At 72.6% G+C, this 55,216-nt stretch carries 56 protein-coding genes (2 of these 56 running past the window's edge); 24 read left to right on the top strand and 32 right to left on the bottom strand.

Annotation, left to right across the window (positions count from 1 at the left end; genetic code table 11):
* A protein-coding gene (locus HNR21_RS32430; RefSeq protein ID WP_182708132.1) for a M50 family metallopeptidase crosses the window boundary here: on the top strand, nt 1–215 show its 3' end. The gene continues 1,096 nt to the left of window position 1, outside the view; only the last 215 of its 1,311 coding nucleotides appear in the window; the start codon falls outside the window, past its left edge; the stop codon is at nt 213–215.
* A 131-nt stretch (nt 216–346) separates the two neighbouring features.
* Here HNR21_RS32430 and HNR21_RS32425 read toward each other — a convergent pair whose 3' ends face one another.
* Together HNR21_RS32425 and HNR21_RS32420 are read right to left on the bottom strand one after the other, a co-directional pair.
* Complete coding sequence (locus HNR21_RS32425; RefSeq protein WP_182708131.1) at nt 347–946, bottom strand: Uma2 family endonuclease; 600 nt, start codon at nt 944–946, stop codon at nt 347–349.
* Nucleotides 947–1,018: 72 nt separating this feature from the next.
* A complete protein-coding gene (locus HNR21_RS32420; protein ID WP_182708130.1) occupies nt 1,019–2,554 on the bottom strand; it encodes an ATP-dependent DNA ligase in 1,536 nt (511 codons plus the stop codon).
* Nucleotides 2,555–2,659: 105 nt separating this feature from the next.
* On the opposite strand from HNR21_RS32420, the gene HNR21_RS32415 reads away from it, so the two are divergent.
* Entirely contained in the window at nt 2,660–3,388 is a 729-nt protein-coding gene (locus HNR21_RS32415; protein ID WP_182708129.1) for a hypothetical protein, read from the top strand.
* A 453-nt stretch (nt 3,389–3,841) separates the two neighbouring features.
* Here HNR21_RS32415 and HNR21_RS32410 read toward each other — a convergent pair whose 3' ends face one another.
* Nucleotides 3,842–4,678, bottom strand: a complete 837-nt coding sequence (locus HNR21_RS32410) for an AMP-binding protein (RefSeq protein ID WP_182708128.1) — start codon at nt 4,676–4,678, stop codon at nt 3,842–3,844.
* Nucleotides 4,679–4,791: 113 nt separating this feature from the next.
* On the opposite strand from HNR21_RS32410, the gene HNR21_RS32405 reads away from it, so the two are divergent.
* Entirely contained in the window at nt 4,792–5,514 is a 723-nt protein-coding gene (locus HNR21_RS32405) for a 4'-phosphopantetheinyl transferase family protein (protein ID WP_312881480.1), read from the top strand.
* Here the strand turns inward: HNR21_RS32405 and HNR21_RS32400 are convergent.
* Together HNR21_RS32400 and HNR21_RS32395 are read right to left on the bottom strand one after the other, a co-directional pair.
* On the bottom strand, nt 5,479–6,345 hold the full coding sequence (locus HNR21_RS32400) for an SDR family NAD(P)-dependent oxidoreductase (RefSeq protein ID WP_246442410.1): 867 nt from the start codon (nt 6,343–6,345) through the stop codon (nt 5,479–5,481). The two genes, HNR21_RS32405 and HNR21_RS32400, sit on opposite strands and share 36 nt — an antisense overlap.
* A gap of 37 nt (nt 6,346–6,382) precedes the next feature.
* Complete coding sequence (locus HNR21_RS32395) at nt 6,383–7,054, bottom strand: TetR/AcrR family transcriptional regulator (protein WP_233358548.1); 672 nt, start codon at nt 7,052–7,054, stop codon at nt 6,383–6,385.
* An 84-nt stretch (nt 7,055–7,138) separates the two neighbouring features.
* On the opposite strand from HNR21_RS32395, the gene HNR21_RS32390 reads away from it, so the two are divergent.
* The gene (locus HNR21_RS32390; RefSeq protein WP_119728942.1) at nt 7,139–8,599 is read left to right on the top strand and encodes a flavin-containing monooxygenase; all 1,461 of its coding nucleotides are present in this window, start codon (nt 7,139–7,141) and stop codon (nt 8,597–8,599) included.
* A 33-nt stretch (nt 8,600–8,632) separates the two neighbouring features.
* On the opposite strand, the gene HNR21_RS32385 is transcribed toward HNR21_RS32390, so the two are convergent.
* From HNR21_RS32385 to HNR21_RS32370, 4 genes are all read right to left on the bottom strand, one after another.
* Nucleotides 8,633–9,286, bottom strand: coding sequence for a TetR/AcrR family transcriptional regulator (locus HNR21_RS32385; protein WP_182708126.1), 654 nt, complete (start codon nt 9,284–9,286; stop codon nt 8,633–8,635).
* 78 nt (nt 9,287–9,364) lie between these two features.
* The gene (locus HNR21_RS32380) at nt 9,365–10,795 is read right to left on the bottom strand and encodes a DHA2 family efflux MFS transporter permease subunit (RefSeq protein ID WP_182708125.1); all 1,431 of its coding nucleotides are present in this window, start codon (nt 10,793–10,795) and stop codon (nt 9,365–9,367) included.
* Nucleotides 10,796–10,862: 67 nt separating this feature from the next.
* A complete protein-coding gene (locus HNR21_RS32375; protein ID WP_182708124.1) occupies nt 10,863–11,492 on the bottom strand; it encodes a TetR/AcrR family transcriptional regulator in 630 nt (209 codons plus the stop codon).
* A 24-nt stretch (nt 11,493–11,516) separates the two neighbouring features.
* Entirely contained in the window at nt 11,517–12,278 is a 762-nt protein-coding gene (locus tag HNR21_RS32370) for an aggregation-promoting factor C-terminal-like domain-containing protein (protein ID WP_157995936.1), read from the bottom strand.
* A 385-nt stretch (nt 12,279–12,663) separates the two neighbouring features.
* Here HNR21_RS32370 and HNR21_RS32365 point away from each other — a divergent pair, with 385 nt between their 5' ends.
* From HNR21_RS32365 to HNR21_RS32325, 9 genes are read left to right on the top strand one after another with little or no spacing between them, the layout of a single operon-like run.
* Nucleotides 12,664–13,467: an MlaE family ABC transporter permease gene (locus HNR21_RS32365; protein ID WP_182708123.1), complete on the top strand. Its 804-nt coding sequence runs from the start codon at nt 12,664–12,666 to the stop codon at nt 13,465–13,467.
* Entirely contained in the window at nt 13,468–14,334 is an 867-nt protein-coding gene (locus HNR21_RS32360) for an MlaE family ABC transporter permease (RefSeq protein ID WP_119728948.1), read from the top strand.
* Nucleotides 14,331–15,386, top strand: coding sequence for an MlaD family protein (locus HNR21_RS32355; protein ID WP_182708122.1), 1,056 nt, complete (start codon nt 14,331–14,333; stop codon nt 15,384–15,386). The genes HNR21_RS32360 and HNR21_RS32355 overlap by 4 nt, the downstream gene beginning before the upstream one ends.
* Entirely contained in the window at nt 15,383–16,465 is a 1,083-nt protein-coding gene (locus HNR21_RS32350) for an MCE family protein (protein ID WP_182708121.1), read from the top strand. Before HNR21_RS32355 ends, HNR21_RS32350 begins: the two co-directional genes overlap by 4 nt.
* A complete protein-coding gene (locus HNR21_RS32345) occupies nt 16,465–17,490 on the top strand; it encodes an MCE family protein (RefSeq protein ID WP_182708120.1) in 1,026 nt (341 codons plus the stop codon). Before HNR21_RS32350 ends, HNR21_RS32345 begins: the two co-directional genes overlap by 1 nt.
* Nucleotides 17,490–18,509 carry an MCE family protein gene (locus HNR21_RS32340; protein ID WP_182708119.1) on the top strand — a complete coding sequence of 340 codons (1,020 nt, stop codon included), beginning with the start codon at nt 17,490–17,492 and terminating at the stop codon, nt 18,507–18,509. Before HNR21_RS32345 ends, HNR21_RS32340 begins: the two co-directional genes overlap by 1 nt.
* Nucleotides 18,509–19,579: an MlaD family protein gene (locus HNR21_RS32335; RefSeq protein ID WP_182708118.1), complete on the top strand. Its 1,071-nt coding sequence runs from the start codon at nt 18,509–18,511 to the stop codon at nt 19,577–19,579. The genes HNR21_RS32340 and HNR21_RS32335 overlap by 1 nt, the downstream gene beginning before the upstream one ends.
* Entirely contained in the window at nt 19,576–20,862 is a 1,287-nt protein-coding gene (locus tag HNR21_RS32330; RefSeq protein WP_182708117.1) for an MCE family protein, read from the top strand. The genes HNR21_RS32335 and HNR21_RS32330 overlap by 4 nt, the downstream gene beginning before the upstream one ends.
* A 22-nt stretch (nt 20,863–20,884) precedes the next feature.
* A complete protein-coding gene (locus tag HNR21_RS32325) occupies nt 20,885–21,865 on the top strand; it encodes a hypothetical protein (protein ID WP_182708116.1) in 981 nt (326 codons plus the stop codon).
* Nucleotides 21,866–21,973: 108 nt separating this feature from the next.
* Here the strand turns inward: HNR21_RS32325 and HNR21_RS32320 are convergent, their stop codons facing one another.
* Nucleotides 21,974–23,227 carry an oxygenase MpaB family protein gene (locus tag HNR21_RS32320; RefSeq protein WP_182708115.1) on the bottom strand — a complete coding sequence of 418 codons (1,254 nt, stop codon included), beginning with the start codon at nt 23,225–23,227 and terminating at the stop codon, nt 21,974–21,976.
* Between the two features lie 174 nt (nt 23,228–23,401).
* Between HNR21_RS32320 and HNR21_RS32315 the strand changes: the two genes are divergently transcribed.
* Entirely contained in the window at nt 23,402–24,088 is a 687-nt protein-coding gene (locus tag HNR21_RS32315; protein ID WP_182708114.1) for a TetR/AcrR family transcriptional regulator, read from the top strand.
* 224 nt (nt 24,089–24,312) lie between these two features.
* Here the strand turns inward: HNR21_RS32315 and rpsD are convergent, their stop codons facing one another.
* Nucleotides 24,313–24,918 carry a 30S ribosomal protein S4 gene (gene rpsD / locus HNR21_RS32310; RefSeq protein WP_182708113.1) on the bottom strand — a complete coding sequence of 202 codons (606 nt, stop codon included), beginning with the start codon at nt 24,916–24,918 and terminating at the stop codon, nt 24,313–24,315.
* A gap of 66 nt (nt 24,919–24,984) precedes the next feature.
* Between rpsD and HNR21_RS32305 the strand changes: the two genes are divergently transcribed.
* Nucleotides 24,985–25,755, top strand: coding sequence for a DUF2470 domain-containing protein (locus HNR21_RS32305; RefSeq protein WP_233358550.1), 771 nt, complete (start codon nt 24,985–24,987; stop codon nt 25,753–25,755).
* A 164-nt stretch (nt 25,756–25,919) separates the two neighbouring features.
* On the opposite strand, the gene HNR21_RS32300 is transcribed toward HNR21_RS32305, so the two are convergent.
* The 3 genes from HNR21_RS32300 to HNR21_RS32290 all read right to left on the bottom strand — a co-directional run bounded on the left by HNR21_RS32300 (nt 25,920) and on the right by HNR21_RS32290 (nt 29,125).
* Nucleotides 25,920–27,107: a trans-sulfuration enzyme family protein gene (locus tag HNR21_RS32300; RefSeq protein WP_182708112.1), complete on the bottom strand. Its 1,188-nt coding sequence runs from the start codon at nt 27,105–27,107 to the stop codon at nt 25,920–25,922.
* A 120-nt stretch (nt 27,108–27,227) separates the two neighbouring features.
* Entirely contained in the window at nt 27,228–28,382 is a 1,155-nt protein-coding gene (locus tag HNR21_RS32295) for a DUF5925 domain-containing protein (protein WP_312881475.1), read from the bottom strand.
* 65 nt (nt 28,383–28,447) lie between these two features.
* Nucleotides 28,448–29,125, bottom strand: a complete 678-nt coding sequence (locus HNR21_RS32290; protein WP_119728960.1) for a uracil-DNA glycosylase — start codon at nt 29,123–29,125, stop codon at nt 28,448–28,450.
* A gap of 223 nt (nt 29,126–29,348) precedes the next feature.
* Between HNR21_RS32290 and HNR21_RS32285 the strand changes: the two genes are divergently transcribed.
* Nucleotides 29,349–30,797, top strand: coding sequence for a WS/DGAT/MGAT family O-acyltransferase (locus HNR21_RS32285; RefSeq protein WP_182708111.1), 1,449 nt, complete (start codon nt 29,349–29,351; stop codon nt 30,795–30,797).
* On the opposite strand, the gene HNR21_RS32280 is transcribed toward HNR21_RS32285, so the two are convergent.
* The 4 genes from HNR21_RS32280 to ddaH form a co-directional block, all read right to left on the bottom strand.
* Nucleotides 30,784–31,797, bottom strand: a complete 1,014-nt coding sequence (locus tag HNR21_RS32280) for a transcriptional regulator (protein WP_182708110.1) — start codon at nt 31,795–31,797, stop codon at nt 30,784–30,786. The genes HNR21_RS32285 and HNR21_RS32280 overlap by 14 nt on opposite strands.
* Nucleotides 31,724–33,667, bottom strand: a complete 1,944-nt coding sequence (locus HNR21_RS32275; protein ID WP_182708109.1) for a bifunctional copper resistance protein CopD/cytochrome c oxidase assembly protein — start codon at nt 33,665–33,667, stop codon at nt 31,724–31,726. The genes HNR21_RS32280 and HNR21_RS32275 overlap by 74 nt, the downstream gene beginning before the upstream one ends.
* A 70-nt stretch (nt 33,668–33,737) precedes the next feature.
* On the bottom strand, nt 33,738–35,144 hold the full coding sequence (gene lpdA / locus HNR21_RS32270) for a dihydrolipoyl dehydrogenase (protein WP_182708108.1): 1,407 nt from the start codon (nt 35,142–35,144) through the stop codon (nt 33,738–33,740).
* 75 nt (nt 35,145–35,219) lie between these two features.
* Entirely contained in the window at nt 35,220–36,104 is an 885-nt protein-coding gene (ddaH, locus tag HNR21_RS32265; protein ID WP_182708107.1) for a dimethylargininase, read from the bottom strand.
* A 275-nt stretch (nt 36,105–36,379) separates the two neighbouring features.
* Here ddaH and HNR21_RS32260 point away from each other — a divergent pair, with 275 nt between their 5' ends.
* Nucleotides 36,380–36,736: a hypothetical protein gene (locus tag HNR21_RS32260; RefSeq protein WP_182708106.1), complete on the top strand. Its 357-nt coding sequence runs from the start codon at nt 36,380–36,382 to the stop codon at nt 36,734–36,736.
* Between the two features lie 138 nt (nt 36,737–36,874).
* Here HNR21_RS32260 and HNR21_RS32255 read toward each other — a convergent pair whose 3' ends face one another.
* From HNR21_RS32255 to HNR21_RS32225, 7 genes are all read right to left on the bottom strand, one after another.
* The gene (locus HNR21_RS32255; RefSeq protein ID WP_119728966.1) at nt 36,875–37,492 is read right to left on the bottom strand and encodes a GTP-binding protein; all 618 of its coding nucleotides are present in this window, start codon (nt 37,490–37,492) and stop codon (nt 36,875–36,877) included.
* Nucleotides 37,473–37,856 (bottom strand): DUF742 domain-containing protein, encoded by a 384-nt coding sequence (locus HNR21_RS32250; protein ID WP_119728967.1) that lies wholly within the window; start codon nt 37,854–37,856, stop codon nt 37,473–37,475. The genes HNR21_RS32255 and HNR21_RS32250 overlap by 20 nt, the downstream gene beginning before the upstream one ends.
* A complete protein-coding gene (locus HNR21_RS32245; protein WP_119728968.1) occupies nt 37,853–38,278 on the bottom strand; it encodes a roadblock/LC7 domain-containing protein in 426 nt (141 codons plus the stop codon). The genes HNR21_RS32250 and HNR21_RS32245 overlap by 4 nt, the downstream gene beginning before the upstream one ends.
* Before the next feature lie 48 nt (nt 38,279–38,326).
* Nucleotides 38,327–40,828 (bottom strand): sensor histidine kinase, encoded by a 2,502-nt coding sequence (locus tag HNR21_RS32240; protein ID WP_182708105.1) that lies wholly within the window; start codon nt 40,826–40,828, stop codon nt 38,327–38,329.
* Nucleotides 40,829–41,039: 211 nt separating this feature from the next.
* A complete protein-coding gene (locus HNR21_RS32235) occupies nt 41,040–42,641 on the bottom strand; it encodes a prenyltransferase/squalene oxidase repeat-containing protein (protein ID WP_312881474.1) in 1,602 nt (533 codons plus the stop codon).
* Nucleotides 42,638–43,552, bottom strand: a complete 915-nt coding sequence (locus HNR21_RS32230; protein WP_182708104.1) for a terpene synthase family protein — start codon at nt 43,550–43,552, stop codon at nt 42,638–42,640. The genes HNR21_RS32235 and HNR21_RS32230 overlap by 4 nt, the downstream gene beginning before the upstream one ends.
* Nucleotides 43,549–44,913 (bottom strand): cytochrome P450, encoded by a 1,365-nt coding sequence (locus HNR21_RS32225; protein ID WP_182708103.1) that lies wholly within the window; start codon nt 44,911–44,913, stop codon nt 43,549–43,551. The genes HNR21_RS32230 and HNR21_RS32225 overlap by 4 nt, the downstream gene beginning before the upstream one ends.
* Before the next feature lie 541 nt (nt 44,914–45,454).
* On the opposite strand from HNR21_RS32225, the gene HNR21_RS32220 reads away from it, so the two are divergent.
* Nucleotides 45,455–46,099, top strand: a complete 645-nt coding sequence (locus tag HNR21_RS32220) for a maleylpyruvate isomerase N-terminal domain-containing protein (protein WP_312881472.1) — start codon at nt 45,455–45,457, stop codon at nt 46,097–46,099.
* A 162-nt stretch (nt 46,100–46,261) separates the two neighbouring features.
* On the opposite strand, the gene HNR21_RS32215 is transcribed toward HNR21_RS32220, so the two are convergent.
* From HNR21_RS32215 to HNR21_RS32205, 3 genes are all read right to left on the bottom strand, one after another.
* Entirely contained in the window at nt 46,262–46,837 is a 576-nt protein-coding gene (locus HNR21_RS32215; protein ID WP_182708102.1) for a TerD family protein, read from the bottom strand.
* Nucleotides 46,838–47,036: 199 nt separating this feature from the next.
* Complete coding sequence (locus tag HNR21_RS32210; protein WP_182708101.1) at nt 47,037–47,849, bottom strand: DUF4253 domain-containing protein; 813 nt, start codon at nt 47,847–47,849, stop codon at nt 47,037–47,039.
* 10 nt (nt 47,850–47,859) lie between these two features.
* A complete protein-coding gene (locus tag HNR21_RS32205; RefSeq protein ID WP_182708100.1) occupies nt 47,860–48,759 on the bottom strand; it encodes an NAD(P)-dependent oxidoreductase in 900 nt (299 codons plus the stop codon).
* Nucleotides 48,760–48,857: 98 nt separating this feature from the next.
* On the opposite strand from HNR21_RS32205, the gene HNR21_RS32200 reads away from it, so the two are divergent.
* Nucleotides 48,858–49,511 (top strand): TetR/AcrR family transcriptional regulator, encoded by a 654-nt coding sequence (locus tag HNR21_RS32200; RefSeq protein WP_182708099.1) that lies wholly within the window; start codon nt 48,858–48,860, stop codon nt 49,509–49,511.
* 59 nt (nt 49,512–49,570) lie between these two features.
* On the opposite strand, the gene HNR21_RS32195 is transcribed toward HNR21_RS32200, so the two are convergent.
* Nucleotides 49,571–50,146: a TetR/AcrR family transcriptional regulator gene (locus HNR21_RS32195; RefSeq protein ID WP_182708098.1), complete on the bottom strand. Its 576-nt coding sequence runs from the start codon at nt 50,144–50,146 to the stop codon at nt 49,571–49,573.
* A gap of 97 nt (nt 50,147–50,243) precedes the next feature.
* Here HNR21_RS32195 and HNR21_RS32190 point away from each other — a divergent pair, with 97 nt between their 5' ends.
* The 3 genes from HNR21_RS32190 to HNR21_RS32180 all read left to right on the top strand — a co-directional run bounded on the left by HNR21_RS32190 (nt 50,244) and on the right by HNR21_RS32180 (nt 52,328).
* Nucleotides 50,244–50,813: a dihydrofolate reductase family protein gene (locus HNR21_RS32190; protein ID WP_182708097.1), complete on the top strand. Its 570-nt coding sequence runs from the start codon at nt 50,244–50,246 to the stop codon at nt 50,811–50,813.
* 22 nt (nt 50,814–50,835) lie between these two features.
* Nucleotides 50,836–51,702 (top strand): LLM class flavin-dependent oxidoreductase, encoded by an 867-nt coding sequence (locus HNR21_RS32185; protein ID WP_182708096.1) that lies wholly within the window; start codon nt 50,836–50,838, stop codon nt 51,700–51,702.
* 116 nt (nt 51,703–51,818) lie between these two features.
* Nucleotides 51,819–52,328, top strand: coding sequence for a hypothetical protein (locus HNR21_RS32180; protein ID WP_220500383.1), 510 nt, complete (start codon nt 51,819–51,821; stop codon nt 52,326–52,328).
* A gap of 334 nt (nt 52,329–52,662) precedes the next feature.
* Here HNR21_RS32180 and HNR21_RS32175 read toward each other — a convergent pair whose 3' ends face one another.
* The gene (locus HNR21_RS32175) at nt 52,663–52,989 is read right to left on the bottom strand and encodes a DUF397 domain-containing protein (RefSeq protein ID WP_182708094.1); all 327 of its coding nucleotides are present in this window, start codon (nt 52,987–52,989) and stop codon (nt 52,663–52,665) included.
* Complete coding sequence (locus HNR21_RS32170; protein WP_182708093.1) at nt 52,986–53,840, bottom strand: helix-turn-helix domain-containing protein; 855 nt, start codon at nt 53,838–53,840, stop codon at nt 52,986–52,988. Before HNR21_RS32170 ends, HNR21_RS32175 begins: the two co-directional genes overlap by 4 nt.
* 172 nt (nt 53,841–54,012) lie before the next feature.
* Between HNR21_RS32170 and HNR21_RS36500 the strand changes: the two genes are divergently transcribed.
* Nucleotides 54,013–54,276 (top strand): hypothetical protein, encoded by a 264-nt coding sequence (locus tag HNR21_RS36500; RefSeq protein ID WP_182708092.1) that lies wholly within the window; start codon nt 54,013–54,015, stop codon nt 54,274–54,276.
* Nucleotides 54,277–54,350: 74 nt separating this feature from the next.
* Nucleotides 54,351–54,740 (top strand): ATP-binding protein, encoded by a 390-nt coding sequence (locus HNR21_RS36495; RefSeq protein WP_182708091.1) that lies wholly within the window; start codon nt 54,351–54,353, stop codon nt 54,738–54,740.
* A gap of 53 nt (nt 54,741–54,793) precedes the next feature.
* Here HNR21_RS36495 and HNR21_RS32155 read toward each other — a convergent pair whose 3' ends face one another.
* A protein-coding gene (locus tag HNR21_RS32155) for a PucR family transcriptional regulator (RefSeq protein ID WP_182708090.1) crosses the window boundary here: on the bottom strand, nt 54,794–55,216 show its 3' portion. 789 nt of this gene lie beyond the right edge of the window; 423 of the gene's 1,212 nt are visible here — the last part of the coding sequence; its start codon lies off the right edge, out of view; the stop codon is at nt 54,794–54,796.

Raw genomic sequence — 55,216 nt, 5'->3', positions numbered from 1 at the left:
TCCCGCTGCTGCCGCTGGACGGCGGCCACATCGCCGGCGCCCTGTGGGAGGCCGTCAAGCGCGGCGTCGCCCGCCTCCTGCGCCGCCCCGACCCCGGCTACGTCGACGTGGCCAAGGCCCTCCCGCTCACCTACGTGATGGCCTCCGTCTTCCTGTTCATGGGCGCCCTGCTCATCTACGCCGACCTGGTCAACCCCATCCACTTCTCCGGCTGACCCGTTCCTCTGGGGACGACTCCCGGCCCCCGGAGCGGGGATCAGGCGATCCTCGCTCCGCTGCGGTCACCTGACCCGCACCGCCCGAACGGCGAAAGCCGAACACGGGCGGCCATCCGCCCGCCGGGTGCTCAGACGTCCAGCAGGGTCGCCGGGGTCAGGATGATCGGGAAGGGGTCGGAGACCTTGAGCTCCTCGTCGTCGACCGCCACATGGGCGGTCTCGTAGGCGCCGCGGTCGTTCAACGCCAGGACCTCGATGCGGGCGACGGGCCGGAAGTCCACGATCCAGTACCAGGGGATGCCGGCCTCGGCGTACTCGCGGCGCTTGACCACCCGGTCGGTCTGCTCGCTGCCGCTGCGGCGGGAGACGACCTCGGCGACCAGTATCAGGTCGGCGCCGCTGTAGGTGCTCCTGTCCTCCATGAGGGTCGCCAGCCGGGCGGCGGAGTCGATGACGAAGACGTCGGGCTTGCGCACGCCCGCCGGGATGCTGAACTCCTCGTCCCCGCCCCTGCCGACGTGCACGGGCGCGGAGGCCGCCTCGGCGGCCCGGGCGAGGGCGTCGTGGAGGTTGCCGGCGACGGCGCCGTGCAGGGGGGAGGGGGACATCTCTACCAGCCAGCCCTGGGACAGCTCCCAGCCCTTGCCGTCCTCGGGAAGGGCGTGCAGGTCCTCGATCGTGTAGGGACCCCAGCTCCACGGCTGGTCATGGCGGAAGGCGACACCCACGTCCTCCTCCTTCGTCGTCCCCGTAGGCAGTCTAGCCAGTGACGGCCCGGCCGGATCGGGCTGCGCACGGGATCAGTCCAGGACGGGGGCCAGGGCTCGGACGGTGTCGATGGTGTCGGCCTCGGCGGAGGTCTTGTCGGGGCGGTAGCGCAGCACGCGGGCGAAGCGGAGGGCCAGGCCGGCGGGGTAGCGGGGGCTGCGCTGCAGGCCGTCGAAGGCGATCTCGACGACGAATTCGGGGCGCAGGTGGACGGTCCAGGAGTCCTGGCGGACGGCCAGTTCCCGGAAGCGCTCGGTCTGCCAGGCCAGCAGTTCGTCGGTGAGGCCCTTGAAGGTCTTGCCGAGCATGACGAAGCCGCCGGTGGACGGGTCGCGGGCGCCCAGGTGGAGGTTGGACAGGTAGCCGCTGCGGCGGCCGTGGCCCCACTCGGCGGCCAGCACCACCAGGTCGAGGGTGTGCCGGGGCTTGACCTTGATCCAGCCCGCGCCGCGGCGGCCGGCGGTGTACGGGGTGTCCAGGGACTTGACCACCACGCCCTCGTGGCCGCGCCGCACCGCGTCGGCGAAGAACTCCGCGGCCTCCTGCGGGGAGTCGGTGACCAGCCTCGGCATCAGCAGGTCCGCCGGAACGGCCTCGGCCAGCGCCGCGTAGCGGTCGGCGGCCGGGCGGTCGAGCAGGTCCTCGCCGTCCAGGCGCAGGGCGTCGAACACGAAGATCGACAGCGGCACCGACTCGGTGGCCGTGCGGGTCGCGGTGCGGGCGCCGGTGACCTGGAACGGGTGGGGCCGCCCGTCGGGGCGCAGCGCGATCAGCTCGCCGTCGAGGACCGCGTCGCGCAGCGGCAGGCCCGCCGCGGCCGCCACGACCTCCGGCAGGCGGTCGGTGATGTCGTCGAGGGTGCGGGTGAACACGCCCACCCGGTCGCCGTCGACGTGGATCTGGGCGCGGACGCCGTCCAGCTTCCACTCCACGGCGACCCGCTTGCCGCCGGGGCCGCTGTCCAGCTTGGCCAGCGCCTCCGCCACGGACGGGGCGCCGGCGGCCAGCATCGGCCTGACCGGCCGCCCCACCTGGAGGGTGAACGCCTCCAGGGCCTGCGCGCCGCCGCCGAGCGCGGCCGTGGCGACCGGGCCGATCGCCCCGCGCAGCATCACCGCGCGCCGTACCCGGGCGGCGGGAACCCCGGCGGCCCTGGCCACGGCGTCGACCATCACGCCGTGCAGGGCGCCCTGCCGCAGTTCCCCGGACAGCAGCCGGATCAGGAAGTCCTGCTCGGCCCGGGTGGCGCGGGCCAGCAGCGCGCCCAGCAGTTCGCGGCGGCGGGCCACCGAGCCCTTGCCGGAGGCCGCCCCGATCTCGGTGAACGCCGCGTCGACCTCGGCCACGGCGAGCGCCGGCTCGGCGGCGGGCGGCGGCAGGTCCCGCAGCGCGGCGTACCCGACCCCGATCTGGCGCTGCGGCAGCTCACCGGACAGATAGGCCACCGTTACCGCGGCGTCGTCCGGCCCCGCGGCGCGCAGGCAGTCCGCCAGGAGGTCGATCTTGCCCCGGCGGGCGGACGTGCGGGCCACCTCCGCTGAGGTGCGGGCGATCTCGGCGAGCAGCATCCCCTCATTGTCGCCGCCGCCACCGACAGCGAACCTCCGCCTGGCAGGAGCCGCGGGCCTTTGCCTAGCCTGTCGGGTGGTGACCACCGGGGAGAGGGGAGCGGAGTGGGCCTGCCGCGGCCGCCCGAGGACTTCGACCGGATCTACTCGCCGCCGGAGCCGCCCGCGCCGGCGCGCCGGTCCAGGCGCTTCACCCTCCTGCTGGCGGCGGGGGCCGTCGCTGCGGTGGCGGCGGTGGCCCTGGTCCTGCTGCCCGGCGGGGATCCCGGCGGCGGGGCCGCGCCGGGCGGGACGGCGTCCCCGGCCCCGGTCCCGGACGGAACGTCAGGCTCCCCGCACCGGCGGTACTCGGCGCTGCCCCCGGCGTGCGGGACCGTGTCGGAGCGGACCGTGCGGCGGCTGGTGCCGGACGGGCGGCCGACGTCGAGCGGGAACGCCACGTTCGGCTACTGCGGGTACGGCTCGGCCTCCGGCGAGGCCCGGTGGCTGTCGGTCGACCTGCGGCTGTACACGGCGGTGGGGGCGTTCACGCCGGAGCAGAGCGCCCAGCGGCACTTCGACATCAAGTGGACGCTGGCCGGCCGCTCGACCGAGGAGCGGACGGTCACCCTGGAGGCGCTGCCGGGGCTCGGTGACCAGGCGTACCGGTGGTTCAAGGTGGACCGGCACCGGCCGCTGGCGATCGGCGAGGTCGCGGTGCGCACCGGCAACGTGGTGGTCACCGCCGGCTACAGCGAGCCGGTGGCCGGGACGGAGCCCTCGCCGCGGCAGCGGGAGCGGTGCCTGGCGGAGGCCGCGGCGATCGCCCGGGAAGTGCTGGGGCGGCTCGGCTAAAGCATTTGCGGGTAATCGGCCGAACTCGTTAAGTGACTCGCGATTCACCTTTAAACTATCGCGGTAAATGCGGGTGTAAGCCGATTCGCGGGGGGTATCGGTCCCGGCGTCGGGTGCGCGCGGAGGGGAGACGCGTGCCCAGGAGGAGGAGGGCGCACAACGTGGCCGCTCGATCGGTGGGGGTGTCCTGGGTCTAGACCGGTCTAGACCTGCGATCACCTCGGTAGAGGAGAACACGGCAGTGCCGAGTGGAACCGCCGGGCGGAGGCTCCGCCCGGCGGTTCCGTGTCACCGGGCGTTCACTTTTCGGATAACCCCCGTAAGTCCGGTCCGCATCCATTGCGCCGGTCGTCCGGAATGGCGGGCGACGCGAATATCGGTCAGGGTGCGACGGGCGTTCCGCATCTGCCGAACATCGGGGCCGCCGGCCGCGTGATCGTCTTCGTCTCCCGTTCACCGGACCGGGCGCGGGTCCTCCCGGTACCGCCGCAGGACCGGTCCCCACCAGCCGGTCATCGCCCGCTCGACGTCCGCCGGGCACGGCACGGCGTGCACCACCGCCTTCAGCGAGGACAGGTCGTGCCTGCGGCGCACGTCCTCCGGCAGCCGCAGCAGTTCCTCGAACATGTCCGGCGTCATCTGGACGTGCTCGATCCGGTTGCGTTCGACGGTGCGCAGCAGGCCCTCCGGGTCGAACCTCGGCATGATCGTCAGGTCGACGCCGTTGCGCATCGCCCAGACCGCGTGCGCGTTGGGGACGGTGTCGTAGAGCGGCGCCGGGACCATCGTCCGCATGCCGGGCCCCAGCCCGAAGCCGTCACCGAGCCCCGCACGCCGCGCCCCGTACGCGGCGGGGGCGGCCCGCCACGGCTCGTTGCCCTCGATCATGGCCTCCAGCGTCGGATGGCGGCGGGTCACCCCGTTCGGCGGCAGCCCGTACGCGGCGGTCAGCTCCACCGGCGGCCGGACCTCCACCACCCCGGCCCCCTCCGGCAGCGCCTCCTCCACCGCCGACACCAGGTCGGTGTGCGCGAACACCGCCCGCGCCCCGCGCAGCGCCTCCGCCAGCCCGTCGCCCCGCCGGTGCCAGTCCACCGGGACCGGCGCCGCGCCCAGCGCCTCCGCCGCCGCGGTGACCTCCAGGAACGCCGGCTCGTTGCGGAGCATCAGCGCCACCCGGTCGCCCGCCCGCACCCCCATCGCGTCCAGCCCGGCCGCGATCCGCGCCGCCCGCCCGTTCAGCTCGTCGTAGGACCGCTTCCGCTGGCCGAAACGCACCCCTGTGGTCATGTCCGATCCTTCGCTGCCGGGGGCCGCATCCGGTCGCCGCGACCGGCGCCCGGACTTCAACGTCACCGCTGTCCCACATTCGGTCAAGAGCCGGCGCGGGTACGTTGGGGCGCGTGCTGGAGTGTCAGGTGTGGTGGGCGAGACGCGACGACGTACGCCCCTGGCATGTGGACCTGCTGAACGACACCGAGCGCGCCCGCCGCGACCGGTACCGGCGCGACGCCGACCGCGACCGCTTCACCGTGGGCGTCGCCGTGACCCGCCTGGCCGCCGGGGCCCTGCTGGGCGTCGCGCCGCAGGAGGTGCCGCTGGACCGCACCTGCCCCGGCTGCGGCGCCCCGCACGGCCGTCCCACGATCGCGGGCGGCCCGCACCTGTCGGTCTCGCACTCGGGGGACCTCGTGGTCGTCGCGCTGACCCGCGGCGGCCCGGTCGGCGTGGACGTCGAGGAGTCCTCCGACCGCCTCAACGAGGGCATCGCCCGGCAGTTGCTCGCCTCCGACGAGGCCGCCGACCTGCGGGACCTGGGCCGGGCCTGGTTCCGGCAGGGCCTGCTGACGTACTGGACCCGCAAGGAGGCCGTCCTGAAGGCCACCGGGGACGGGCTGCGGGTGCCGCTGACCGACGTGCGGGTCTCCGCCCCCGACGAGCCCCCGCGCCTGCTGTCCTGGGAGGGCCGGCGCGACCTGCCCGGCCGGATGACCCTGCGGACCCTGGACCCCGGCCCCGGCTACGCGGCCTGCCTGGCCCTGATCGACCAGCCCGACCCGGTGATCGCCGAACGGTCCGCGAGCCCCGGCCTAGCCGACCCGGGGGGCTGGGACGCGGGCCAGTAGCCGCATGGCGGCCGGGGACAGCCGCGACAGCCCGCGCAGCAGCCGGGCCTCGGCGTTGACCGCGACGACCGGCTTGTTCTTGACGATGGCCTCGACGATGCGCTCGGCGACCTTCTCCGGCGGGTAGCGGCGCAGCCGCAGCCCCCGCTGGCCGAGGGCGCGCAGGCGTTCGGCCCGCGCCTCGTCCATGCCGACGATGCGCGCGTTCCGCACGATGTTCGTCTCCGAGAAGCCGGGACAGACGGCGGTCACCCCGATGCGCTCGGGAGCCAGTTCGGCGCGCAGGCACTCGCTGAGCATCAGCACCGCGGCCTTGGTGGTGCAGTACGCGGGGAGCGCGCGGCTGGGGGAGTAGGCGGCGGCGGAGGCGATGTTGACGATGTGGCCGCCCTTGTTGGGCCGGTCCGGCCTGGTGGGCAGGGCGCGGGAGCGCTCGGCCATCTGCGCGCCGAACAGCCGGCAGCCGTGGATCACGCCCCACAGGTTGACGCCCATGACGCGGTCCCAGTCCTCCAGGCCGGTGTCCAGGAACGGCCCGCTCACCGCGATCCCGGCGTTGTTGACCACGATGTCGGGGACCCGGTGCCCGTCCCGGACGGCGGCGGCGAACTTCTCCATCGCCGCGGCGTCGGCCACGTCCACCCGGCAGGCGGTGGCGGCCGGGCCGAGGGCGCCGGCCAGCGCGGCGGTCCGTTCGGCGGCGGCGCCGTCGACGTCGGCGGCGATCACCGTGGCGCCGCGCTCGGCCAGGGCCAGCGCGGTGGCCCGGCCGAAGCCGCTGCCGGCGCCGGTGACCACCGCCAGCGCGCCGTCGAAGGGGGCTACGGGCATCACGACCTCCGTGGGGGTCGGGCCGGGCCTTTGCCGGCTAGTCGTCCGGAGAACCGTCCGATCTTGGCACGCCGGGTCCGGGCGCCGGGGGCGGAAATGCCGCTCCGACATGGTTGCGCAACCCGTTCCACGTGAAGTCGGTCATGTACTGTGCCGCGTCACGGGCGCCGACCTCCGGATGGCTCAGCCGCCACAGCGCCAGCCGCTCGCACGCCCCGATGATGATCTCGGTGTAGGCCTCCACCGCCACCGGGGGGACGTCCGGCGCCAGGGCGGCCAGCAGCGGCGCGATCAGCCCGCTCTGCTGCCGCCGGGTCTGCTCGAGCACCTCGCCGGTGCCGCCGGGGACCACCATGGGCTCCTGCAGCAGCATCGCGAACGACCGGCTGTGGGCGTCCATGAACTCGAAGTACGCCAGCATTCCCCGCCAGACCATGTCGCGCGGGTCGCTCGCGCCGGCCATGGCCGCCGAGGTGGCCTCGTACAGCTCGGCCTTGACCCGGTCGATCGCCGCCAGCACCAGCCCGTCCTTGCTGCCGAAGTGCTCGTACAGCAGCGGCTTGGACACCCCGCAGCGCTCGGCGATCTCGTCCATCGACACGGCGCGGAAGCCCCGTTCCGCGAACACCTGCTCGGCGATGTCGAGCAACTGGCGCTTGCGGTCGGCCCGGGACATCCGCCGCCGCGTCCTGGGTGTGGCACCGCTCACAGGAACTCCCGCCTGTTGGACCTACCGTCAGTAGCCTACCGCTGGTAACTTACTGGGAGTAGGTTACTCCTGAAGTGAGGGATCATGAGCGCACATCCCGCGATCGTCATCGTCGGCACCGGGTTCGCCGGCCTCGGCATGGCGATCCAGCTGATCAGGTCCGGCTTCCACGACTTCGTCGTGCTGGAGAAGAGCGACGACCTCGGCGGCACCTGGCGCGAGAACACCTACCCGGGATGCGCCTGCGACGTTCCCTCGCACATGTACTCCTTCTCCTTCGAGCTCAACCCCGGCTGGACGCGGATGTTCGCGCCGCAGCGGGAGATCTACGACTACCTGCACCGCACCGCCGACAAGTACGGCGTCAAGCGGTACATCCGCTACAACAGCAAGGTCGAGCGGATGGAGTACGACGACGACGCCCGCCGCTGGAAGGTCTCCCTGGCCGACGGCACCGTCTACACCTGCAAGGCCGTCGTCTCCGGCATCGGCGCCCTGCACATCCCGTCCCATCCCGACCTGCCCGGCCTGGACTCCTTCAAGGGCACCGCGTTCCACTCCGCCGAGTGGGACCACTCCTACGACCTGACCGGCAAGCGGGTCGCGGTGATCGGCACCGGCGCCTCGGCCATCCAGTTCGTGCCCGAGGTCGCCAAGAAGGCGGCGCGGCTGCACGTGTTCCAGCGGACCGCGCCGTGGATCCAGCCCAAGCCCGACCGGAAGTTCGGCACGGGGCTGCGCACGTTCCTGCGGACCGTCCCCGGCGCCGCGCGGGCCCTGCGGTACGGCATCTACTGGGCGCTGGAGGCCCGCGCCGTCGGCTTCACCATCGACCCGCGGCTGTCCGGCCCGATGGAGCGGCTGGCCCGGCGGCACATCGAACGGCAGATCCCCGACCCCGAGCTGCGCCGCAAGGTCACCCCCGACTACACCATCGGCTGCAAGCGGGTGCTGCTGTCCAACGACTACTATCCGGCGCTCATGCGGCCCAACGTCGACCTGGTCACCGAGGGCATCGCCGAGGTCCGCGAGCACTCGATCGTCACCGCGGACGGCCGGGAGCTGGAGGTCGACTGCATCATCTACGGCACCGGCTTCAAGGTCGTCGACGCCCTCGCCGAACAGCAGATCGTCGGCCGCAACGGGCTGAAGATCCAGGAGGCCTGGGCCAACGGCGCCGAGGCCCACCACGGCACCACCATCCCAGGCTTCCCGAACTTCTTCATGCTGCTGGGCCCCAACACCGGCCTGGGCCACAACTCGGTCGTCTTCATGATCGAGATCCAGATCCAGCACGTGCTGAGCTGCCTGCGGATGCTCGGCGAGCACAAGGCCGACGCGATCGAGCCGCGGCCGGAGGCCATGCGCCGCTACAACGACCGGCTGCACCGGCGGCTGCGCCGGGCGGTCTGGAACGAGGGCGGCTGCAACAGCTGGTACCTGGACGCCGACGGGGTCAACCGGACCCTGTGGCCGGGCTTCACCTTCGAGTACTGGTTCACCAGCCGCCGGGCCAAGCCCGCCGACTACGTGATCACCCGCTGAACCGCCGGCCCCCGGGAAGCGCGTCCCGGGGGCTCACTCCTTGTCCGGCGGCGCGAACAGCGGCTTGATGCCCGCGATGAGCTGCCGGATGATCGGCCGCTGCCCGGCGGGGTCCTTGCCGCGCAGGTCCAGCATCGGGTCCAGCCCGTCGTAGTAGGGGGCCAGCGCCAGGAACGGCAGCGTCATCATGATCAGCGTCGCCAGGATCTGCAGGTCGGCGTCCGGGCGGATGCCGCCGCGGTCCCGCCACAGCTCCAGCACCGGATGGATGACCTGCAGGTAGTGCTGGTTGGCGGTGTCCCGCACCACCGCCCGGACCTCGTTGTTGAGCTCGAAGTTGGTGGCCGCGGTGACGCCCCGTTCCAGCGGGTGGTCGGCCATGTACTCGGTCCACTCGCAGAACACGTCGAACAGCCACTCGTCGAACGGCTGGTCCAGGTCGATCCCGGCGATCCGGCGCTCCATGTCCTCGCGGATCCGCCGCGAGGTCTCGTCGCAGACGTAGGCGAAGAACTCCAGCTTGTCGGTGAAGTACTGGAACAGCGAGCCCTTGGCGATCCCCGCCTCGCGGGCGATGTTGTTGAGGCTGCCGGTCGAGTACCCGTGCTCACCGAACTCCCGCATCGCCGCTTCGAGCACCCGATCGCGCTTGGCGACGTTCAGCCGGAACCAGGTGGAGGTGGGCATCGACCTTCAGCTTTCGGTCTGCGGATCATGACTTGGGCGTTAGGGTAGCGGGTTCCGCGGCGGGGCGTGCCCGCATGATCACCGTGCGGGTGGGGGGTCGCGCCGGGTGACGACCAGCCCGGCCACCGCCGCCGCCATGCTCGCCAGCGCCATGACCAGCATCGCCGCGATCGCCCGGTCGTAACCGGCCAGCACCTCGGTCAGCGACCCGGCCGGCACCGTGCCGTTGAACAGCGCCGGCCGGTCCCCGGCGGGCAGCACGCTGGCGATCATGCTCAGCGACAGCGCCACCCCCAGGGTGTTGCCCACGTTCTGCAGGGTCAGCCGCATCCCGTTGACCACCCCCAGCCGGTCGCGCGGCACCCGGGCCATGATCGCGGTGGTGTTGCCGGTCAGGAACACCCCCGAGCCCGCGCCCATCAGCGCCAGCCCCGCCGCCACCAGCGGATACGGGGTGTCGCGGTCCAGGGTGACCAGCAGCGTCGCCAGCCCGGCCGCGGTCATCGCCGGTCCCGCCACCGCCACCGGGCGCGGCCCCAGCAGCCGGGCCAGCGCCCCGGCCAGCGGCGAGGCCACCATCATCGCGATCGGCACCGGCAGCACCGCCAGCCCCGCGGTCGCCGCGTCGGCCCGCCACACCGCCTGGAAGAACAGCGCGGCCACCAGGACGATCCCGAACCGGGCCAGGGTGTGGCACAGCGCCGCCAGGTTGGCCAGCGCGAACCCGGCGTCGCGGAACATCTCCAGATCCAGCAGCGGATGACCGGTGCGCCGCTGCGCCCACCAGAACGCCGGCAGGCCCGCCGCCAGCGCCGCCAGCCCGGCCAGCACCAGCGGGCTGTCCCAGCCCAGCGAGCCCGCCTCCGACAACGCCAGCAGCAGCCCGCCCAGCCACACCAGCAGCAGCAGCGCGCCCCGCACGTCCACCGGCTCGCGCTCGCCGCGCGGCAGCCTGCGCAGCGTGAACGCCCCCCAGCAGATCGCGGCCACCCCGAACGGCACGTTGAACCAGAACACCCACCGCCAGCCCGCCGCCTCCGCCAGCAGCCCGCCCACCGACGGGCCCAGCACCTGGGCGACGGAGATCGTCGATATGTACAGCCCGATGCCCTGGCTGAGCAGGTGCGGCGGGAAGGCGTGCGCGATGATGGCGGTGGCGTTGGCCAGGATCATCGCGAACCCGGCCGCCTGCACCACGCGCAGCGCGATCACCGCCTCGATCGTCGGGGCCAGCCCCAGCAGCAGGCTCGACAGGGTGAACACCCCGTACCCGAGCAGGTAGGTCTCACGCCGCCCGAACTCGTCGGCCAGCCGCCCGCACAGCACCAGCAGCACCGTGTTGGTCAGCATGAACGACAGCAGCACCCAGTGCGCGGCCAGCGCCCCCGCGTCGAAGTGCCGCACCACCACCGGCAGCGCCACGTTCAGCGTGCCGGCGTTGATCCCGGTGACCAGCGAGCCCAGGGTCACCACCGACAGCGCCCGCCAGTGGTACGGAACCCTCGCCATCGCCCGCCCTCCGACCGGCATCGTCAACCGCCGCGGTCCATGATCCCCCCGCGCCGGACGGGGACGGTCAGCGGGCCAGCCGGATGAGGATCCGGCACACCTCCTCGAGGATCTCCTGCGCCGCCTGCTCGTCCTCGGCCACCGAGATCTCCCGGCCCGCCTCGGCGATCACGGCGGTGAGCACCTGGCTGAGCACCTGACGGCGGCGGGCGCCCGCCCCGTCGCCGGCACCGTCCAGGCCGCGCAGCAGCTTGGTGTTCTGCGCGATCCACTGGCGGGCCCGGGCGCGGCGCATCAGGGTGAAGCCCGAGGGGCCCTCGCCCTCCAGGAACAGCCGGGCCACCTGCCGGTGCTCCCAGCACGCCTGCAGGTAGGCGCGGGCACCGGCGATGAACAGCGCTATCGGGTCCTGCTCGCCCTTCTTGCGGGCGCACGCCACCGCCTGCGCGGCGCGCTCCTCCTGCAGGCGGTTGTAGTCCTCCCACAGCGCCAGGTACAGGCCCGCCTTGCCGCCGTAGTGGTGGTACAGGCTGCCGACGCTGATCCCGGAACGCTCGACGATCTCGGCGATCCCCGCGTCGTTGTAGCCACGGTCCGCGAAGACCTCCTGAGCCGCCTCCAGCAACGCCTGCCGGGTCGCGTCGGCGCGCGCCCACTGCCGGCCACCGCCCCCCTCACCATGGCCGTTGATGCCCATGGTCCTCATGGTCCCACGGCGCGCTCAGTACCAGTGGTTGGCCTGCCAGAAGCGCCACGCCTTGCAGGGGTCGCCGTACCGGGCCTTGATGTAGCTCAGGCCCCAGGCGATCTGGGTGGGGGAGCTGGTGCGCCAGTCGGCCCCGGCGGAGGCCAGCTTCTCGGCGGGCAGCGCCTGCGGGATGCCGTACGCGCCGCTGGAGGGGTTCTCGGCCCGCTCGTTCCAGCTGCTCTCGTGCTCCCACAGCTCCTCAAGCGACGGCCAGCACGCGCCCCAGCCCTTGAGCTCGTTCATCTGCCTGCCGTACGCCTTGTTCTGCGCGGCGCTGGGGTTGATCCGGCGCAGCGCCTCGGCGCTCCTGGACGCCTCGATCTTCTTGCGGTTCTTGCGGTACCACTCGGCCCGCTCCCGCGCCCTGCGCTCCTCCTCCTTCTGCCGGAGGTACGCGCGGTACTTGGCGGCGGCGACCGCGTCGGCGGCGACCTTGTCCATGTCGCTGCGGTTCAGCAGCGCGACCATCTCGTTCGCCGACAGGTCCAGCTCGGCCGCCATCGGGGGCGGGTCGGCCTTGGCGAAGCCGAAGGAGCTGATGTTGAGCATGACCGCCATCAGCGCCGCGATCGCGCCGAGGGCGATGGTGACGTTGCTGGTGAGGACGCGCCGGACCAGCCGGCGGCGGCCGCGGCGGCGCCGGCGGGCCGCGGCGCGCCGGCCCTGCGGGGGTCGCGCGGACCGCCCGGCCGGCCGTCGTGGGGGTTCGGGCGTTGCGCCCCGACTGTGCCGCATGGAGATGGATCGACCCTGTCTCGCCGTGAACTGCTCGTCGCCTAAAGATACGCAAGGTGACACATGATCGGTTCGTGACGTCAAAATGTCACGCTGCGTGTTCATGGGGTCGCGAATGGCCGCGCGTTCTCGGGAGTGCGAATCTCCACCGCACCGGCAGAACCCGCTGAGTGGGACGACGGCTGATAAGTACTCGCTTTCTGGAGCACTGTCTAATACAGTGCTCCAGATCACAGCCGGCGACGGAAACGACACGTTCGCCTCCGCTCCGCTGTGATCCGCCGACCTCGGTGGTTCCGCCGGGCGGCCCGCGGGCGCGTCCGAAGAACGAAGGAGGCTGGTATGACCCTTGACCTCGCCCCCTGCGGCAAGGGCACCGGCTGAGATGGCGCCGAGCCTGGGCCGGGCCCCCGACCTGGTGGGCCGGCGCGTCGGGAAGGCGGCCGACGAGACCGGGCTGCTGTTCGTCACCCTGCTGGAGGGACTGCGCCGCACCTGGGACTTCAGGACCTGGTGGGGCGAGTTCGTCGAGCAGTGCTGGTTCATCGCCCGGGTCACCAGCGTCCCGGTGCTGCTCATCGCGATCCCGCTGGGCGCCACCATCTCGCTGCAGGCCGGCGACATCGCCCGCCAGCTCGGCGCCCAGTCCGGCACCGGCGCGCTGGTGGTGGCCAACATGATCACCCAGGTCGCCCCGCTGGCCTCGGCGCTGCTGATCTCCGGCGCCGGCGGCTCGGCGATCACCTCCGACATGGGCGCCCGGCACATCCGCGACGAGCTGGCGGCCATGGAGGTGATGGGCATCAACCCGCTGCACCGGCTGGTCACCCCGCGGCTGTGGGCGGCCAGCACGGTCGCGGTGCTGCTGTGCTCGGTGGTGATCCTGTCCGGCACCGCCGGCGGCTACTACTTCAACGTGGTCCAGCAGGGCGTCAGCCCGGGCGCGTTCTTCGACGGCGCCACCTCGCTGCTGCAGCTCTCCGACCTGATGGTCACCCTGTTCAAGGCGTGGATCTTCGGGTTCATCGCCGCCGCGGTGGCCTGCTACGCGGGCATGAACTGCGCGCTGGGCCCGGTCGGGGTGGGCCGCGCGGTCAACAAGGCGGTGGTGACGACCTCGATCCTGGTCTTCACCGCCAACTACGTGATCACGATGCTGTACCAGGTGCTCGTCCCCCCGAGGTTCTGAATGGTCGCCACCGCCCCCGTCCTCGCCCCGGTGCGCCGGGCCGGCCGCGCGATGCGCGACCGCGCCGCCGGGCTGGTCGACGCGGCCGGCATGCCGGTCTTCCTCGGCCGGGTGCTCTACCACCTGCTGTTCGACCTGATCCTGCGGCGCAAGTACGGCAAGATGCTGCTCCGCCAGGTCAGCGACATCACCGTCGGCGTCGGCGCGCTGGTGGTCGGCGGCGGCATGATCTTCGTGATCGGCACCATGTCGCTGGCCACCGGCGCCATGGTCGGCATGCAGGGCTACCCCTCGCTGGAACGGATCGGCGCCGAGGCGTTCGCCGGGGTGCTGGCCAGCTTCGCCAACGTCCGCGAGGTGACCCCGATCATCGCCGGGGTGGCGCTGATCGCCCAGGTCGGCTCGGCGTTCACCGCCGAGATCGGGGCGATGCGGATCTCCGAGGAGATCGACGCCCTGGAGGTGATGGGCGTCAACTCGCTGACCTTCCTGGTCTGCACCCGGGTGGCGGCGGCGGTGATCGCGCTGGTCCCGCTGTACCTGCTGTCGCTGTACACCAGCTTCTTCGCCACCCGGTTCATCACCGTGCAGTACTTCGGGCTCTCGCCCGGCATCTACGACTACTACTTCAACCTGTACCTGCCGCCGATCGACGTGCTCTACAGCGCGGCCAAGGTGGCGGTGTTCGCGTTCGTGATCATGTTCATCCACTGCTACCGGGGCTACTACGCCGCGGGCGGGCCGGTGGGCGTGGGCGTCGCCGCGGGCCGCGCGATCCGCGAGTCCAGCGTCGCGATCATCGTGATCAACCTGCTTCTGTCGTACATCTTCTGGGGTCACGGCGGCACGGTGAGGCTGACCGGATGAGCGATGACAACCTGTCCCTGCGGTCGCGCCTGCTGTACGGCGCGATCGGCACCGCCGTCCTGGTGGGCGGCGCGGCGTACGCCCTGGCGGGCACCCAGCCCGACCACGACGGCGCACGGTACTACCACGCGGTGTTCGGCCGGGCCGGGCAGGGCCTGGACGACCGTTCCGACGTCAAGATCCGCGGCATCACCGTGGGCGGCGTCGACTCGGTGGCGCTGCGGCCCGACGGGCGGGTGCGGGTGCGCGTCCGCATCGACGACCGGGACGTGCGGATCACCCGGGACGCGCTGGCCTCGATCGAGCCGGTGTCGGTGTTCGGGCCCAAGGACGTGGCCATCGACCTCGGCCCGGCGGCCGGAAGGGGACCGTTCCTGGACGAGGGCGGCACCATCGCCCGCACCGAGGACCCCGAGGAGCTCGCCGACGTGGCCTGGCCGGCGTACCGGCTGACCGGCGCGCTGGACCCGCAGGACATCTCCACCCTGCTGCACACCTTCTCCGAGGGGCTGCACGGGCAGGGGCCGGCGCTGCGCCGCTCCATCGACAACGGCACGAAGCTGCTGGAGGTCGTCCACAACCGGCGGGCCGAGCTGCAACGGCTGATCGACGACGTGGCCGCGCTGTCGGGCACGCTCGGCGGCCGGGGCGCCGTCATCACCGGGCTGGCCGGCGACTTCACCGCCGTGTCCGGGGTGATCAGCGACCGGCCGGACAAGATCGAGCAGCTGCTCGAGCAGGCCGGGCGGCTGTCGGACCAGCTGTCGGGCACGCTCGCCCGGCACGGCGACGACATCGCCGGGCTGATCGACGGCGGCTCCCGCGCCGTCGAGGTGCTCTACCAGGAACAGCACGAGATCCCCACCCTGATCGACGGGCTGAACGGGTTCTTCGGGCTGCTCAGCGACATCATCCGGGTCCCCGGCCCGGAGAACTCGCTGCTCGCCCAGACGGTGGCGTACCTGCCGCTCGACATCTGCAAGATCTTCGTGGACGCCTGCACGGTCGGCGGCGACCGCACCTACCTGCGGCTGCCGGGAGCCCCCCGATGAGCCCCCGGTTCCGGCTGCGGCACGGCCCGGACCGCCGGTCGCTGGTGTCGTTCACCGTGTTCGCCGCGCTGACCACCGCGCTGACCCTCTTCATCGCCCAGCAGATCCTGGCCACCGGGTTCGGCGACCGCTACGAGCTGACCGCCACCTTCGACGACGTGACCGGGCTGCTCACCGGCGACCAGGTGAAGATCTCCGGAGTGCCGGTCGGCCGGGTCAACGAGATCGGCATCCGGCAGGGCAGGGCCGTGGTGGTGCTGGAGGTCGACCGGGACGTGCGGATCCCGGAGGACTCCACCGCCGCCGTGCAGTGGCGCAACGTGATGGGGCAGCGGGTGATCTCCCTGGAGCCCGGCCGCAGCGCCGTCAAGCTCGGTCCCGGTGACCGGATCAGGCACACCCGCTCGGTGGTGGACCTCGGCGAGATCGTCAACGCGCTCGGCCCGCTCACCGGCAGCCTCGACCCGGACATGCTCAACCAGGTGCTGCAGGGCTTCGCGCAGACGCTGGACGGCAACGAGGCCAACATCAACGCGATGATCCGGAACATGGACGTGCTGCTGGCCGCGTTCGGCACCCGGGCGCGGACCATCCAGCAGCTCATCGACGACTACCGGACGGTGGCCGAGGCGGTCGCGGTGCGGGACCGGCAGATCGCCGCCGGCGTGGACAACCTGGAGAAGCTCACCGAGGTCTTCGCCGCCAACCGGGGCCTGCTGGACGGCGCGGTGGTGGAGGTCTCCCAGCTGGCCACCACCCTCGACGAGATCCTCGGGGAGAACGAGGCCCAGCTGTCGCGGATCGTCGGCAACCTCACCACCTTCAGCGAGACCGCCCGCTGGAAGATCGACAAGCTGGAGAAGATGGTGCAGAACCTGCCGCTGGCGCTGCGGCAGTTGTTCGCCGCCGTCAACGGCGGCCACTTCATGCGCACCAACGCGCTGTGCCTGAACATCATGCAGGGCCCCTGCCCGTTCCCGATGCGCTTCCCGGGCGGGAACGGCGGCGACACCCTCAGCGGGCGGGACGAGGCCAAGCTCCGGCAGATGCTCACCACGCTCGGGATGGGGGGCGGCTGATGGCGTTCAGGTCGCTGCGCGACGTCAACCACCGGCTGGTCGCGCTGGTGTCGGTGACCGTGCTCGGCGCCGCCTGCGCGTTCGCGTTCGCGGTCGGCCAGCTCCACCTGCTGGAACGCGGCTACGAGATGAGCGGGGTGTTCACCGACACCGGCGGCCTGGAGGACGGCGACGACGTCCGGGTGGCCGGGGTGCGGGCCGGCCGGGTGCTGACGGTCGAGCCCGACTTCTCCCAGGGCCACGTGGTGATCACCTGGCGGGTCGACGCCGGGGTCAGGCTGGGCCTGAGCACCCGCGCCGACATCCAGACCGCCACCCTGCTCGGCGGGCGCTACCTCAAGCTGTCCGGCCCGGTCCCGGCCGACGGCCCGTTCCTGGACGACCTGCCGGAGGATCGGCGGCGGATCCCGCTGAGCCGCACCACCGTGCCGTTCACCGTCTCCGACGCGGTGGAGAACGCCACCGACATCACCCGCCGGCTCGACCAGAAGGCCGTCGACCAGTTGCTGGTGTCGGTCTCCAGGATCGAGTCGCCCAGCGCCGCCAAGCTGCGGGAGATGCTGGAGAACTTCCGCACCCTGGCGGCCGCGCTGAACGAGTCCTATCCGCAGATCGAACGGCTCATCGAGGCGAGCAAGGACGTCAGCGGGACGCTGGCGGCCAAGGAGGAGCAGCTCAAACGGCTGATCACGCACAGCCAGACCCTGCTGGCCACGCTGGTGCAGCGCCGGCAGGAACTGGCCGCCGCCATCGGCGAGGGCGGGCGCACGGTGCGGACGCTGGCCCGGGTGATCGAGAACCACCAGAGGGAACTGGACACCCTGCTGAGGAACCTGCACCTGCTGACCACCCGGATCGCCCCCAACATCGACGCCCTGAACGCCGACTTCGCCCTGCTCGGCCCGACGTTCGCCCAGGTCGCCAACCTCAAGGGCAACGGCAACTGGATCGAGGGCCTGCTGACCGGGCTCGGGCCGATCCAGCCCAACGGCCCGATCTCCACGCCCAAGGACGGAGGGAACTGATGCGGCGCCTGCTCGTCATGGCGGTGACCGCCGCGCTGACGGCCTCCCTGGGCGGCTGCTCGCTGCTCGGCGACGGCGCGCAGCGGCACATGACCGTGTACTTCGCCAAGGCCCGGTCGTTCTATCCGGGCTCCAAGGTCAAGATCATGGGCGCGGACGTCGGGGCCGTCGACACGGTGCGCAACCTCGGCGACCGCATCAAGGTCACCTTCCACCTGCGCGCCGACATCCCGCTGCCCAGGGGGGTCAGGGCGTCGATCGTCCCGCTGAACCTGGTCGGCGAGCGCAACCTGGTGCTGCACCCGGCGTGGAAGCCGGGCCAGCCCAAGGAGACCTCCGACGAGATCCCCCTCGGCCGCACCGACGTCCCGGTCGAGGTGGACGACGCGCTGGCCTCGTTCACCAACCTGAGCCAGGCGCTCGACCCGACCAAGGTCGACGGGGCGCTGCAGGGCGCCGAGCGGTCGCTGCGCGGCAACGGGCGGACCTTCAACGCCACCCTGGAGCAGGCCGGCCGGCTGGTGGAGAACATCGCCGGGCAGGACCGGGAACTGCTGGAGGTGGCCCGCAACCTGGACCGGCTGGCCGGGGTGGTGCGCGGCCGGGAGCAGATCCTCGGCCGGATGATCAGCGACTTCGGCGAGGCCACCCGGGTGCTGGCCGCCGAACGCCGCGAGCTGCAGGACCTGGTGCGCGGGGTGCTGGCGCTGTCGGAGCAGGGCGACAAGCTGCTGCGCAAGTACAAGGGCCAGTTGCCCCACGACCTGGCGGTGCTGACCCGGTTCGCGCTGGTGCTGCAGGGACAGAGCGACCGGGTGGCGCTGATGCTGGAGTCGCTGCCGGAGGTGGGCGGGGCGCTGATCGGCGGTTACAACGACGACCTCAAGGCGCTGAACATCCGGTTCGCCACCGACGCGTTCCTGCGCACCTGGCTGACCGGGATCCAGGGCACCGACGAGGTCGGCTGCCCGCTGCCCGAGCCCAACTCCAACTGCCCCTGGGACGCGGGAGGGAACTGATGCGGACCCCACGACCCGTGCGGGCGGTCGCCCTCGGCCTGGTCGCCGGGCTGCTGGCGGCCGGCTGCTCGATCCGCACCCTCGGCGCGCCCAAGGGCGAGCTGACCCTGGTGGCCGTCTTCGACGACACCCAGCAACTGGTGGCCGGGCACAGCGTGCAGATGTCGGACGTCAAGGTCGGGTCGGTCACCGACGTGCGGCTGGTGGACGGCTACAAGGCCCAGGTCACCATGACGATCGAGGACGGGTTCCGGATCCCGCAGGGCACCACCGCCGAGATCAAGGTGACCTCGCTGCTGGGCGAGAACTTCGTGGACCTGCGGCTGCCGGCGGGCCGGACCATGGCCACCGGGCCGTACCTGGCCGACGGCGCCCGGATCGCCAGGACCAGCACGCAGCCGTCGTTCGAGCAGGTCGTGGGACGGGCCGGGCCGCTGCTGGAGGCGCTGGCCGGCGACGATCTGGCCACCATCGTCGACGCCGGGGCGACCGCGCTGGGCGGCAACGGGCCCAAGCTGAACACGGCCGTCGCCAGGTCCTCCCAGCTGCTCCAGCAGTTCGCCGACCAGCGCCGGCAGCTGACCACCGCGGTCGAGGAGTTCGCCCGGCTGGGCCGGTCGCTGGCGAACGGGTCCGACCGGCTCGGCGCGGTGCCGGACGACCTGGAGCGCACCACCCGGCTGCTGAACGAGAACGCCGACGAGATCCTGGCCACCGTCGAGAAGCTCACCCGGACCGCCCGGCTGCTCGGCGACAAGGTCCTGGAGGGGCGGGTGACCAGGCTCAAGACCCTGATCCGCCAGGTCGACCCGGTGCTGCGGCTGCTGGCCGGGGACCGGCAGCGGCTCGGCAGGCTGGTCGACGGGATCGAGGTGTTCACCGCCGAACTGCCGCGCGCCACCTACGACGGGCAGGTGCTGCTGTATCCGCTGCTCCGGCTGGTGCTGGACGACGGGACGGTGCTTCCGCAAAGCGGCAGCGGCCCTGCCACGGCGGGCCCGGCCGACCCGCTGCCCGAGGAGGTCCGCCGGGCGATGCCCACCGTCGACGACATCGTGAGGCCCCGATGACCGGCCGGATCTACGTCAACGTCACGGTGTTCGCGCTGCTGGGCGTGACGCTGCTGGTGTGGGCGTTCACCAGCGTGGTGCGGCTGGACTTCATCGACCGGCCGTACCGGGTCACCGCCGAGTTCAGGTCCTCGCCGGGCCTGCACCCGAACTTCGAGGTCGACTATCTGGGCACCCGGATCGGCAAGATCGACTCGGTGGAGCTGCGGCACGACCGGGTGGTGGTGCGCCTGGACATCGACCGGGACGTGCGGATCCCGCGCGGGGTGACCGCCGCGGCGGCGCGCAAGTCGGCGGTCGGCGAGCCGGTGGTGGAGCTGACCCCCAAGCCGGGCCAGGCCGCCGGGCCGAAGCTGCCCACCGACGGATCGGCGCTGATCCCCGTGTCGGACACCTCCGTTCCGCCCGCGTATGGGGAGCTGTTCGGGGCGGTCAACGACACGTTGAAGGCCATCGACCCCGAGGCCGCCGGCAGCGTGCTGCACGAGCTGGCCGAGGGGTGGTCCGGGCGGCAGGACTCGCTGCGCCAGATCATCGCCGGGACCGACCAGCTCACCGGCACGTTCGCCCGGGACACCGAGCTGATCGACGGGCTCACCCGCGACTTCGGGCAGATCGCCGGGGTGCTGTCGGCCAACCGGACCGATCTGGGCTCGGGGATCGACAACCTGGCCGCGCTGCTGGCCGCGCTGCGCGGGGTCCGCACCGAGCTGACCGAGCTGCGCGACCAGAGCCCCGCCCTGCTGAGCACGGTGAACGAACTGGTGGCCAGGGCCGGGCCGGACGTGGAGTGCATGCTCGGCGCGCTCGGCTCGATGGACCTGGAGCGCAAGAACCCGCAGGTGTACGCGGACCTGCGGCGGACCCTGGAGCAGTCCGGGGAACTGGTCCACGTCCTGGACAACGTCATCGGGCAGGACCAGGGGCAGAACGTCCTCAACGTGTTCTTCCTGGTCACCCTGAACACCCCGGCGACCCTGGAGTACAAGCGCCCGCTTCCCCAGCCGGAGGTCGCCCCCGTCCCGGCCTGCCCGGGCGGGCGGGTGCCGGCGCGGACCGAGCAGAAGGACTTCTACGGCAAGGACCCCGGCGAGACCCTGCCGACCCACGACGCCGAGGCCGCGCGACGGGCCCAGCAGGCGGAGCGGACCGGTGCGCCGAGCCGTTCCGCCGGGCCGCCGCTGTGGCTGGTGTACGTTCCCCCGCTGATCGCCCTGCTGGTGCTGATCAGGGTCATGGCGGGCAGCGCCCCGGTGCTGTCCCGCCTGCGCCGCCGCAAGTGACCGATCCCCGAGGAGTGCGCAAGTGACAGCCGAGACCGGCAAGGACGTCGCCGAGGAGCCCGAGGTCGCCGAGGAGGCCCCGGCCCGTCCGGCGGCGCGACCGTCCCGCCCGGCCCGCAAGAAGGTCCGCCGGGTCCGGGTGATCGAGGTCATCGACGACGAGGACGGCGACGACGACCTGGAGGAGGTCCTGCAGGCCCTCGACGAGGAGGACGCCGAGGCGGACCTGGAGGAGGAGCGGCCGGAGCCCGAGCCGGCCGAGGCCGGGACCGCCAAGACCACCGGGACCGCCGGGACCGCCAAGACCGCCGGGACCAAGCCGAAGCCCGCGAAGGCCGAGGAAGAGGACGAGGACGGCGACGAAGAGCCCGAGCCGAAGAAGAAGTCCGTCCGTCCCAAGCCGAAGCCCGGGCGCGAGCCGGCCCGCACGTCGTCGTTCCGCGACACCTCGCGCCTGGCCGCCGTCGCCGCGATCGTGGTCATCGCCGCCCTGGCCACCGTCACCGCGGTGCTGTGGCGTTCGCAGGCGCAGCTGTCCGCCCGGGAGGACGCCCGCAACGAGGTGACCGAGGTCGTCACCGGCTACGGCAACATCGTCCTCAGCTACGACCGCAGGAACCTCAGGGCCTCCGTCGAGCGCGCCCAGTCGTTCCTCACCGGCGAGGCCCTCACCAAGTCGAGGCAGACCAACGTCGACCAGCTCCAGAAGAGCATGGACGAGGGCCAGTTCACCCTCACCTCCAAGACCAACCAGGTCTACGTCGGCACCGTCGAGGGCCGCTTCGCCACCGCCGTCCTGGTCTTCGACATCACCATCGCCAGCCCGGCCACCACCCAGAACGTCACCCGCAACTACCTGAGCCTCAGCCTGGTCCAGGAGAACGGCACCTGGAAGATCAGCCAGCAGAAGCCCGCCGGCCGCGAGACCGACGGCGCCGCCACCGGCGGCACCGTTCCCGGCCTGAACCAGACCCCGACCCCCACTCCCAGCACCAAGGACTGAGGCCCCCGCGCTCCGGGTTCCGAGCCCCGGTGCGCGGCGGGCCCCGGCCCGTGGGAGAGCGGGCCGGGGCCGGGGTCCTTGCCGCGCCCGCGAGGCCGCGGGTCCGGATCAGGGATAGTTCGGGTTGTTGGCGTCCGGGATCTCGATGCTGATCGGGAAGTCGCCTCCGGACAGGACGAGCAGGGCTCCCAGGCGGAGGATCTCGTCGAAGGCCCAGTAGAACTTCTGCAGGGCCCCCGGTGCCTTCTCCATCGAGAGCAGGCCCTCGCGGACGGCGACGAAGGGCTCCCAGAGGGTCTCGAAGACCCCGTCCCACAGCGGTTCCCTGGGGATCTGCAGCCAGTTGGCGATCTCGTCACCGAGCACGTAGCGGGTGAGCGAGCCGAGGATGGGCTTGGTGACGTACCTGAGGGGACCGCCCGGGACGATCGTGCCCATGTTGAGCAGGATGTCGGCCAGCTTGATGCCCTCGGGCGTCGGGGCCAGGATCGGGTCCAGGACCTGCCTGGCCTGGGCGTTGGCCTCGTCCCAGGAGTTGGGGATGTACTCGTCCTTGATGCCGAGCATGTGGGCGCACACCTGCCACGAGTGCAGGAAGGCCTCGGACTCGGCGGGGGGGATCGGCACCTTCCACTTGACCAGGTTCTGCATGACGGTCGTGGGCAGGCTGTGCCAGGTGACCATCATGTCCGCCTGGCTGATCGGGATCTCCTCGTCGGCGACCTTGTTCCAGTACGGGGACTTCGGCAGCAGGTGACGTACGCCCGCGTGCGCCAGCCGGGTCTTGACGCAGGTCACGATCATCTCGCCGTCGGGCCGGTAGGCGTTCGACGTCCCGATGTCGTACCCGAGCTTGGCGGTCTTGGTGATGCGGTCCCGCATGTCCGCGCCGCCCTTGGAGTAGTAGACCGCGCGCGCCTCCCTGGGGATGACCGTGCTCATCATCCCGCTGGCGAACCCGTAGGTCACGCCGAGGTAGAGTCCCCGCTTCTCGTTGAAGCCGACCGCGGTGGCGAGCTTGCCCTGGTCGGCCCACGGCGGCATCCGGCGGGCCCGCTCCATGAAGTCCCGCAGGTCCGCCGGCAGCCCGGCCGGCAGCGGCTGGCCGTTCTTGGTCCAGGTCCGCAGCAGCCTGTTGACCTCGGGCACGGCGCCCCGGTCGATCAGCGAGGCGACCAGCTCGTCGGCCTCCGGGTCCCACACCCACCGCGGGTCGGCGCCCTCCCCGGTGCCCGCCACCGAGCCTGCGGGGGACCACGTCCACAGTGAGCCCGCCTGCGCGGGCGTCGCGACGCTCAGCGCACCGAGCGCGCCCAGCGTCCCACCCGCCATCAGCACGTCGCGTCTGCTGGGTTTCTCCATGACTTCGCTCCTCCTCGGGCCGAGAGCACCGTCCTGATACGCTGATACGCGTACTGGCTCGGCGTATCATTGACGACAGGTCCAATAACAGCACACTGTGTCGGACACCACAAGACCCGAGCGCGACGACGGCCGTCGGCGGCCGAGGCCGGATCGCCGTCTCAGGAGGAGATCATGGAACCTGCGCTGCCCTCCCTCATGGCGGGCCCGGGCGCGGAGTCATTGCTCGAACGCGCGTACATCGACGCCCTCGAACGGGTCGACGACATGGAGGAGACCCGTGCGCGCATCCTCGACGCCGCGTACGAGCAGTTCTGCCGGATGGGCATCCAGCGGTCCACCATGGAGGACGTGGCCCGGCGGGCCGGGGTTTCGCGGATCACGGTCTACCGGCGGTTCGCCACGAAGGACGCGCTGGTCGAACAGGTGGTGCGGCGGGAGTTCCGCCGTTACTTCGACCAGTTCCTGATCGACATCGAGCAGGCCGAGACCGCCGCCGACCGGGTGGTGCTGGGCTTTGTGAGCTCGCTGCGCGCCATCCGGCGCAACCCGCTCATCGGCGGCCTGATCGCCGCGGAACCGGACCAGGTCGTGGCCTCCATGATCAGTGACGGGGGACGCACCCTGGCCACCGTCCGGCAGTTCGTCGCGGGCCAGCTCCGCCGCGAGCAACGCGCCGGCAACGTCTCGGGCGACCTGGACACCGACCTCGTGGCCGAACTGATGGTCCGGATCTCCGCCTCCTTCCTGGCGATCCCCAGCCACCTGATCGACCTCGACGACGACGAGCAACTGGCCGCGGTGGCCCGCCGCTTCCTCGTCCCCATGCTGGAACCACCGACGGCACCACCCCCGGCCTGAACCGCCCCCGCCCCCGACCCCACCCAGGCCCCAGAGACCGAGCCCCTGCACCTCAAGCCCATAAAACCCTGCACCCGAAGGCGCTGAAGGCCACCGCGAGCGGGCCCGCGTGGTCGTGAGGAGGAGCGGTTCAAGATCGCGAGGAACGAGCGATCTTGAACCGCGACGACGAACGGCCGCGCGTCAAAAGGCCCGCTCGCCGCCGCGCCGGAGGCGCGGCAAAACTAGCGAGAGTAGTACTCGACCACGAGCTGTTCGTCGCAGATCACCGGGATCTCGTCGCGCTCGGGGCGGCGGACGAGGCGGGCGGTGAGGAGGCCGTGCTCGACCTCCAGGTAGGGCGGGACCCGGTCGGCGTGGACGCCGGTGGCGGCGATCCGGAAGGGCTCCATGGCGCGGCTGCGGTCGGCGACGGTGAAGAAGTCGCCGGGGCGCAGCCGGTGGGAGGGGCGGTCCACACGGCGGCCGTTGACCAGGATGTGGCGGTGCACCACGAACTGGCGGGCCTGGTAGATGGTGCGGGCGAAGCCGGCCCGCAGCACCAGGGCGTCCAGGCGGGTCTCCAGGTCGGCCAGCAGGACCTCGCCGGTCTTGCCGGAGGTCCGGGCGGCGCGGGCGAAGGCGCCGGCGAGCTGGGCCTCGCGCAGGTTGTACTGGGCGCGCAGCCGCTGCTTCTCGCGCAGCCGCAGCTTGTAGTCCGACTCCTGCCTGCGTCCGCGGCCGTGCTGGCCCGGCGGGTAGGGGCGGTTCTCCAGGTACTTGACGCACTTGGGGGTCAGGGCGATGCCCAGTGCGCGGGAGAGCTTCGCCTTCGGCCGGGACCTGTTCAACTGCGCTCCTTCATGGCTAAGGTAACCCTTGCTTAGGTAAGCCTAACCTAATCAAGGAGGCCCTCGGTGAGGCGACCGACCGCGGCGGAACGGGCACGGACCCTGGCGTACGGGATCGCGGGCGGCATGCTCGTGACCGCGGCGTGGGAGGAGGACCCGGCGCGCGCGGACCCGCCTCCGCCGGTGCCGGCGCACGCCACCGACCTGGAGGGACGCCCGCTGCTGCTGGTGCCCGCCGACGCCGAGCCGGCGGTCGTGCTGCGCGACGAGCCCGACCTGGCCGCCACCCTGGAGATCGCCGACGTCGCGCCACTGCCGCTGGCCGACCGGCTGCGCGGGCGGGCCTGGCTGCACGGCTGGCTGACCGCGCCGCAGGGGGAGCGGCTGGCCGAGGCGGCGCTGCGGCTGTCGCGGCTGCACCCCCGGCCCGAACTGCTCGACGTCCGGGCCGGCCGGACCGGGGAGTGGACGATCCTCGCCCTGGAGGTCGCCGAGGTGGAGATCTGCGACCCGTGGGGGCACGCGGTGGTGGAGCCGGAGGCGTACCAGGCGGCGCTGCCCGACCCGTTCGTGATCGTCGAGCACCGGATGCTCGCGCATCTGGACGCCTGCCACGGCGCCGAACTGGTCGCGATGGTGCGCCACCGGTTCGGCCCGGCGGACGGCGATCTGGAGGTCCGGCCGTTCGCCCTGGACCGTCACGGGCTGTGGCTGCGCTGCTTCTTCCCGGATTCGGACCTGCCCTCGGGGCGGGACCTGTACGTCGAATTCCCCGACCCGGTCAGTGATCTCCACGGTCTGCGGCAGGTCTGCCGGCGGCTGCTGGTCTCCGCGTGAACGACGGTACGTATCGGGGCCCGTAGTGCCCCGGATGTCCCGCCTGCCGGTTCGGGGTGATGCTCTTTCCGGCCGGGGTCCGCAGGAGGGGAGGCGGCCTCGGCACGGCCGCCCGGCGCCGGGGGGGTGAGTGCGCCGGGCGGCCCGGTGCGGCCGCCGCGGGGTCAGACCTTGGCCAGGGCCTGCTCCAGGTCGTTCCACAGGTCGTCGGGATGCTCGACGCCCACGGCGATCCGCACGGTGCCGGCCCCGATCCCGGCGGCGGCCAGCGCGTCGGCGTCCAGGCTGCGGTGCGAGGTGCTGGCCGGGTGCATCACCAGCGTCTTGGTGCCGCCCAGCGACACCGCCAGCTCCACCAGCCGCAGGCTCTCGGCGAACGCCCGGCCCGCCTCCCGCCCGCCGGCCAGGTCCACCGACAGCAGCCCGCCGAACCCGCCGTCCAGCAGCCGGCGCGCGATCGCGTGCTGCGGATGCGATTCCAGCCCCGGGTAGTGCACCCGTTCCACCGCCGGATGCCCGGCCAGCCGCCGGGCCAGGAAGAGGGCGTTCTCCGACTGCCGCATCACCCGCATGTGCAGCGTGGCCAGGCCCCGCGTGCACAGCCAGGCGGTCGTCGGGTCGATGTTGCCGCCCAGCTTGAGCACCTGGCTCCAGATCCGGTGGTGCACCCGGGGATCGGCGGACACCACCGCGCCGGCCATCACGTCGGAGTGCCCGCCGATGTACTTGGTGGCCGAGTGGATCACCACGTCGGCGCCGTGCTCCAGCGGCCGGCACAGCACCGGGGTGGCGAACGTGTTGTCCACCACCACCGGCACCCCGGCCTCCCGCGCCACCGCGGCCAGCGCCGGCAGGTCCGCGACCTGGGTGACCGGGTTGGTGATCGTCTCCAGGTACAGCATCCGGGTCCGCGGCCGCAGCGCCGCCCGGACCTCCTCCGGGTCCTCGCCGGACACGTGGGTCAGCTCCAGGCCCCACCGGTCGGCCAGGTCGTGCAGCAGCGCGTACGTCCCCCCGTACAGCGAGGACTGCGCGATCACGTGGTCGCCGGTCCGCAGCATCGCCATCAGCACCGTGGTGATCGCCGCCATGCCCGACCCGGTGGCCAGCCCGTCGCAACCGCCCTCCAGGTCGGCCAGCGCCCGCTCGAACGTGCGGACCGTGGGGTTGCCGTACCGGCTGTAGAAGTACCCGGAGTCCTGCGCGGGCTCCGCGAAGGCCGCCGCCAGCGTCTCCCCGTCCTCGTACGCGAACAGATGCCCCTGGTAGATCGGGGTCATCAGGGGGCGGGCGCCGGTGGGCTGGATGACCGGCGGATGGACCGCGCGGGTCTGCTGGTGAAAGTCCTCCATGCCCCCAGGGTGCGGCCTGCCGCCCCCCGGCTGCATATCCAATCGCAGTCAGTGGCCTGCCGGGCGGACGACCGCGACGCGGCTGCGCGCGGTGCGGCCCGTCCGCCCGGCCTCAGCCGGTCACAGGTAGAAGCCGCCGCCGGGGCCGGGGGAACGGGGCGGTGTGCCGGGCGGCTGCTCGCCGTTGCGCAGCGCGACCAGCTCGGCCAGCGTGGCGCCCTCGGGGCCGATCCGCGCCGGGTCGGCGTCCTCGCCCAGCCACCGCACCGCCTCGGCGTGCGTCAGCGGGCCCACCTCGATCTGCGCCAGGCAGCGGCCGGGCCGGACCACCGCCGGGTGCAGCCGGGCCAGGTCCTCGTTGGTGGTGATCGCCACCAGCACGTCCCGGCCCTGGCCGAGCATCCCGTCGGTCAGGTTGAGCAGCCGGGACAGGCCCTGCCCGGCGGACTGCTTGGCCTCCCCGCGGATCAGCTCGTCGCAGTCCTCCAGGATCAGCAGCCGCCAGCGCCGGGAGGAGTCGCCCTCGTCGGTGCCGACCGCCACGTGCATCAGGTAGCCGGGATCGCTGAACAGCACCTCCGGGTCCAGCACGCAGTCGGCCTGGCACCAGTCCGACCAGGCGCGGGCCAGCGCCCGCAGCGCGGTGGTCTTGCCGGTGCCCGGCGGCCCGTGCAGCAGCAGCAGCCGGCCGGTGATCCGGGCGGGGTCCAGCCCCATCACCGCGTCCAGCGCCTCGGCGACCGGCGCGGTGTAGTTGCCCCGGATGCCGGCCCAGGTGTCGGCGGAGATCACCCGCTGGCGGCGGCTCGGCATGGGCCGGGACAGGTGCCAGAAGCCCATCTCCACCTTGCTCTGGTCGGCGACCGGCGGGGTGGTGGCGTCCCGCACCGCCTCCTCCAGCACGGCGGCGGCCAGTTCCTTGGTCACCGCCGACACCGACACGTAGGCGGTGCCGCCGGACCACCGGTTGGACAGCAGCATCCAGCCGTCGCCGGCGGCCAGCACCGAGTGCTTGCCGTCCTCCCCGGCCTCCCGCAGCACCCGGCTGTCGGCGGGGCGCAGCAGCGCGTCCGGCTTGACGTGCTCCAGCCGGGTGGACCTGGACCACGGGTGCTCGCCGCTGGCGAACGGCCGCAGCGACAGCACGTCCATCACGTCGGCGGGGGAGTTGCCGTCGTCCAGGTTGAGGACGAGCGACATCCCAGGGTCGGGCTCGGCCCCGGTGGTCTCGATGAGGTGCAGGATCTCCTGCGGACCCTCCTGGGACATGGCCATGCCTCCGATGATCAGGCGTCGCCCGCCGGGGCGTCCACCGAATTACGCCCCGTGACGCCTCACCGTCAGGGCAGTTTCCAGTCGACCGGCCGTCCGCCCTGCCGCTCCAGCAGGGCGTTGGCGCGGCTGAACGGGCGCGATCCGAAGAACCCCCGGTCGGCCGACATCGGGCTGGGATGCGCCGACTCGATGCACGGTACCTGCCCCAGCAGCGGCCTGAGATTGCGCGCCTGCCGCCCCCACAGGATCGCCACCAGCGGCCCGCCCCGCGCCGCCAGCGCGCGGATGGCCTGCTCGGTGACCTCCTCCCAGCCCTTGCCCTGGTGCGAGGCGGGCTTGCCGGGCATCACCGTCAGCACCCTGTTGAGCAGCAGCACCCCCTGCTCGGTCCACGGGGTCAGGTCGCCGGTGCTCGGCTCGGGGTGGCCGAGGTCGGCGTGGTACTCGCGGAAGATGTTGACCAGGCTGCCGGGCAGCGGCCGCACGTGCGGGGCGACCGAGAAGCTCAGCCCCACCGGGTGGCCGGGCGTCGGGTAGGGGTCCTGCCCGACGATCAGCACCCGCACGTCGGCGAAGGGCTGCTGGAACGCCCGCAGGATGTGCTCCCCGGCGGGCAGGTAGCGGCGCCCGGCCGCGACCTCGGCGCGCAGGAAGTCGCCCATCGCCGCGATGCGCCCGGCCACCGGCTCCAGCGCCTGCGCCCATCCCGCCTCGACGATCTCCGAAAGCGGTCGTCGCGTCATACCGGCCACCCTAGTGCCGCGATCATGACCGGCGCAGCCCGATCCCGGACGGGACGGGGAGGGCCGGACGACCGCGACGACTCCATGTGGACCACCCGTTCACGCTGAGTGTTCTCACGGGTACGTTAAGTCGAAGTTACTTCCTGTTCTCCTCTGTTGATTTACCGCCCGGTACCGCTTAGCCCAGAGACATACCGTGATCCGAGCACTGTGGGGACGACATATGCGCCAGCTGACGGCAGTGGACGCCGCCTTCCTGAACGTGGAGACCAGCACCACTCACGCCCACATCGCCGGGCTGGGGATCCTGGACACGGCCACCTGCCCGGACGGCCGGATCACGGTCGAGGACCTGGTCGAGCTGATCCGCGAGCGCGCCCACCTGGCGGCCCGCCCGCTGCGGATGCGGCTGGCCCAGGTGCCGCTCGGCCTGGACCGCCCGTACTGGGAGGACGACCCGGACTTCGAGCCGGCCCGGCACGTGTTCGAGGTCGGCCTGCCCGCGCCCGGCAGCGCCGCCCAGCTCGCCGACGTGGTGGCGATGCTGCACGAACGGCCGCTGGACCGGTCCCGCCCGCTGTGGGAGCTGGTGCTCGTCCGGGGCCTGACGGGCGGCCGCACCGCCGTCTACATCAAGGTCCACCACGCCGCCGTGGACGGGGTGCTGGCCGCCGAGACGCTGGCCGCGCTGCTGGACCTGTCGCCGCAGCCGCGCGAGCTGCCGCCCGACGACTCCGTTCCGCAGCCCGCCCCCGGCCTGGCCGAACGGCTCGGCACCGGGCTGCTGCGCACCGCCGTCCACCCGGTCCACGGGATGCGGATGCTGGCGCGCACCGCCCCCTACCTCGACGAGATCCCCGGGGTGGCGCAGATCCCCGGCGTGCAGTCGGTGGCGCGGGCGCTGCAGGGGATGCTGGGCCGCGACGACGTGGCCCCGCTGCCCCGGATCACCGCCCCGCCCACCCCGTTCAACGGCACGATCGGCGCGCGCCGGTCGGTGGCGTTCGGCGAGCTGCCGCTGGCGGAGATCAAGCGGATCCGCCGGGAGCTGGGCGGCAGCGTCAACGACGTGGTGATGGCGCTGGTCGCCGCCGCCCTGAACCGCTGGCTCGACAAGCGCGGCGAGCTGCCCGACCAGCCGCTGGTGGTGGCGGTGCCGGTGTCGCTGCGCCGGCGGGCGGCGGACGGGGCCGAGGCCGGCAACCAGCTCTCGGCGATGGTCGCGCCGCTGGCCACCCACGTGTTCGACCCCGCCGAGCGGTTCGCCGCCGTGCGCGCCGACCTGGCGGCGGCCAAGCGCAGGTTCGCCCGCTCGTCGGGCGGCTGGCTGGAGGGGCTGAGCGAGCTGCTGCCCGCCCCGCTGGCCGGTCCGGTGCTGCGGCTGGCGATGCAGGCGCTGCCCGTCGACCACCTGCGGCCGGTCAACCTGATGGTGTCGAACGTGCCCGGCCCGGACTTCCCGCTCTACCTGTGCGGGGCGCGGGTGCTGGGCTACTTCCCGATCTCGGTGATCAGCGACCTGACCGGCGGGCTCAACATCACCGTGCTGTCCTACGACGGCAGGCTGGACGTGGGGATCGTCGCCTGCCGGTCGATGGTCCCCGACCCGTGGGAGATCGTCGACCACCTCGACGACGCCCTGGACGAGCTGAAAGGGCTCATCGAGGGCTGAGCAGGACGTCCCGGTGCCGCCACGCCAGCCGGAGCGCGGCGGCGCCGGCGGGCTGCATGGGCCGCGGCACCGTGCCGTCGAACGGGGCGAACATGACCCGGCCCTCGGCGTTCTCGCCGACCAGCCCGCCGAAGAGGCCGGCGAACGCCTCGTCGTCGACGACCACCGCGGTCAGCAGGTCCACCGCGAACGTCAGCGGGTCGACGCCGAGCCCGAGGAGACGCGCCCGCACCGCACCGTCCCGCCGCGCCCCGTCCAGCCGCCGGAAGAACGGCCACGCGGCGTGCGTGAAACCGGGGCCGTAGTCCTCCGCCGCCCCCAGGAACTCCTCGGCGTACTCCCGCGCCATGCAGTGCCACAGGTCCAGGTCCTCGCGGGGGTCGCCGGTCGCGGGCTGGAACACCCCCACCGGCATCACCTGGTGCAGCCCGCCCGCGTGCACGACCTTCGCCGGGTCCCGCCAGTGCAGCACGTAGTCGCCCGTCCCGCGCCGGATCGTGACGGTCGTGATCGCCGGCAGCGCCGCCCGCCGGGCCAGGTCGCACGGATCCCCGACCGCCGACCGCAGCGGCAGCCCGGGCGTCCCGGCGGCCAGCTCGTGCGCCACGGCCTCGCCGACGTCCACCCCCTGGAAGTAGCGCGCCCCCGTCAGCCGCAGCTCGGGAAGGTCGGCGGCCAGGAGCCGGTAGGCGGGCCGGTTCTCGAACACGGCCGGGGGAGCCAGCGCCCCCATGGCCTCGCTGTAGGCGCGGTATCCGGGAGGCAGCCCGGCCTCGGTCCCGGTCACCGCCGGTGGCCGTGCCCGGTCCTCCCAGACGAGGCGTACGGACTCCAGCGGCAGCGGCTCGGGGGCGACCCACTCCGGCCGGGTCAGCAGCGTCGTGCCCGCGACCCGATGCGCGCCGGGATAGAGGCGGTCGGCGGCCTCACCCAGCTCGGCCCGGCGCTCGTTGAGCCTCCTGCGCTGCTCGAGCCAGCGCCGTTCCTCCACCGTCGTCATGGGTCGCGACCCTCCCTGCGGGCTGCCGTGCCCCGCCGACCCTAGCCCGCCGGGCGAGCAGGAGGATCACCGCCGTGGCCGGAACGCCGATCGCCCACAGCAGCAGGCCCGCCGTCCGCTGGTCCCGCTCGGGACCGGCGCCCCAGGTCAGGGCGAGGGCGTCGTACCAGTCCGCGGCCAGCACCCCGGACGCCGACCGGAACGCGTACCCGAAGACCAGGTGGAACGCCGCCAGCGCCGGCACCAGCCAGCGGGCGCCGGCGGCCACGGCCCGCGCGAACAGCATCCCCGCCGCCAGGAACGCCGCCATGCTGAGCGAATGCAGCACATGGCCGCGCAACGACGCCTCGAACCACGGTGACGCGTAGAACCCGTACAGCGTGAGGACCACCGCAGCCAGCGCCCCCACCGGATGGGCCGCCGCCCGCGCCACCCGGCCGCCCAGCACCGCCAGCACGACGTCGCGGGGCGTGCGGCCCACCGGCGCGGGCCCGGCCCGCAGCGCCCGCAGCGCCAGCTCCACCGGAGCGCCCGCCACCAGCAGCACGGAGGCCGCCAGCGTCAACGCCAGATGCTGCACCACATGGACGCTGAGCAGCACCATGCTGTACGTGGCGACCCCGCCGCACGTGACGGCCAGCACGATCGCCAGCCCGCCGTACCAGGCCGCCGTCCGCCGCACCGGCCACCCGCGCCCGACCCGCCGCACCCCGGCCGCGTACAGCACGGCCCCGGCGGCGACCAGGATCAGGAACAGCGGGTCGAGCAGACCGTCGAACGCCAGCGACATCGCGCCGACCGGCCCCGGCGGCTCGAACCCCAGCAGGATCCCCGCCGGGCTGGTCGGGCCGGTGTCCTCGGCGGGCGGCGCGGTCCGCGACAGGCCGGTGGCCAGCGCCATCGCCGCCGCCATCACCGCCACCTCGGCCACCGCCAGCCGCAGGAAGACCCCGGGACGATCGGCGAGCGCCGGGATCCCCGCCCGCCGATGCCGCCACCCCATCAGCCCCAGAGCCCCCAGGACGACCGTCTTGGCCGCCACCAGCAGCCCGTACCCGGTGCCCGTCACGGCCCCTGCACGGCCGAGCTGCACCCATGCCGTCACCAGGCCGCTGGCGGCGACCGCGGCGAAGCACACCGCCGCCAGCGCGCTGTACCGGGGCACCGCCACCGGCAGAAGATCCCGGACGGACGGCAGCGCCACCAGCGCCACCAGCCCGCCCACCCACACCGACGCCGCCGCCACGTGCACCCCGAGGGCCACCACCATCAGCGGGTGGTCGTCGGACGACGCCGCATGACCGGTCACCACCGGCGGCAGCAGCCCCGCCAGCGCCACCAGCAGCGCCACCCCGGCCCCGTTCGCCGTCCGCGCCCGCCACGCCAGCACCGCGACCGATCCGGCGAGCACCGTCACCGCCACCAGCGCCCGGCCCGGCGGCAGCTCGGCCAGGTAGCCCAGCAGCTCCGCGTCCGACACCTGCCACACCGGCCTGGCCAGCAGGTACGACGCCGACAGCACCGCCGTCACCAGCGTCGCCGCCGCCCACCCGGCCGCGCACGCCCCGGCCGCCGACAGGCAGCGCCGCGCCGCCGCCGGCAGCGCGCCGTCCGGATCCGGCAGCAGCAGCGCGGCCGCCGCCAGCAGCCCCACGGTGATCGCGGCGGCGGCGTTCCCGGCCAGTTCGGCGACGGGCAGGCCGCCCCGAGTCAGCCCGCCCGAGCCCTCCAGCCACGGCACGGTCGCCGCCGCGCCCCCGACCCGCAGTGCCACCGCCAGAGTGCAGAACGCCGCCGCGACCCACAGCGCCCACGGACGCGACGGCCCCCGCGACCGCGGAACGGTCGCGGGGGCCTTGCCTTGCGACATGCGGCGAACCTCCCGAGCGGGCACCCCTTCCGCGGGTGGTACGCGGGCGGCCGCCGCCGGGTTCAGCCGATCAGAAGTTGATCATGTGGCCGGCCAGCCCGTGGATCGCCTCCTTGACCGCCTCGCTCAGGGTGGGGTGGGCGTGCACGTTGCGGGCCACCTCGTGCACGGTCAGGTCCCACTGCTGGGCCAGGGTCAGCTCCGGCAGCAGCTCGGTGACGTCCGGGCCGATCATGTGGGCGCCCAGCAGCTCGCCGTACTTGGCGTCGCTGATGATCTTCACGAAGCCGTTCGGGTCGCCCAGGCCGTGCGACTTGCCGTTGGCGGTGAAGGGGAACTTGGCGACCTTGACGTCGAAGCCCTCCTCGCGGGCCTGCGCCTCGGTGTAGCCGAAGCTGGCGACCTGCGGCTGGCAGTAGGTGGCCCGCGGGATCATCACGAAGTCCAGTTCCATCGTCTCGGCGTCGGCGATGGTCTCGGCCGCGATGATGCCCATCGACTCGGCGGCGTGCGCCAGCATCAGCTTGGCGGTCACGTCGCCGATCGCGAAGATGTGCGGCACGCTGGTGCGGCCCCGGCCGTCCACGTCGATCGCGCCCCGGTCGGTCAGCGCGACACCGGTCTTCTCCAGCCCGTAGCCCTCGACGTTCGGCGCGAACCCGATGGCCTGCAGGACCTTGTCGGCCTCCAGGACCTGCTGCGAGCCGTCCTTGCCGGTGACGGTGACCTTGACCTTGTCGCCGGAGTCGTCGATGCCGTCCACCCGCGTGGAGGTGAGCACGTCGATGCCCATCTTGCGGTAGCGGCGGGCCAGCTCCTTGGACACCTCGGCGTCCTCGCCGGGCAGCGCCCGGTCCAGGAACTCGACGATGGTGACCTTGACGCCGTAGTTGTGCAGCACGTAGCCGAACTCGATGCCGATCGCCCCGGCGCCGACGATGACGATGCTCTCCGGCAGCCTCTCGTCGAGGATCTGCTGCTCGTAGGTGACCACCCGCTCCGACAGCGAGGTGCCCGGCAGCAGCCTGGGATGCGCGCCGGTGGCGATGATGCAGTGGCCGAACGTGACCGTCTGGGTCTCGCCGCCGCCGGACGGCGTCACCTGGAGGGTGTTCGGGTCGGTGAACGTTCCCCGGCCCTCGAACTCGGTGATCCCGTTCTTCTTCATCAGGTAGTGGACGCCCTTGACCCGGCCGTCGGCGACCTGGCGGCTGCGCTGGAACGCCGCGCCGAAGTCGAACCGGACCTCCCCGTCCACCTCGATGCCGAAGAGCTTGCGCTCGTTGGTGAAGATGTGCGCCAGCTCGGCGTTGCGCAGCAGGGCCTTGGACGGGATGCAGCCCACGTTCAGGCAGACTCCACCCCAGTACCGCTCCTCGATGATCGCCGTCTTGAGCCCGAGCTGTGCCGACCGGATCGCGGCGACATATCCACCCGGGCCCGCGCCCAGGACCACGACGTCAAAGTGTGTGCTCATTCTCTGGACGATATGCCGCCGGGCGGGCCCCCGCATCTCGGGGGACCCGCCCGGAGCACCGCGGGGAGAGCGAGATCACATGCGGATCTCCAGCGTGCAGCACTTCGGGCCGCCGCCGGCCTTGCGCAGCTCCGACAGGTCGACCGGGACGGGCTCGTACCCGCGCCCGCGCAACTGCGCGATCAGCCCCCGGGCCTCGGCGTTGACCACCACGTGCCGCCCGTCGCAGACCGCGTTCAGGCCCAGCACCACCGCGTCGGCCTCGTCGGCGATCAGCGCGTCCGGGAACAGCCGTTCCAGCACCGCCCGGCTGCCGGGGGAGAACGCGCCCGGGTAGTAGGCGACGTTCCGGCCGCCCAGCGGGAACAGCGCGGTGTCCAGGTGGTAGAACCGCGGGTCCACCAGCCGCAGCGTCACCACCGGGCGGCCCAGGAACTCCTGCGCCTCCTGGTGGGCGGCGACGTCGGTGCGGAACCCGGTCCCGGCCAGGATCAGGTCGTCCAGCACCAGGAAGTCGCCCTCGCCCTCGTTGACGTGCTCCGGCTCCAGCACGTCGGCGAACCCGTTGCGGCGGAACCACTCGGCGTAGGCGGGGCCCTCGGCCGCCCGCTCGGGGTGGCGGAACCGCGCCCCGTACACCCGGCCGCCGACCACCAGCGCGCCGTTGGCGGCGAACACCATGTCCGGCAGCCCCTCGACCGGCTCGATCAGCTCGACCCGGTGCCCGAGCGCCAGGTAGGCGTCGCGCAGCGCCTCCCACTGGGCCACCGCCCGGTCCCGGTCGGCCCCGGCGTCCGGGTCCATCCACGGGTTGATCGCGTACGTGACGGCGAAGTGCTCGGGCCGGCACATCAGGAAGCGGCGGGCCGACGCCTCCCGCGCGGCGGGTTCGGGGGAGGCTGCGGGAGCTACGGCGGGGCTCGATGCGGTCGTCGGCTCCATCGCCGGCGAAACGGTCATGCGGGCTCCTGTCCACTGATTCGGGCCGATACGGCACAGGCTTACGATCCGTAAGCCTAAGAACCCGCGACCCCGCGCCCAAGCCGCCGACCTTGCGGAATGATGGTCGAACGTTGCGTCTGCGGCGGGCCGTACGGTCGATTCGTTGCACGATCTCCGGGAATGCGGCGTACGTCACGTCGCGCTGCGACGGGCCGCCGCCGGGGCGGGACCGTCCCGGTCATGACATACCGTCGAAAACACACAGGTGCGGGTCTGTCAGGAAGGAGAGCGCAGTGCGGATCCCCAAGCGCGTCAACGACGCCTGGGACTGGGCGGAGAGCCACGGCCGCGTGACGGCGGTGATCCTCCTGATCCCGGTCCTGGCCGTGGGAGCGCTGTGGTCGCCGGCGCTGGCCGCGTTCGCGCTGGGCGCCGTCGGCGCCGGGCTGGCGACCTATCTGCGGCTCGCCCGGCGGATCGCCCGGCTGCGCGCGGAGGTGGACGAACTGCTGCGCGAGACCGGCCGGCTGCGGCACCGCAACACCATGCTGGCCAGCGGGATCGTGCAGGCCGAGAGCGCGGCCACGCAGAAGCTGCTGAGCATCCCCGAGCTCAACGAGTACGTCGAGCCGGAGCGCAGGTCCACCTGAGGCGCCGCCGCGACCGCGGAGGAACGCCCCGGCCGGCTCGGGGAGCCGAGCCGGCCGGGGCGACCGCCGGGATCCGCGCCCGGGTCGTCGCCGACGCCGTCGCGCACCGCCCGGCACCGGCGGTGCGCACGCGGGCGGTCAGGACTTGACCAGCACCCGCTGCGACATGGCGTGCTGCACCATCTCGATCAGCACCTGCTTGCAGGACTTCAGCTCACGGGCGTCGCAGAGCATGACCGGCACGTCGGTGCCCAGGTTCAGCGCCATCTTGATCTCTTCGAGCTCGTAGCGCTGGGCGCCCTCGAAGCAGTTGACCGCCACGACGAACGGGACCTTGCGGCGCTCGAAGTAGTCCACCGAGGGGAAGCAGTCGGCCAGCCGCCGGGTGTCGGCCAGCACCACCGCGCCCAGCGCACCGCGCGAGACCTCGTCCCACATGAACCAGAAGCGCTCCTGCCCCGGCGTCCCGAACAGGTAGAGCACCAGGTCGCCGCGGATCGTGATGCGGCCGAAGTCCATGGCGACGGTGGTGGTGTCCTTGGTCTCCACCCCGGAGGTGTCGTCCACGCCCACGCCGCGGTCGGTCAGGATCTCCTCGGTGCGCAGCGGGGTGGTCTCCGAGACGGTGCCCACCATGGTCGTCTTGCCCACCCCGAAACCGCCCGCGATCACGATCTTGACCGCGGTGGGCAGCTTCGGACGTCCCGCGTCCCGAGCGGGGCGTCCGGCGTCCCGGTCAGAGCGCACGGAGTCCATTCAACACCGCCTCGTAGATCCTGATGTCGGTAATGTCGGCTTCCGGCTCCGGCTCCTGGATCGCCACGTAGCCGCGATCCAGCAGATCGCCCAGCAGCACCCGGACGGTGCTGGCGGGCAGGTTCAGATGACCGGTGATCTCCGCCACCGACATCACGTTCTGGCACAGCCGCATGATGGCCAGATGCTCCGGGCCCATCCCGACCTCGGCCGTCGGGATCGGGCTCGTCGCGATCACCTGGGTGATCAGGTCGAACTTGCCGCGCACCGGCTGGATCCGGCCCCGGGTCATCACATAGGGGCGCACCATCGGCCCGGCATGGTCGTCCACGAGCTGCTCGGGCATGTCCTCGGGCCTGGTCATGACCGCGCCGGGCTCCCCGTCGCCGACGTCGACCGGGCCGACGTGCTCAGGTGGTGGCCCACGCTGGTGACCAGCATCGCCATCTCGTAGGCCACCAGGCCCACGTCGGCGTCCTCGGTGGTCAGCACCGCCAGGCAGGCGCCCTTGCCGGCCACCGTCACCAGCAGGAAGGCCGTCTTCATCTCGATGATGGTCTGGCGGACCGCTCCGCCGCCGAACCGTTCCCCGGCGCCGCGCGCCAGGCTCTGGATCCCGGCGGCCACCGCCGACAAGTGCTCGGCGTCGTCCTGGCTCATCCCCTGGGACGCGGCCATCAGCAGACCGTCGGCGCTGAGCACGACGGCGTGCCGGGCCTCGGTCACCCGCTTGACCAGATCGTCCAGCAACCAGGCCAGGTCAACGGAGGAACCTGTCTTCTGCACCTCTAACCGTCCTTTGTCGATGTTCGTCGGCGCGGCTTCGGTTCTCTCTTAGGACTCGGGTTCGCCGTCGTCGTCCCGGTCCGTCCGGGGCGCGGCCTTGGCGGCGTCTGAACGGCCGCGACGGGTACCCGACTGGTAGGCGCCCACGATGCGGCGGATCTCCTCGGGCGAGCGCAGGAGGTCCTCGTCCTCCTCCGCGTCCTCGTCCGCCGCGGTGATCGGTGCCTCGGTGCGCAGCTGCGGGACCAGGTTGGTCTGCGGAACCCGCATGGGCAGGCCGCCCGGCGTGCGGGCGGTCTCCGGTACGGGGTGCGGATTCTCGGGCATCGGGCTCCCGGAGTTCTCGGCGGTGGCAGGGGACGGCTCGCCGGCGCTGTGCGGCCGGTCCGCGGTCTGCGGCTCGTCGGCGGGCTCGCCGGCCGGCGGCACGGGCTCGGACACCGGGCGCGCGTGCCGTCCGGAGCCCTGGCGGACCGGCAGCGGCACCGGGGCGGGCAGCGACTCCGGCGCGGACGGCGGCTCCGGCGCCGCCCCGGTCAGGGGCTCGGGCACCGCGGAGATCGCCGGGGGAGCGGCCGGGGCGGAGCTCTGGACGGCACCGGACGGCGCCGCGGTGGGGGCCGTGACCAGCGCGGGCACGCCGTCCGAACGGCGGGACAGCTCGTCCTCGACGTTCTCCACCACCAGGTCGTGCGGGATCAGCACCACCGCGGTGGTGCCGCCGTAGGCCGAGCGCTTGAGCTGCACCCGGACCTGGTAGCGCTCGGCCAGCCGGCCGACCACGTACAGCCCGAGCTGGACCGAGCCGGAGATGTTGAACTCCGGCGGGTCGACGATCCGGTGGTTGATCTCGGCCAGCTTCTCGTCGGTCATGCCGAGCCCGCGGTCCTCGATCTCGATCGCGTACCCGCTGGCCACCGGGTGGCCGCCGACCTGGACCGTGGTGTAGGGCGGGGAGAACGACACGGCGTTCTCGATCAGCTCCGCCAGCAGGTGGGTGACGTCGCCGACGGCCCGTCCGGCCAGCCCGACCGGACCGAACGGCAGCACCGTCACCCGGGTGTAGTCCTCGATCTCGGCGACCGCGGCGCGGACCACGTCCACCATCGGCACCGCCCGTCGCCAGGCGCGCGCCGGGGTGGAGCCGGACAGCACGATGAGGTTCTCGGCGTTGCGCCGCATGCGGGTGGCCAGGTGGTCGAGCCGGAACAGGTCCTCCATGTCGCGGTCCGGCATCTCCCGGCGCTCCATGGCGTCCAGCAGGGTGAGCTGCCGGTGCACCAGGGTCTGCGAGCGGCGGGCCAGGCTGAGCAGCATGTCGCGGAAGCTGCGGCGCAGCTCGGCCTGCTCGACCGCGGTCCGGATGGCGGTCTCCTGCACCGCGTTGAACGCCTTGCCCACCTGGCCGATCTCGTCGTCGCCGAACCGCAGCGGCGGGGCCTCGGCGGCCACGTCCACGCGCTCGCCGTGACCGAGCCGCTCGACCACCCCGGGCAGCCGTTCGTTGGCCAGCTCCCAGGCGGCGTCGCGCAGCCGCTCCAGCTGGCGGACCAGCGCCCGGGCGGTGGTGATCGAGATCACGATCGAGGCGATGACCGCGATCAGGCCCAGCCCGCCGGCCAGCGCCAGCCGCGCGATGACCCCGGCGGCGATCGGGGTGGCGTCCTCCACCAGCCGGTCACCGGAGCGCTGGATGGTCTGCCGCAGCTCGGCGATGGCCGGCGGGGCGGCCGCGTTCCACTGCTCGACGGTCACCGGCGGCCTGGGGCCGCGCAGCCCGCGCTGCATCACCACGTCCTCCAGGCCCCGCACGCGGGCCAGCGTGGCGCTGCCGGTGAGCTGCCGGTGGGCGATCGGGTCGCCGTTCTGCAACTGCACCGCGGCCTTCTCGATGGCGTGCCGCCGGGTGCCGACAATCTGGGTGAACTCCGAATGCTCGGCGGCGGTGAGCCGGCCCGTGGTCAGCGCGCCGGCCAGCAGGGCGTCCTCCTGGGACAGCAGCTCCCAGCTCCGGTTGAGCTCGACCAGGTTGCGGGTCCGCTCGGCGAAGTTCTCGTCGTCCAGGGTGGCCAGCGAGTCGTAGACCCGGAACACCGACTCGATGACGTCGCTGTAGAGCTGGATCGCCTGGGTGCGGTTCCACGCCCCGCTGTCGATCGCCCGCCGGCCCTCGTCCAGCCGGTTCAGCAGGCCCAGCATCTCGTCGATGCGGCGTTCCAGCACCTCGTCGGCGGCGCGGTCGACGTTGCCGCCGCGGGCCTGGCGGACCACGGTCTTGCGCCACCGGTCGGTGCGGGCGCGCTGCTCGCGCAGTTCCCTGTCCTGTTGCGCACCCGGCTTGGCGATCCTGATGACCGACAGCCGGCGTTCGGTCTGCAGTTCGGCCAGCAGCGGGTCGGTGGGTTGCGCGATCGCGCGGTCCAGTGTGCTGACCCACAGCAGGTTGACGCCCTCCCGGAGGGTCACCCAGGCGGCGAACGCCCAGAGCGCCGTCAGGGACAGCAGAAGGGCCGCGATTTTGGTCCGCAGACGTGTGTTGCGGATGCGCATTGCAATCGCCTCAACAATATTTGCAGCTGTTCACAAGCCTGAATGTGATCATTCCGCTCGCGCAGCACCCGATGTCATGGGGGCGCGGCGGGGCCGAGCCCCGGCGCCGCAACCCCGAGAACCTTATCAACGCCAACTAGGTCGCTCAAGGTGAATCGGCAACATCCGGGCTGTTGGTGGAAGGGATGTCAAGTCCGGAGTGTGATGAGATTCACCCATCTGAAATACCTCCGGCGGTCATGTGCAGGGCCGCCAGGATCGCCGCGTGCACGACGGCGACCGGAGTGTAAAGGTCCTTATCGTGCCACATGGGCGGATTGTTCGATTCAATGGATCCGGTGCGGACGGCCTCCCGCAGCACCGCGGCGCCGCGCGCCGCGGCCCGCCGGACCTCCGGCTCCTCGGCACCCTCCGGCCCGCTCAGCAGCAGGACGTGCAGCGCGTAGGCGGTCTCCTCCGGGGTGCCCTCCCACAGGCCCCACGAGCCGTCCGGCCGCTGGGTCCGCAGCGTCCAGCGCCTGGCGCGCTCCACCGCCGGGCGCGCTCCGGGGCCGCCGAAGCCGGCCAGCGCCGGTGCGGCGCAGGCGGTGGCGTAGTAGGGCGACGCGTGCCAGCGGTCGGTCCACTGCCCGTCGGGAAGCTGCTGCTCGCAGAGCCAGCCCGCGACCTTCGCCACGGTCGCCGCATACCGTTCCGCCGGTCCGCGGACGGTCGCCAGATGCCGCCCGAAGGCCTCCAGGACATGGGCGTTCGTGGTGATGGACCGGCCGTCCTCGCCCCGCCAGGTGCAGAAGTGCGTCGGCGTCTCGTACCCCCACAGCACGTCCGGCGGGTGCGGCGCGCCCGCCAGGGCCAGCGCGTACAGCGCGGCCGAGGTGGTGTCGGCGTCCGCGGGCAGCCCGGCCGCCGCGGGCGCGCCCGCCGGCCCGATCGCCTCCCGCAGTTCGCGCACCAGCCGCTCCGGCGCCCGCACCGGGACGCCGGCGCGGATCAGCCAGCTCAGCACCCAGCCCCGTTCGAACACGGTGATCGGCAGCCCGCACGGCACCGGCCCGCCGTGCGCCCGGGCCGCCGTCTCCAGGTAGCGGCGGGCCGGGTGGTGCGGCGGCGGCTCGGCGGGGCCCAGCCAGGCGGCGGTGGCCGCGGGCGACGCCCCGATCGTCCCGGTGTGCTCGGGGGCGGTGCCGCGCGCCCCGGCCGCCGCGTCGCCGGCGATCTCCAGCGCGTGCCACAGCTTGTCCGGCAGGTCCGCCCCGGCCCGCACCAGCGAGCCGATCAGCGCCGCCTTCGCGCCGTCCATCCCGGCGGGCGGGACCAGCCGGCGCCCGGACGGCCCTCCGTCCAGATGCTCCAGATGGTCGTTGATCCGGTCGATCAGCACCGGGACGATCAGCTCCACCGCGGGCATGTCCGGGATCGGCGGCCCGCCGCCCTCCAGCCACTCGCCCAGCGCGGTCAGGCCCCGGTCGACGGCCTTGCGGGGGCCGCTCCGGTCGGCGGGGCCGCGGCGCAGCTCCGCCAGCAGCGCCTCCACCGCGCTCAGCGTGGGGACGAGCGCGTAGCCGCGGTGGGGGGCGCCCCAGCCGCCGTCCGGCCGCTGGGTCCGCACCAGATACCGCACCCGCTCGTCGTGGAGGGCCAGCCAGGGCGCCAGGCCGACCAGCCGCCCGGTCTCGTACACCGAGGGGGTGACCTGACCCCAGGGGTGCTCCAGCAGACCGTTGACCAGCTCGTCGGCGGAGGCGGCGATGTCGATGCCCGGATCGATCCGGGGCGTCCCCGTGGCGGTCCGGGGGAGCCCGTGGTCGATCACGGCGCCCCCCAGTAGTCGGTCACGCGGTAGAAGCCGGCGCAGAAGTCCATCTGGCGCTCCATGTAGTCGGCCTCGCGCGGGTGCTCGGCGCGGGCGAGCTCCAGCAGCCGCCGGGCCTCGGCGGTGGCCTCGGCGACGCGCCGCCCGACCTCCTCCCGGGTGGCGTCCAGCAGCAGGGCGTTCAGATCGCCCCACTTCAGGTCGCGCTCGTAGGTGCCCAGGTCGTTCAGCAGCCGGATGACCCGCTGCACCGCACGGCTCGCCTGCCGCACCGGGTCCACCCCGCCGCCCGGCCCGGTTCCGCAGGTGGCGATCCAGTGCGCCGCGAACACGAACGAGAAGCCCAGGTTGTCGGCGTTGTCCAGGTACTCGGCGAGCGTGGGGCGGCCGGTGTCGCCGTCCCGGCGCGCGGCCTTCCAGGTCCACTCCCGGGCCATCGCCGCCAGCATCCGGCGCAGCTCGTCCCGCCACACCCCGCCCAGCTCGGCGAACGCGGGCAGCGCGGCCAGCTCGTCGCGGATCTCCGCCAGGAACACGGTCAGCTCGTCGTCCGCGGCCGGCCGGGCGCCCCCGGCCACCGCCTCGCAGCGTTCGACGATCCGGGTCACCTCGGCCTCCGTGGTGGCCGCGTAGTCCACCAGGTAGTCCAGCGCGAAGCACCACAGGCACATCCGGTTGGCCATCCGCAGCTCGTCGGCGGTGTGCCAGGGCCCGCTGAACGCCGCGGCCAGGGACAGCGTGCTGAACAGCGCGGGGTCGAACGCCTCGGCCCCGAACAGCCCCGGGTAGGCGGCGGCCCAGGAGCGCATCTGCCGCTGGGCCTGCCCGGCGACCGCGCTGATCCGTCCGCTGATCCGGGCCGCCGGCACCGCGTCCCGGCCGGTCTCCTCCGCCAGCGACGGGGCGTTCACGAGTCGTCCCCGGCGGGTTCGAGCGTCATGGTGAAGTCGACCTTGGGCCGCAGCGTCGCGCCGATCCGGGCGTCCGGCCGTTCGGGCAGCGACACCCTGACGTGGTACCGGCTCATCACGGCGGTCAGGATGAGCTGCGCCTCGACGTTGAACACGTGCCGGCCGATGCACTGGTGGGGGCCGCCGCCGAACGGGAAGTAGGCGTAGCGGTGGTGGCGGCGCGCCTGCTCCGGGGCGAACCGGTCGGGATCGAACCGCAGCGGGTCCGCCCACACCGACGGCAGCCGGTGCGTCAGGAACGGGCTGATCAGCACCGTCTGGCCGGGCTTGATCGGCACGCCGCCGACGACGGTGTGCCGGGTGGCCTGCCGGGGGAAGATCCAGCCGACCGGGTACAGCCGCAGCAGTTCCTGGATGACCTGCTTGACGTAGACCAGGTCGCCCAGGTGGGACGGCCGGACGGGCTCGCCGCCCACCACCCGGTCGATCTCCTCCCGCAGCCTGGCCTCGACCGGCGGGTTCTCGGCCAGCAGCGGCCACAGCCACGACAGCGCCACCGTGGTCGTCTCGGTGCTGGTGGCGAACATGGCCAGCAGGTTGTCGCGGACCCAGGTGTCGTCCAGGTCGCCGCCCTCGGCCAGCCGCGCCTGGCACAGCGCGGTGAAGATGTCGTGGCCCTCGCCGGGGTGGTTCCTGAATCGTTCCACGAGCGCGTAGAGGGTCTCGTCCATCACCTGCACGCCCCGGCGGAACGCGCGGTCGCCCGGCAACGGCACCGCGTGCGGCACGAAGGGCAGCAGGAAGCGGTAGGCGATGTTGACCGCCACCTCCTCCATGGCGGGGATCAGCCGGTCGGCCTCGGCCTGGGTGATCTTGCCGCCGAACAGCACCCGGATCACGGTCTCGTTGACGATCCGGCTCATCTCCGGCAGCACCGGCAGCGGCCGCCCCTCCCGGGCGGGCCCGTCGAACCGGGCCACCACGTCGTTGATGGCCTCGGCCATCCGGTCGGTGGCGGAGTTGACGTTGCGGGCGGTGAAGACCGGCTGCAGCACCCGCTTGCTGCGCTCCCAGGGCTCGCCCTCGCTCATGATGCCGTCGCCGAACAGGCCGTGCAGCGGCTGCCAGAACGTGCCGATGCGCAGGAAGTTGTCCGACTCGCGGCGGAGCACCTGCTGGACGTGGTCGGGATGGGTGACCAGGAAGGGCCGGGAGGCGCCCAGATCGAGCCGCACCACCTCGCCGTCGGCGGTACGGGCGATGCGCAGCACTTCTTCGAGAGGGTCTCGCAGGAAGCCGGGAAGTGTGCGGTAAAGGGGGAAGCTTCTCGCCTTGCGGGTGGGACCCGCCTCGACGTCCACGGACATTTTGTTACGGCCCCTATCGGTGTTCTCCGGTGCGCGAAAAGGGGGCGCCGGCTCGCGGACCGGAACCCCCTCCCGGTTTGTCCGATTTGTGGTGACTCGTGCTAAATGTGATGTATAGGGTATTCATGGGGAGTATCACATGATCAACTTCCCCTGGCAACCCTCTTGGTCACTAGGTTTCGGTCACCTTGGGTGATCTGGGTCACCATGGGCGTGTCACCTGGGCGCTTACCGCGAGTCACGTAATGGATACGTGACTAACTGCCTTCCGCATCAACAGTTAGTGGCCTCTCCGAAAAGAGGAGCCGGGACGTCCGCCCAGTGTGATCGAACGTCCTGCTTCCCGGATCCCAAACCGGCCGAGGTCGCCGTTGTGTTACTGGAAGGTTTCTTTTTCACATCAGTCACTCGCGTAACAGGGGGGCCGGCCGGTTTTCGGACACCCTCCGCGCGCGCGTTCCGGCGGCGCGCGGCGCCCGCGGCTCGTAGGGTTGCCCGGCGGAACGGACGTCCGTCGCGGATCGGAGGACGAGCAGTGGCCGACCAGCCCACCATGACCGAGACCTACCTGGAGACCGCCGCCTCGGCCCTGGCGCTGCTGACCGACCCCGCCGTGGCCGGCCAGTGGTCGCGGCCGAGCGCGCTGCAGGGATTCACGGTGGGCGGGCTCGCCGAGCACCTGGCCCTGCAGATCTCCAGCGTGACCGCCGTGCTCGCCGCCGAGCCCGCACAGCAGGTCGTCGGCCTGCTGGAGCACTACTCCCGGATGACCTGGCTGGGCGCCGACCTGGACGCCGAGCCCAACGCGGCGATCCGCCGGAACGGCGAGGAGCGGGCCGCCGAGGGCCCCGCCGCCCTGGCCGGGCAGGCCGAGGCCGCCCTGGCGGAACTGCGCACCGTCCTGCCCGGCCTGCCGCCCGACCGCCCCGTCCGCGCCATGCGCTACGAGTGGTCCCTGCGCCTGGACGACCTGCTGACCACCCGCGTCATGGAGATGGCCGTCCACTCCGACGACCTGGCCGTCAGCGTCGGCATCCCCACCCCCGCCCTGCCCCCGCACGCCGTCGAGGTCGTCACCGCCCTGCTGACCCGCCTGGCCGTCCGCCGCCACGGCCCCACCGCGGTCCTGCGCGCCCTCAGCCGCGCCGAACGCGCCCCCGCCACCATCTCCGCCTTCTGACCACCGCTCGCCGCCCCACCGATCCGTATGCGGTGGGATGCCGGGGCCGGGAACGCGGAAGGCCACGGCCGGATGGGCGGCCGTGGCCTTCGCGGGTCGGTGGGGCCGGGGCGGACGATCGCGGCGGAGCGGGTGGTCCGCCCGGCTTCCCGGGAGACGGGGTCAGACGTTGACGCCGAAGTCCTTGGCGACGCCGGCCAGGCCGGAGGCGTAGCCCTGGCCGATGGCGCGGAACTTCCACTCGCTGCCGTGCCGGTAGAGCTCGCCGAAGACCATGGCGGTCTCGGTGGAGGCGTCCTCGGTGAGGTCGAAGCGGGCGATCTCGGAGTTGTCGGCCTGGTTGACCACCCGGATGAAGGCGTTGCGGACCTGGCCGAAGGACTGGCCGCGCTGGTCGGCCTCGTGGATGGAGACGGGGAAGACGATCCGGGCGACCTCGGCGGGCACCGCGGCCAGGTCGACCTTGATCTGCTCGTCGTCGCCCTCGCCCTCGCCGGTGAGGTTGTCGCCGGTGTGCTCGACCGAGCCGTCCGGGCTGCGCAGGTTGTTGAAGAACACGAAGTGCTGGTCCGACAGCACCCGGCCGGACTCGTTCAGCATCAGCGCGCTGGCGTCGAGGTCGAAGTCGGTGCCGGTGGTGGAGCGCACGTCCCAGCCCAGTCCGATGGTGACCGCCGTCAGGCCCGGAGCCTCCTTGCTCAGCGACACGTTGCCGCCCTTGGCCAGACTGACACCCATGGGGTTCTCCTCATTCGTCGTCGTGTACTGCTGCGTCAACGGGGCACGCGCGGAGACGGTTCCCCTGGCGGGCGGCCGCTCCGGGTCCGACGCTACGCGTCCCGGCGGCCCCGCGCCGGGTTCATGAGGAAACGGGCGCCGGGTCCGTGGCGCGGCGCACGGCCGTATCGCCACCGTATCGCCGCGGCCGGGCCCGCGTTCAGTCCCACCAGAACGACCAGTGCTCCGCGTCGACCAGGGACTCGGCGTACCGCGTGAGGTCGCCGCAGCCCTGCCGGACGTTGTCGGGACAGAACGCGTGGTGCTCGACGGCGATCTCGATCGCCTGGTCGAGGGTCGCCGGGGGAGCGGCCACCGACAGGTCCAGGGTGGCGAAGCCCACCGACGTCACCCGGGCTCCGAACCTGTCCTCCCACGACCGCACCACCGCGGAGATCTCCTGGGTGTGGTCGGTGTGGTTGCACGGCCCCGACCAGCCCATCCGGGTGAGGGCGTCGGCGCCCCGGCCGGCCGGCACCAGCCCGAGCAGCACGGAATCACCGACGTGGCAGGCGAGGACGTGCTCGCGCGCCGTCTTGTCCGGATCACCGCCGGGCGGGCCCGCCGGGGCCAGGCCGGGCCAGGGGCCGCGCGGCACCCCGTTGCCGTCGACCTGCACGCCCTCGCCGGCGTCCTCGGGCAGTTCCTCGCTCACCCACTCCCAGAAGCGCTGCAGCACCCCGCCGGCCTCCAGCACGTCGATCGCGCCGACCGAGGCGGGCGGGAACAGCTCCCCGGAGTGCCAGGGCCGGTCGGACTCGTCGCGCAGGGTCTTCAGCAGCAGCGGATAAAAGCCGGTCTCCGGGTGGCTCTCGTGCAGCCGCGTCCACAGCGCGGCGGCGTCCGGCACCGGCTCGTCCGACACCCACATCACGGGCCCGCCGGGCCAGTCCCCCTCGTCGGGAACGATCAGGCGTCCCGGCGGCAGCCCGGGAGGCAGTACGCCGAACGGCCCGTCAAGAAGCTCAGCCATGCCCGGCAACCTAACGGGCGGGTGCGACATTCCGGCGTTCCGCCTCCTGACCGGTCAGCTCCTCGATCAGCCCGGTGAACCCCTCCGCACCGTGGCCGCGGGCGATGCGGCGTTCGATCATGGCGTGCAGGCGGTCGACCGGCTCGGTGTCCATGCCGGTCGCCGCCCGCAGGTCGCGCAGGCGGCCGACCACGGGCAGGTGCACGGTCAGGGGAGCGGGGCCGACGGGGTAGCGGCGCTCCTTGACCTGGCGGGCGGTGTCGGGGGCGGCCTGGGCGACGTGGCCGATCTGCCCGCCCGCGAACGCGGCGAACGCCTCCACGTCGGCGCCGGACGCCCGCACCGTCGCGAGGGCGTTCAGGTACGCCGTCTCGGCCTCGTACCACAGCCCCAGCAACGCCAGGTCGTACAGGCAGGCCAGGCCCGGGTCGTCGCCCAGGTGGTGAACGGTGCCGAGGTGGTCCAGCACGGTCCGGTGCGTCTCGAACGCCTGCCGGGGGCCGCTGTGGAGGAACACGGCGTCCGGGGTGCCGACCAGCTCGGGGGAGGCCTGGACGACGCCGTCGAGGTAGCGGGCGCCGTGCTCGCCGGCCCATGCGGCGGTGTCGCGCGCCTGGGCGGGCGTGCCGGTGGTGAGGTTGACCAGCGTCCGCCCGGCGACCGCGTCGCCCACCGCGCCGAGCACCTTCCGCACCGCCGGATAGTCGGTCACGCAGACGACCGTGAGCGGGCTCGCCGTCACCGCCTGCGCCGCCGTCGCGGCCCGCCGGGCTCCGCGTTCCACCAGGTCGTCGCCCTTGCCGGGGGAACGGTTCCAGACCGTGACCGGGTGGCCGTGGTCGAGGAGCACGCGGGCCAGGGCCGTCCCCATGGCGCCCAGGCCCAGCACCGTCACCGGGGTCTCGTTCATCATCGCCTCCCGTCTTATTTAATTACGAGTCGTAACGTAACATATCCTGCCCTCGCAGCGTTACGGCTCGTATCGAATGGCGGGGATAGGCTGGCGGCGTGTCGGCACGCTCCTCGGCCCCGCGCGCCGGTCGCCCACGTGACCGGCAGATCGACGCCTCCGTCCTCAACGCTGCGCTCGCCGTGCTGGACGAGTCCGGCTACGCCGGGCTGCGGATCGAGGAGGTCGCCCGCCGCGCCGGCACCACCAAGCCCGCGATCTATCGCCGCTGGCCCGGCCGCCCGCACCTGGTCCTGGCCGCCCTGGCCGCCCGGCTGGGCACCGTCCGCGCCCCCGACACCGGCTGCACGCTGTGCGACCTGAACGAGGGCATCAACGTCTTCATCGCGGCGTTCCACCGGATCCGGCCGGACGTGCTGGGGCCGCTGCTGGCCGACTGCTCCGCCGACCCCGGCCTGCGGTCGACGTTCATGGCGACGCTGTTCGACCCGCCGCGCGCCGCCGTCGCGGAGATGCTCGACCGGGCCGTGGCCCGCGGCGACCTGCGCGCCGACATCGACCGCAGCCTGGTCCTGGACATGCTGGGCTCACTGGTCCACTACCGCGCCCTGTTCGGGCACGCGCCCAACGGCCCGGCCGAGGTCGAACGCGCCGTCGAGGCCCTGCTGCGCGGAATCGCCACCGACTACCCCGCCCTCCTGGAGCACAGCCGCCGACTGGCCGCCCACGCCGCGGCGCACCCGCACGGCTGAGGGCCGCATCGCCGCTCTCCGCGCGCACTTCGGCGGGACGAAACGCCCCTCCCGTGTGCCTAGTCGGTGGGGACGAGCCGTTCGACCAGGGTTTCGACCAGGGCGGGGATGCGGTCCTCGGAGATGACCTCGGGGAGGGTGAGGCGGTCCAGGATGAGCCAGTTGAGGGCCAGATAGAGCAGGACCACGGTGGTCGCGTCGCCGGGGAGGCCCGTCTTGACGTGGAAGTCGACGTTCGCCTCCAGGTCGTCACGGATCTGGCGGGTCAGGATCTCCCGCAGGCGGGGGCGGCGGGTGGCCTCCAGCCGCAGTTCCAGCAGGGCCAGATGGCCCGAGGGGAACGCCGAGATGCGTTCGACCAGGTCGCGCATGAGGGCGGTCAGCCTGGCGCGGTCGCGGGGGCCCTCCAGCGCCATGGTGACGGTGGCGTTGTCGGGCTGGAGCCGTTCGTAGACGCGGGCGCCCGCCTGGGTGAGCAGGTCGTCGCGGTTGGCGAAGTAGTTCGACGCCGTTCCCTTCGGCACTCCGGCGGCCTCGTCGACCGCGCGGAACGTCAGGCCGCGCGAGCCCTCGCGGGCCAGCACCTCGATGGCGGCGTCCAGCAGCGCGGCCCGCCGTTCGGGGTTCTGCCGCATGACCGTCCTCCTCCGATTGACACCACTCCAACTTTAGTACTACGTTCAAACCACTACAGATGAAGCACTCTGGTCGGAGTGCTTGAAGGGGGGACGCATGCGCAGGCTCGTCTACTACGTCGGCATGTCCATCGACGGCTTCATCGCGGGGCCGGACGGGGAGGTGGACTTCTTCCCGGTGACGCCCGACGTCCTGGAGTTCTTCCGCGAGGACTATCCGGACGTCCTGCCGACCCACGTCCGGGAGCAACTCGGCATCGACGCCGACAACAGGAACTTCGACACGGTGATCCAGGGGCGCCGCACCTACGAGCCGGCCCTGGAGATCGGGGTGACCAGCCCGTACGCCCACCTGCGCCAGTACGTGGTGTCCGGCGGCCTGGGCGGGAGCCCCGACCCGGCGGTGGAGATCGTCTCCGGCGACCCGCTGGCCAGGATCCGGGAGCTGAAGGCGGAGGAGGGGCGCGACATCTACCTGGCCGGCGGCGCCCGCCTGGCCGGGACGCTGCTGCCGGAGATCGACGACCTGGTCATCAAGCTCTACCCGGTGGTCGCCGGGACGGGGATCCCGCTGTTCGGCGCGGACTTCTCGCCGGTCCACTTCGAGCTGACCGGCACCCGCCCGCTGGAGGGCGGCATGGTCGTCCTGACCTATCGGAAGAAGTGATCGATGCGATAGGAAGATCCTCATGACCGCGCTCGGCATGATCTTCCGCCCCCAGTTCCCGCCCGAGCGGCTGCGCGCCGTCGCCCGCGCCGCCGACGAGGCGGGGCTGGAGGAGCTGTGGCTGTGGGAGGACTGCTTCCTGGAGAGCGGCGTCGCCAGCGCCGCCGCCGCCCTCGCCTGGACCGAACGCCTGCGCGTCGGGATCGGGATCCTCCCCGTGCCGCTGCGGAACGTCGCGCTCACCGCCATGGAGGCCGCCACCCTGGAACGGATGTTCCCCGGGCGGATGATCCTGGGCGTCGGCCACGGGGTGCAGGACTGGATGGGCCAGGTCGGCGCGCGGGCCGAGTCCCCCCTGACGCTGCTGCGCGAGCACCTGGACGCCCTGCGCGCACTCCTGCGGGGCGAACGCGTCACCACGAAGGGCCGCTACGTGACGTTGGACGACGTGGCCCTCGACTGGCCCCCGGCCACCGCCCCGGCCGTGCTCGCGGGCGCGACCGGCCCGCGCACCCTCCGGCTGAGCGGCGAGGCCGCCGACGGCACCATCCTCACCGCGGGCACGTCGCCCGAGGCGGTACGCCGGGCCCGCAGCCTCATCGACGAGGGCCGCGGCACGTCGTCCGGCCCGCACCGGGTGGTCGTCTACTTCCACGCCGCCACGGGACCCGACGCGGCCGCCCGCATGCACGCCGAACTCGCGGCCTGGGGGGACGCCTCCGCCCCCGACATCTCCGCCGCCGGGGACGCCGAGACGATCGCCGAGGCCGTCCGCCGCCTGGCCGAGGCGGGGGCGGACGCCGTGATCCTCCAGCCCACCGCCGACGAACCCGACCCGGAGGGCTTCGCCCGCCTCATCGCCGAACAGGTCCGCCCCCGCGTCCCCTGACCTGGCGTAACACCGTTACGGACCGCACCGATAACCCGGCGGAAACCGAAGGCCCCCCACCGCACATGGACGCATGTCCATTTCGAGTGGATGGAGGGGCGATGATGCGGTCCGCCGTGAGAGGGACCCTGCTCGCGATCGCCGTTTCGGTCACCGCGCTGTCACCGGCCGCCCCGGCGGAGGCTCGGGCGGCCCGCCCCAAGCCCACCTCCTACGGAACGGTCGAGATCCGCTGGGGCGAGTTCTACACCACCCCCAACGGCACCCGCATAGGCTGGGGACCCCTCGGTTCCCTGCGAATTCTGGACCCCACCGGAAAAGGCGACGACTACTGCGTCTGGAGCGCCCACCACGGCACCCGCCGCACCCGCCCCTATCTGGAGGTGGAACAGGCCGGCCGCACCTCCGTCCCCACCCGGAACGCCGTGGTCCTGCTCCAGGACCACAGAACCCGGATCGGCCTGATGACCCGCGACAGGAAACTGACCAGGGTCCGCGTCTTCCTGCCCCGAGCCGACTTCACCCACCCGAGAACCCTCCGCGGCTTCACCCCCCACAAGGACGCCTACTACCAGAGCACCCCCACCTGCGCCCTGGTCCGGACCGGCACCTTCGCCGCCACCTGACGCCTGTCGTCTCCGCGCCGGTGCGGTCGCGTCCCGTGGCCGTACGCCGCCGGGGCGGCCGATCACGGGGAATCGCCACGACGGGTGGCCGCGCTGACCGCGGTGATCGGCCGCCACGTCCATCCGGGGGTCGCGGGTCACCGCGACGTAGAAGTCGGCGCCCAGCGCGACGACGAAGCCCCGGGCGTACAGGAAGCCGTCGTCCGAGCCGTCGGTCACCTCCTGGACGTCGGCCCGGTCGATGTCGTACAGCCTCCGCTCCAGCACCCGGTCGAGGTCGGTCAGTTCGCCCGCCGACACCGGTCGTCTGCGTTCAGGACGCCGCCGACATGGGTCACAGGTCGTGGACGCCTGCCTTGATCCCGGTGCTGAGGGCGTGCCAGGCGGCGGGGGCGAGGTGGAGGACGGGACCGGCCGGGTCCTTGGAGTCCCGGACCGCGACACAGCGCTCGGCGGGGGAGACCTCGACGCAGTTGTTCTCGTAGGAGCCGCTGTGGCTGCTCTTGCGCCAGGCCGCAGCAAGCTCGACGCAGCTCCCTTCGTTGCCGCCGCTGTGGCTGCTCTTCCGCCAGATCGCCGCGACCTCGACGCAGCTACCCTCGCTGGCGCCGCTGTGGCTGCTCTTCCGCCAGGCTGAGCTGGACAGCTCTTGGAGACTCATAGCCCTGACAATATCCGGTCGATGACTTCCCATGATCGGGTTTCGTCCAGCGTGGCTGGCAGGAGGTGGGTGAATATTTCTTCGTATTGAGTCACCTCCTGGTCGTCCTCCATGAAGACGCTGCGTGTCACGAGTTCGGCCACCGCCACGGTGAGGTGGCCAGGCGGGCGTAGAGTGATCAGGTCGAATGGAACATTAATCCAAAGATATGCGCTGGAGGTGAAGGGGAGTATGCGCAACGTGACATGGTCCAGCATCGCGGCCTCTGCCAGACGTACCAGTTGAGCGCGCATCACTGCACGTCCACCTACGAGCTGATGCAGGACAGACTCGCTGATGACCACCTGATAGACGGGCGGGTCGACGCGCTGCCAGATGGCCTGCCTGGCCATTCGAAATGCCACCAACTCGTCGTTGTCACGGGTTGATGTCGGCAGGCCGGTTTCGATCACTGATCGTGCGTAATCCTCGTTTTGCAGCAGCCCGGGCACCAGGTTGGGCTGGAAGGTTCGTATCGATGCCGAGTCGTTCTCCAGGCTCGCCAGGTCAAGAGCGGCAGGAGAGATCCGGTCCCGGAATTGGTGGGTCCAGTTCTTGCGGCGGCCCTGGCGGGCCAGGTGGCACAGGGACTCGCGGAGGGTGGGGTCCTGGACGCCGTAGAAGTCCAGCAGGTCGATCAACTCGTCGAGGCGGATGGGCAGCAGGCCGTTCTCGATGTTGCTGAACCAGCCTTGGGAACGGCCGTAGCGACGGGCGGCGGCGCCCATGGTCAGACCGGCGTCTTCGCGGGCCTGGCGCAGGGCACTGCCGATGCGGCGATATCTGACCGAGGGCCGGTGCGGAGACGGCATGCCGCCACGTTTACACGCTGCGCGACCGTCCGGTTGCGGAAACCGTGGAGGTTGAACGTTCAGTGCGGTGAACGGCGGGCCGCGCAGATCCTTGCCCGGCGGCCGGAACGGCGCGCGGGGAACGCGGCGGCCGGTGAACCTGGGGCGGTCACCGGAACGGAAGGGAGCCGGCGTGGTCGTCTCCGAAACGAGATTCAGATTGCTGGCCTGGCTGGGCTGGGAACTGCGGGCGGCGTCCGTGGGGTCGTGGATGGTGATCCCGGCGAAAGGGGAGCCGGTGCTGTACGTCCGCTGCGCGAGCGGGGCGCGGGACGCGGTGCTGGCGGTCCGGCGGGGGCGTTCCTGGCGGGTGGTCTGGCGGGCGCGGGAACTGGAGACGGACGCGGCGCGGCTGAAGTCCGTCGCCCGGCGGATCGCGCGGGAGGCGACGGCGTGAGCGAACGGAGCGAGTTCACGAACGCCGTCGTCGTCGGGGGGTGTGAGGGGGCGTCCCCTCACAAGGAGGGCCGCGTGAACGGAGGGCTCGTCGTGCTCGGCACCCTCACCGTTCCCGGGGATGCCGCCCACGTGAGGAGGGTGCGGGCGTTCGCCCGGGAAGTCCTCGGGGCGGACCATCCGCTGCTGGGGGACATCGGGTTGTGCCTGACCGAGAAGTTCGGCAACGCGGTCCGGCACACCGCGTCCGGGCGGGGCGGGATGGTCGTCGTCACCCTGCTGGGCGGGGACGGGCTGGTGCGCAGCGAGGTCACCGACGACGGGGCGGGGGGAGAGCGGCCCCGCCGGCCGGGGCACGGGGAGCTGGCCGAGAACGGGCGCGGTCTGCTCCTGGTCGCGGCACTCTCACGGCGCTGGGGTTACGAGGCCGACGGCGTGCGGACGACCGTGTGGGCCGAGTACTGACCGGGCTCGCGCGGCAGGCGGGCGCCCGCATGGCGGCCGTCGCCGCCGGGGCGTCAGGTGTCCAGCTCGGTCCTGCGGTTGCCGAAGCGCACCCAGGTGTGCAGCAGGAGCATCATCTCGATGCGGCGGTCGGGGTCGGTCAGCGCCTCCCCGAACATCTCCTCCAGCCGCCGGATCCGGTAGCGCACCGTCTGCTCGTGGACCAGCAGCCGTTCCGCCGCGGCCACCGCGTTGTCGCGGTTCTCCATGTAGGTGAGCAGGGTGTGCGCCAGCGGCTCGCGGCGGTGCGGGGGCAGCTCCATCAGCGGCGCCAGCCGTTCGTCCAGCGCCACGTTGATCAGCTCCTCGCTCATCGCGGCGACCAGCGTGGGGATGTGGTCCAGGCAGCGCACCGGCCCCTTCTCGGAGATGACGCCGCGTTCCACCAGGCTCAGGGCGTGCCGGGCCCAGCGCAGCGACAGCGCGCCCCGGGTGAT

The organism is Thermomonospora cellulosilytica (assembly GCF_014138835.1).
GTDB lineage: Bacteria > Actinomycetota > Actinomycetes > Streptosporangiales > Streptosporangiaceae > Thermomonospora > Thermomonospora amylolytica.
Note: the sequence above shows the minus strand (reverse complement) of the source record. Positions and strands in the feature narration are given on the sequence as shown.

Excerpts from the sequence above, each read along its gene's own strand:
- HNR21_RS32420 (WP_182708130.1), bottom strand. The coding sequence starts at position 2,554 with ATGCTGCTCGCCGAGATCGCCCGCACCTCAGCGGAGGTGGCCCGCACG.
- HNR21_RS32410 (WP_182708128.1), bottom strand. The coding sequence starts at position 4,678 with ATGACCACAGGGGTGCGTTTCGGCCAGCGGAAGCGGTCCTACGACGAG.
- HNR21_RS32400 (WP_246442410.1), bottom strand. The coding sequence starts at position 6,345 with ATGCCCGTAGCCCCCTTCGACGGCGCGCTGGCGGTGGTCACCGGCGCC.
- HNR21_RS32390 (WP_119728942.1), top strand. The coding sequence starts at position 7,139 with ATGAGCGCACATCCCGCGATCGTCATCGTCGGCACCGGGTTCGCCGGC.
- HNR21_RS32385 (WP_182708126.1), bottom strand. The coding sequence starts at position 9,286 with ATGCCCACCTCCACCTGGTTCCGGCTGAACGTCGCCAAGCGCGATCGG.
- HNR21_RS32380 (WP_182708125.1), bottom strand. The coding sequence starts at position 10,795 with ATGGCGAGGGTTCCGTACCACTGGCGGGCGCTGTCGGTGGTGACCCTG.
- HNR21_RS32375 (WP_182708124.1), bottom strand. The coding sequence starts at position 11,492 with ATGGGCATCAACGGCCATGGTGAGGGGGGCGGTGGCCGGCAGTGGGCG.
- HNR21_RS32370 (WP_157995936.1), bottom strand. The coding sequence starts at position 12,278 with ATGCGGCACAGTCGGGGCGCAACGCCCGAACCCCCACGACGGCCGGCC.
- HNR21_RS32365 (WP_182708123.1), top strand. The coding sequence starts at position 12,664 with ATGGCGCCGAGCCTGGGCCGGGCCCCCGACCTGGTGGGCCGGCGCGTC.
- HNR21_RS32360 (WP_119728948.1), top strand. The coding sequence starts at position 13,468 with ATGGTCGCCACCGCCCCCGTCCTCGCCCCGGTGCGCCGGGCCGGCCGC.
- HNR21_RS32355 (WP_182708122.1), top strand. The coding sequence starts at position 14,331 with ATGAGCGATGACAACCTGTCCCTGCGGTCGCGCCTGCTGTACGGCGCG.
- HNR21_RS32350 (WP_182708121.1), top strand. The coding sequence starts at position 15,383 with ATGAGCCCCCGGTTCCGGCTGCGGCACGGCCCGGACCGCCGGTCGCTG.
- HNR21_RS32345 (WP_182708120.1), top strand. The coding sequence starts at position 16,465 with ATGGCGTTCAGGTCGCTGCGCGACGTCAACCACCGGCTGGTCGCGCTG.
- HNR21_RS32340 (WP_182708119.1), top strand. The coding sequence starts at position 17,490 with ATGCGGCGCCTGCTCGTCATGGCGGTGACCGCCGCGCTGACGGCCTCC.
- HNR21_RS32335 (WP_182708118.1), top strand. The coding sequence starts at position 18,509 with ATGCGGACCCCACGACCCGTGCGGGCGGTCGCCCTCGGCCTGGTCGCC.
- HNR21_RS32330 (WP_182708117.1), top strand. The coding sequence starts at position 19,576 with ATGACCGGCCGGATCTACGTCAACGTCACGGTGTTCGCGCTGCTGGGC.
- HNR21_RS32320 (WP_182708115.1), bottom strand. The coding sequence starts at position 23,227 with ATGGAGAAACCCAGCAGACGCGACGTGCTGATGGCGGGTGGGACGCTG.
- HNR21_RS32315 (WP_182708114.1), top strand. The coding sequence starts at position 23,402 with ATGGAACCTGCGCTGCCCTCCCTCATGGCGGGCCCGGGCGCGGAGTCA.
- HNR21_RS32300 (WP_182708112.1), bottom strand. The coding sequence starts at position 27,107 with ATGGAGGACTTTCACCAGCAGACCCGCGCGGTCCATCCGCCGGTCATC.
- HNR21_RS32295 (WP_312881475.1), bottom strand. The coding sequence starts at position 28,382 with ATGGCCATGTCCCAGGAGGGTCCGCAGGAGATCCTGCACCTCATCGAG.
- HNR21_RS32290 (WP_119728960.1), bottom strand. The coding sequence starts at position 29,125 with ATGACGCGACGACCGCTTTCGGAGATCGTCGAGGCGGGATGGGCGCAG.
- HNR21_RS32285 (WP_182708111.1), top strand. The coding sequence starts at position 29,349 with ATGCGCCAGCTGACGGCAGTGGACGCCGCCTTCCTGAACGTGGAGACC.
- HNR21_RS32280 (WP_182708110.1), bottom strand. The coding sequence starts at position 31,797 with ATGACGACGGTGGAGGAACGGCGCTGGCTCGAGCAGCGCAGGAGGCTC.
- HNR21_RS32275 (WP_182708109.1), bottom strand. The coding sequence starts at position 33,667 with ATGTCGCAAGGCAAGGCCCCCGCGACCGTTCCGCGGTCGCGGGGGCCG.
- lpdA (WP_182708108.1), bottom strand. The coding sequence starts at position 35,144 with ATGAGCACACACTTTGACGTCGTGGTCCTGGGCGCGGGCCCGGGTGGA.
- ddaH (WP_182708107.1), bottom strand. The coding sequence starts at position 36,104 with ATGACCGTTTCGCCGGCGATGGAGCCGACGACCGCATCGAGCCCCGCC.
- HNR21_RS32255 (WP_119728966.1), bottom strand. The coding sequence starts at position 37,492 with ATGGACTCCGTGCGCTCTGACCGGGACGCCGGACGCCCCGCTCGGGAC.
- HNR21_RS32250 (WP_119728967.1), bottom strand. The coding sequence starts at position 37,856 with ATGACCAGGCCCGAGGACATGCCCGAGCAGCTCGTGGACGACCATGCC.
- HNR21_RS32240 (WP_182708105.1), bottom strand. The coding sequence starts at position 40,828 with ATGCGCATCCGCAACACACGTCTGCGGACCAAAATCGCGGCCCTTCTG.
- HNR21_RS32215 (WP_182708102.1), bottom strand. The coding sequence starts at position 46,837 with ATGGGTGTCAGTCTGGCCAAGGGCGGCAACGTGTCGCTGAGCAAGGAG.
- HNR21_RS32210 (WP_182708101.1), bottom strand. The coding sequence starts at position 47,849 with ATGGCTGAGCTTCTTGACGGGCCGTTCGGCGTACTGCCTCCCGGGCTG.
- HNR21_RS32205 (WP_182708100.1), bottom strand. The coding sequence starts at position 48,759 with ATGAACGAGACCCCGGTGACGGTGCTGGGCCTGGGCGCCATGGGGACG.
- HNR21_RS32195 (WP_182708098.1), bottom strand. The coding sequence starts at position 50,146 with ATGCGGCAGAACCCCGAACGGCGGGCCGCGCTGCTGGACGCCGCCATC.
- HNR21_RS32190 (WP_182708097.1), top strand. The coding sequence starts at position 50,244 with ATGCGCAGGCTCGTCTACTACGTCGGCATGTCCATCGACGGCTTCATC.
- HNR21_RS32185 (WP_182708096.1), top strand. The coding sequence starts at position 50,836 with ATGACCGCGCTCGGCATGATCTTCCGCCCCCAGTTCCCGCCCGAGCGG.
- HNR21_RS32175 (WP_182708094.1), bottom strand. The coding sequence starts at position 52,989 with ATGAGTCTCCAAGAGCTGTCCAGCTCAGCCTGGCGGAAGAGCAGCCAC.
- HNR21_RS32170 (WP_182708093.1), bottom strand. The coding sequence starts at position 53,840 with ATGCCGTCTCCGCACCGGCCCTCGGTCAGATATCGCCGCATCGGCAGT.